Source organism: Bradyrhizobium sp. 197, assembly GCF_023073375.1.
GTDB lineage: Bacteria > Pseudomonadota > Alphaproteobacteria > Rhizobiales > Xanthobacteraceae > Bradyrhizobium.
Map to the genome: position 1 here is coordinate 1 of NZ_JADPJJ010000130.1, position 57,671 is coordinate 57,671.

Consider the following 57,671-nt stretch of genomic DNA (forward strand, 5'->3'; position numbering starts at 1 on the left):
ATCCGCTGGCTGAGGATTTTGTTGCGCCAAATCCTCAGCGCTCTCTTCGTGGGGCCGACGATCAATCCGGTCTGAAATTAGCGTTCTTCACGGACGACTATCCCGATTTTTCGTTTGGTGGATTCGAACTTGCCGCTTGCTCGGTGCAACCTCTCCCGCTTGCGGCCCGCAAGCGGGGGAGGGAGCGCACCTTCTTCTCCGCGCGATCAGTGCATGAAGCTCCGGCGATTGTTGCCGCCACCGTTGTTGCCCTGGCTCTGGTTCATCGACTGGCGAAAATTGTTGCTGCCGCCATTGCCGATCCGGTTGGTGGTGTTGAACTGCGGGCGGGTGTTGTTCTGCACCTGCACCTTGTTCACCGGGTTGTTGTTGATCTTCGCGCCGCTGTTGATGCGGATCGGATTGTTCTGCGTCCGAACGATGACCGGCTTCGCATCGGCGGTGCCGGAATTGCCGCGGCCATTCTGCGTATTGTTGGTCGCAGGCAGCGTCACGATCTTGCCGATGCCGCCATTGCTGGTCGTGGTGTTGGTCGGCGCCGGCAGGGTTGCGATCTGACCGCCATTGCCGAGCTTGCCGATGCCGTTGTTGTCACCCGGCTTCTGCACGATCGGCAGATTGCCGTTCACTTGCGCGCCGCCATTGCCCTGCAGCGGCATGTATTTGGGCTGGCCGAGATTGCCGATCTTGAAGGTCGGGTTGATGTTCTGCGGCGCCAGTAATTTGGTCGCCTGCATCAAGGGGATCTGCTTCGGCTGCATCTGGAGCTTCAGCGCGACCTGCGCATAGGGCGTGTTGCCGTAGCTGTCGTAGAAGTTCTTGTAGCCGAGCGGCGAGTTCGCGAGCACCGCCTTGTGCCAGGCCTGCGTGAGCAGCAGGTTGGAGAGCAGCCAGCGGACGTGATCGCACAGCGGGTCGTGCGGATACATCGTGATGAACTCCTGATAGTATTCCGGACGTGCTTCGGACACGACATAGTCATAGGCCTGGCGGGTCGAGCGGCTCGGCAGGTTGGAGGCCATCTGCACCACCGGCGCATTCACCGGCGCGCGGTTGGCGGCAACAGCGGTGTCGCCGAAGAAGGTGAAGTCGGACGTCAGCGACGAGCTCTCCCAGGGGATCTGTGCGCCGCTGGTGGTCTGGTTCACTTCGAGGCGCACGCGCTTGAATAGCTGCTCGATCGGGACGTTGGGCTCGCGCGCGACGTTCAGGAAAGCTTGCGTGTAGGGGCTGTGGCCGCCCGAGCCGTCTTGCGCTTCGGCGCCCGGCGCGGTCGAGTAGCCGACGATCGAGCCGTTTGGGGCATCGACGATTGCCAAGCCGCGGCCGGCATCGTTGACGTTGGGGAAGGGGTTGTTGCGGCAGGCATCGAGGATGACGATGCGCATGCGGCTCGGGATCGTCTCCAGCGTCGACATCACGTCGACCAGACGCACCGAATTGTTGACCAGCTCGGTCTGACTCGAGACCTTGGCATCGACGGGAACGAGGTAATTCTCGCCGGCGAGCTGCACGCCGTGACCGGCATAGTAGACCATCGCCACCGTGTTCGGGCCGCGCGCGGATACTTTTGCCGAAAAGTCCTGCACCACGCGGAGCATGTCGTTCTGGGTCAGGTCGGTCGCGGCGACCACCTCGAAGCCGGCGGAGTTCAGGAACTTCGCCATCGACTCCGCGTCGTTGTCGGGATTGGCGAGCTGCGGCGCGTTCTGGTAGTTCGAATTGCCGATCACCAGCGCGACCCGCTGCTCAGGGCCTTGCAGTGCGGTGGGAGCTGGCTCGACCGGGGCGACTTGCGCGGAAACAGGGCCGCAGGCGAAGCCGAACAGGCTTCCCAGCAGGCTAGCCGTCATCAGGAAAGGTTTTAGGCGGAACATGGCGTGCTCCTCTGGCACTATCTCGATACGAGATTGGTTGCCGCGGAGCTTGGCCGCGTTCGAGTTTGAGGTCCGTGATCGTCATCACCATGGTAGGCTGCGTGATCTGAATCACGCTTGGAACCCGCCAAGGTGGGCGTTCGATGGGAGGACAGTCCGTCACATGCTGAAATCGATCGATCCGATCCTCACGCCCGACCTGCTCTGGCTGCTGGCTTCGATGGGCCATGGCGACGACCTCGTTTTCGTCGATGCCAACCACCCCGCGGCACGCATCGCGCAGAGCACGAATTCGCAGCGTCTGATCCAGTTGCCGGGCCTGCGCATGGAGACCGCAATCCGCGCCATCATGTCGGTCTACCCGCTCGACGATTTCGATCCCGATCCGGTGCGCGTGATGACGCCCGTCGACGATCCCGACCGCGTCCCCGATGTGCAGCGCGCGGTGCTCGCGGAGATCGAACGCGCCGCCGGCCATCCCGTGACGCCCGGAAAACTCTCCCGGCCGGATTTTTACCGCGCGGCTGCGGCGGGCTTTGGTGTAGTGCAGGTGGGGGACAGCAGGGGGTATGGATGCTTCCTGATCAGGAAGGGTGTGATCAGTTAGCCATCATGAAGCGATCACCCGCACTCATCGTGTTCGGAGGCCTTCCGGGCACTGGCAAGACGACCGTTGCTCGTGAACTTACGGTTCGGCTCGCGGCGACGTATCTTCGCATCGATGCCATTGAGCAGACGCTACGGGAAGCAGGCCTTGCGGTCGAGGCTGCCGGCTATTCCGTTGCCAACGCGCTGGCAGCCGAGAATCTCAAGCTCGGGCGCATTGTCATCGCGGACTGCGTCAATCCAGTGCTGGGAAGCCGCGCTGAGTGGCGAGGGACCGCCTTGAAGAACTCGGCGCGGATGGTCGAGATTGAAGTCGTCTGCAGCGACCCGGCGTTGCACCGGCAACGCGTGGAAAATCGTTCGTCCGATATCGGTGGCCTCAAGCTTCCGACTTGGGACGACGTCGTGAGCCGCGCTTATGAGCGGTGGGATCGGGAGCATCTGGTGCTCGATACTGCCTATAACTCGCTCGATGATCAGCTGGAACAAGCTGAAGCCTATGTGCGTGGCCAAATCGGTTAGCTCTGCACTCGGATTTGAATGGTCTTCCTGCGCGCGCCTATCTATCGTCTCCCTATGTCAAAAGTCCTGTGTCTATCTGTTGCTATCGTCCTGTCACTGCTGCCGGCTATCGCGCCGGCTGCGTCAATCCAAAAGCGTCCCAAGCAAGCCTGGCATGGCTACGGCTTTCTGCCGGGCTATCGGCAGCCGCTGAGCAACAGCATTCCGCTCTACAAGCAGAAGGAGGCGATGCGGCGGATGTCCCCTAGCGACCGGCGCCATTGGTACATCGATCCGGTCCCCCAATATTACGGCTGGGATGGTGAGTGGCGCTATTTCGGCCGGCCCGGCTTCGGCGGCGGCCGCTACAATGGCGGCAGTTTTGGGCCGTGCTGGACCCGGACGCCGATCGGCGCAGTCTGGAATTGCGGGTGATCGCTGATCATCCGTCATTCCTAGCGTAGCGAAGCAGTCCAGAGTCTTTCCGCGGTGACAATCTGGATTGCTTCGCCGGCTCCTCAATGCCGGTCCCAACTCGCAATGACGTTGAGGAGAGAGTGTTCTCCTCACTCCGCTCTCGTGCCCCCGGACGCAGCGCAGCGTCTCTTCGACGGTGCGCTGCAGAGCCGGGGCCCACGTTGCGACGGAAGCTGTGGCTCCTGGGTCCCCGATCTGCGCTTCGCTTGTCCGGGACACGAGACGGAGCATGCCGCGTCCCCTTACGAGAAGAACGCGATCTTCTCGGCCTGGGTCATGCGGCGGATCGGCGCCATGGGATCGTTTGCGGCGGCGCGGGGCTTTTGCAGGATGCCGCTGGCGAGGATGGTGGCGCCGAGTGAGGCTTCCGGGACCGGCGAGGGCATCGGCAGTGTCGTGCTCGGCGCTGCGCCGAATGTCGCGGCGGCTGCCATGGCCGACGCCGGCTGCTCCATCACTTCGGCGGCGGCTTCCGCAATGGCGTTGGTGAGGCGCGCAAGCGATTCCATCGCGATCGGCGCTTCCTCTATGGGCTCCTCCACGACCGGCGGAGCGGCGGGCTCAAGTGCGATCGGCTCCGGCATCTCGGCTGCAATGGGCGCTGCGGCCTCCGCAACCACCTGCTCCGGATTGGCCGCTTCCATCTCGACCGGCTCGATGATCTCGTCGAACTCCGGATCGGGCGCGGCCATCTCCAGTGCGATGGCCTCGAGTATGGCGTCGTCCTCGGCTTCCGCGGCGGCGTCGAGCGAAAATTCGTCCGTCACCTCGGCGAAGGCGGCGGGCTCAGCGGCCGGCTCTTCAAAAGCGGCGGCTTCAGGCGCGGTCTGGCTCTCGGCGACGATCTCCGGCTCCAGGGCGGCGTCCATCGCCTGCTCGGCAACGGAGAAGGTCTCAGCGACGCCGGCCGCTTCCACGGCTGCTTCGCTGGCCATTGCGGCAGGCGCGACCTCCGCAAGCGGAGCTTCCGCCACGGACGACGGCGCGTCTTGCACCGGGGCCGGCGAAGGGCGCGCAGCCTGCGGCGTTGCGTCGCCGTCGATCTGGTCGATCCGGTCCTTGAGCAGATCGAATGCGGCCTTGAGGTCGGTACGGGGGTCGATGGTCGAAACTTGCGCGCAGGCCGCCTCGATGGAGGCAAGCTGCGAATCAATCAGGTCGCAGATTCGCCCATCGGCGCCGATCTCGCGCCAGCGCCAGGAGATCTCCTTGATGATGCGGAGGCCGCGCGGGATCGGCGCGAGGCTCGCCTCGATCGCCGCGGGATCGAGGGCCGCGATCGCGATCGTCTCGGCTTCGCGGATCGCGTGCCGGATTGCGACCAGCGCCTCGGGCAGGCGGTCCTCGACGACGGATTGGCGCTGTGTCGCAAGGGTTTCTTCGATTTTCGCGACCGCGTCGAGCACCATGCGGGTGTCCGCATTGCGGTTGCGCTTGGCGTATTCACCGAGGAACCAGCGGCCGCGCGCGGTCTCCATGAAGGCTTCGCGGATCGCGTCGTAATCCTGCTCGTTCGGCTCGGCCGCGCGGGCAGACATAGGCGAGAGGGCGAATGCTTCGTTGGCCATGTCAATCTCGTCGCGCAAATCACGGCGCGTTACAGTAACGATCACCACGATATCGACCGAATCGCAATTGGTTTGATGGCACCCGAATCACAAATCCCCATCGCGGTATCTCAGAAGCGGCGATTCGCCGTGAGCCTCGCCGTGTTCTACTCGGCCGTGTTCGCGGTGTCGGGTACGCATCTGCCGTTCTTTCCGGTCTGGCTGAAGGCGATCGGCATCGACGCGGCCTGGATCGGCCTCATCAACGCGCTGCCGGCGATCACGCGCTTCACCACGCTGCCGCAAATCACGGCCCTTGCCGAAAAGCGACATGCCATTCGCGCCGGCATCATGGTCTCCGTGCTGGCGACGGCGATCGGATTTACAGCCGTCGGCCTGCAGGGGCAGCCGCTGGCGCTGTTCCTGATCTACGCGCTGACCTGCATGATGTGGACGCCGACGACCCCGTTGACCGATGCCTATGCGCTACGTGGCGTCGCCCGCTACGGGTTCGATTACGGGCCGGTGCGGCTGTGGGGCTCGGCAGCCTTCGCCGCCGGCTCGCTCGCCTGCGGCTATCTCGTAGACCACATCGCGGCGCGCGATCTGATCTGGGTCATCGTCGCTTGGGCCGTTGTTGCGGTCGCCGCCAGCGTGCTGCTCCAGCCCCTCGACGATGTCAGGCGAAGGACGACAGCGGCGCGCGCCGGCAAGGCGCTGCTGCACGATGCCGGCTTCTGGGCCATCATCGTTTCCGCCGCGCTGATCCAGGGCAGTCACGTCGCCTACTATACGTTCTCGGCCATCAACTGGCAGGCCCAGGGCCTCGGCGGGCTGACGATCGCGGGCCTCTGGACGCTGGGCGTGATCGCCGAGATCATCGTGTTCGCGCTGTCGCCGCGCTTCTCGCTGCACCCGTCCTCGCTCATGGCGATCGGGGGCGCGAGCGCGGTGGTGCGCTGGGTCGTCACCGCGCACGATCCGCCGCTCGCGCTGCTCGCGGTCGTGCAGCTCGGCCACGGCCTGACCTTTGGGATGACCATCCTCGGCACCATGAATCTCCTGGTGCAGCGCGTGCCGTCGCATCAGATCGCGCGGGGGCAGGGCTACTACGCCGCATGCAACGGGTTGCTGGGTGCGACCACTTCGATCGCGTCAGGCGCGATCTACGCCCGCATCGGCGACGGCCTGTATTACGTCATGGCTGCGATGGCCGGCGCCGGTGCACTTCTGATCTGGTCGGCGCGGCACCGGCTGAGAGCTCAGCCCCAGAGCGAAGAATCCGGCGGATAGACCAGGCTGTCGTCATACCGAAGGCCATGATCGCGGTCGCGCGCCAGCAGCAGCGGGCCGTCAAGATCGACGAAGCGGGCCTGCGGCGTCACCAGCATTGCCGGCGCCATCGACAGCGAGGTTGCGACCATGCAGCCGATCATGATCTCGAAACCGAGCGCCTGCGCGGCATCCGCCATCGCCAGCGCCTCGGTGAGGCCGCCGGTCTTGTCGAGCTTGATGTTCACGGCGTCGTAGCGCTCTCGCAAAGGTGCGAGCGAGTGGCGGTCATGCACGCTCTCGTCGGCGCAGACCGCGAGCGGCCGTTTGATCCGCGCCAGCGCGTCGTCCTTGCCGGCCGGTAGCGGCTGCTCGACCAGGGTGACGCCGGCGGCCTCGCAGGTCGCGAGATTGTGCTCCAAATTGGCCTCGGTCCAGGCCTCGTTGGCGTCCACGATCAGCTCGGATTCGGGGGCCGCCTTGCGCACCGCCGCGATCCGCTCCCCGTCGCCGTCACCGCCGAGCTTGATCTTGAGCAGCGGCCGGTGCGCCGCTTTGGCGGTCGCCGCCGCCATGGCCTCGGGGGTGCCCAGCGAGATCGTGTAGGCCGTGGTGCGCTCGCCCGGCACCGGGCGGTCGAGCAGGCTCCAGGCCCGCAGCCCCGCCGCCTTGGCTTCCAGATCGATCAGGGCGCAATCCAGGGCATTGCGGGCCGCACCGGGCGGCATGGCGGCTTGCAGGGTCCGCCGGGTGAGTCCGCTCGCCACGGCCTCCTGCATGGCCTGGATGGCGGCAAGGGTTGCCTCGGGCGTTTCGCCGTAGCGGGGATAGGGCACGCATTCGCCGCGGCCGATCAGGCCGTCCCGGCTCACCTCGGCCACGACGGTCACGGCCTCGGTCTTGGCGCCCCGGCTGATCGTAAAACTGCCGGCGATGGGAAAGCGCTCGATTCGCGCGACGAGGGCCGGAACTTTGCTGGAAGTCATTTTGAACTCTGGCGAAATCTGAACCTGCTAGTTACCTCTAGCAACTAAGGTTAACCGGTCGGGGACACCTTCTCTGGGTAAGGGCGCGTGCGCAACCATCTGATTTCATCCGTTTCCAGCGCCCCGGCACGGGAGCGGACATCTTGAGCGGCGATCCGAAGCTGGAACGGATTGCGAAAGGCAACGCGCTGGCACTCTGCGCCACCGGAACCTGGACCGCGAGCTTCGCGCCGGTCCTGGAGCGGATGGTGGCTGACGCCGAGAAGCTCGCGGGCGGTTCGCAAAGCGTCTTCATCGACGTTTCCGAGGTGGCCAAGCTGGACACGTTCGGCGCCTGGCTGATCGAACGGCTGCGCCGCAGCCTGACCCAAGGCGCCGTCGAGGCGCAGATCGCGGGACTGTCCGCCAATTATTCGAGCCTCGTGGACGAGGTGCGGCGGGTCAGGGCGACGCCCGTGATCGACACCAGTGCCGTCACCATCACCGGCATGCTGGAGCAGATCGGCCGGGCCGTGGCTGGCGTTGGCGGCACCGTGGCAGGCCTGATCGACATGCTCGGCGCGGTGCTCGCGGCGGGCGCGCGCACCCTGATTCACCCGCGCTCGTTCCGCCTGACCTCGACCGTGCATCATCTCGAGCAGGTCTGCTGGCGCGCGGTGCCGATCGTGGTGCTGATCACCTTCCTGATCGGCTGCATCATTGCCCAGCAGGGCATCTTCCATTTCCGCAGGTTCGGCGCCGACATCTTCGTCGTCGACATGCTCGGCGTGCTGGTGCTGCGCGAGATCGGCGTGCTCCTGGTCGCGATCATGGTCGCGGGCCGCTCGGGCAGCGCTTACACCGCCGAGCTCGGCTCGATGAAGATGCGCGAGGAGATCGACGCATTGCGCACCATGGGGTTCGATCCGATCGAGGTGCTGGTGCTGCCGCGCATGCTGGCGCTGGTGCTGGCGCTGCCGATCCTGGCCTTCCTTGGCGCCATGGCCGCGCTCTATGGCGGCGGTCTCGTCGCTTGGCTCTATGGCGGCGTCGATCCCGAAGCGTTTTTGCTGCGCCTGCGCGACGCCATCTCGATCGACCATTTCATCGTCGGCATCGTGAAAGCACCTGTGATGGCCGCCGTGATCGGCATCGTCGCCTGTGTCGAAGGGCTCGCCGTGCAGGGCAGCGCGGAATCGCTCGGACAGCACACGACGGCGTCCGTGGTGAAGGGCATCTTCTTCGTCATCGTCATGGACGGCGTGTTCGCCATCTTCTTCGCCTCGATCGGGATGTGACGATGGCGCAGGAAGTTCGAAACGGAATTCAAAACCCGATCATCCGCGTCCGCGACATCACCGTGCAGTTCGGCGCGACGCGCGTGCTCGACGGCCTCGACCTCGACGTCAAGCGCGGCGAGATTCTTGGCTTCGTCGGCCCCTCGGGTGCCGGCAAATCGGTGCTGACGCGCACCATCATCGGCCTCGTGCCGAAGGTCGCAGGCAGCATCGAGGTGTTCGGCGTCGATCTGGACGCCTCCAATACGTCGCAGCGTCGCAACGTGGAGCGGCGCTGGGGCGTGCTGTTCCAGCAGGGCGCGCTGTTCTCCTCGCTGACGGTGCGGCAGAACATCCAGTTTCCGATGCGCGAATATCTGCGGGTGTCGCAGCGGCTGATGGACGAGATCACCATCGCCAAGCTCACCATGGTGGGTCTCAAGCCCGAAGTCGCCGATCGCTTTCCCTCCGAATTGTCGGGCGGCATGATCAAGCGCGTGGCGCTTGCGCGCGCGCTGTCGCTCGATCCGGATCTGGTGTTTCTGGACGAGCCGACCTCAGGCCTGGACCCGATCGGCGCCGGCGACTTCGACGAACTGGTGAGGACCCTCCAGCGCACTTTGGGGCTGACTGTTTTCATGGTAACCCACGATCTCGATAGCCTTTACACAGCATGTGACCGCATCGCCGTTTTAGGGAACGGTAAGATCATTGCGGCAGGATCGATCGCCGACATGCAGGCCTCGCAGCATCCCTGGCTGAGGCAATATTTCCATGGCAAGCGCGCTCGCGCGGTGATGGGCTGAGGTGCCGGAGTAGCTGATGGAAACGCGTGCAAATTACGTGCTGATCGGATCGTTCACGCTGGCGGTGATTGCCGCTGCGATCGGCTTCGTGTTGTGGTTTCAGTCGTTGCACACCACCAAGCAGCGCAGCCCCCTGCGCGTCGTTTTCGAGGGCCCGGCGGCGGGCCTGCGCAACGGCGGCAGCGTCAATTTCAATGGTATCCGGGTGGGCGAGGTGGTCTCGGTGAAGCTCGACAACCCGCGGCGGGTTGTCGCACTCGCCATGGTCGAGAACAACGCCCCGATCCGCAAGGATACCCTGGTCGGCCTCGAATTCCAGGGCCTGACCGGCGTCGCCGCGATTTCGCTCAAGGGCGGCGAGGAGGCGGCACCTCCGCCACCACTCGACGAGGACGGCATCCCGTCGCTGACGGCGGATCCCAACAAGCTCCAGGACGTCACCGAGGCGATCCGCGGCACGCTCCAGAACATCAACAAGATTGTCGCCGACAATCAGGAATCGGTGAAGAATTCGCTGAAGAATCTCGAGGCCTTCACCAACTCGCTCGCCCGCAACTCCGAGAAGATCGATGGCGTGATGGCCAAGGTCGACGGCGTCATGCTCAAGGCCGACAGCCTCATGCTCGGCCTTAACACGCTCGCCGGCGGCAAGGACGGCGGTGAGCTGTTCCTGGCAGTGAAGTCGATCCGCGAACTGGCCGACGATTTCGACAAGCGCTCCGGCGCGCTGATGACCGACGGCCGCCGTACCCTGGGCGACATCAGCCGCGCCGTGAACAATTTCGACCGCAACCCGACCCGCGTGCTGTTCGGCGCCAGCAACAGCGCGCCCGCAGCCGCTCCGCCGCCGCCGGAGCCGCTAAAGCCCGCGACGCCGGAGCGCAGGCGGCAGTAGGGCTCGGCCTGGTCGTAGCGCTGGGTCTCGTGTCCCGGACGCGCTGCAGCGTGTAACGCTGCTGCGCAGAGCCGGGACCCAGAAGGCAACACGGTACAATGCCGCGATATGGGCCCCGGCTCTGCAGCGCACCGCCGAGGGCGCTGCGCTGCAGAGCCGGGGCACGAGAGCGAATGATGCGTTCGCTTTTCCCATCCCCATCATTGCACCGGCGTAACTTCAAACAAAACGGAGCCCGCAAGGGCTCCGTTTTTCATTCGCTGTTCGCTATCGCTGCGAGCCGCTTACCCCAGCCGGCCCGCGCTGTGCGCGAGCAGGGTGTAGACCAGACCCGTCTCCGAGGTCAGGTGGTTGCGCAGCTCCTGCGGGCCGCGGCCGTCGCGGGCGACTTCGTCGAGCAGGCGTTCGAACTCGGCGACGTAGCGGTCGACCGTGCCCTTGAAGTTGCGATCGGAGCGGTACTTGCGGGCGACCTCGTCAAAAGCTTTCTGGCCGGCGGGCGTATAGAGGCGCTTGGTAAAGGCCTTGTTCTCGCCGCGCTGGTAGCGGTCCCACATCTCGGCAGCGAGGTTGCGGTCCATTAGCCGGCCGATGTCGAGCGACAGCGATTCCAGCGGATTGCCGCCACCTTGCGGCGCCTGTGGCTGCGGAGCCGGTGCGGCGGCTTGGCGGCCGCGCTGAGCTTCACGTCCGGTCGGCGCACCCTGGTTGGCGTCCGTGCGGCTCAACAGATCCGACAGCCAGCCGTCGCGGCCCTGATCGTTGCCGGCGGGCGCGACCGGCGGAGCTTCGGTGCGGCGCGAGGAGGCCGGCATGCCGAGGTCCGGCGGCGGCAGCGTGGAGGCGCTGCCGGTGTCGCGCATGCGGGTCTCTGTGCTGCGGCCGCCCGCGGTCACCAGCATCGGCTCCTCCTGGCGCTGCACGCTGGCGCGGCCCGTCGTGGAGACATCGAGGCCGCGGCCATGCTGGGCCACGATGCGGTTGAGCTCGGCGAGGGCCTCGATCTGGTCGACGATCACCTTGCGCATCTGCGCAGTGCTCTCGGCGGCCTCCTGCGGCATCTCGAGCACGCCGCGGCGCAGCTCGTTGCGGGTGGCTTCGAGCTCGTTGTGCATCTCGAACGCCATCTGCTTCATGCTGGAGACGAGGTTGGTGAACTTCTCGGTCGATTGCTTGAACATCGTATCCGCCTCGTCGGTGGTCTGGCGGTAGATGTCGTGCATGGCCTCGACTGTCTGCCGGTGCTCCTCTTCGGAGGCCGACCGTACCGCCTCGAACTGGCGGGTGATCGCGGCGGAACCGGCGCCGGCCGTCTCGGCCACGACCCGGGCGATGTCGCGAGCGCGCTCTTCGGCGGCCGCCAGCGATTCATCGAGCAGGCCGGTGAAGCGCGACAGACGCTGGTCGAGATCGGCCGTGCGCAGGTCGATCGTGGTGACGAGCGATTCCAGCGCCAGCTTGCGTTCGGCGAGCGAGGCGGTGGTGTTCTTGTTGCTCTGCTCCACGACCTGCGCGGCTTCGACGAGTGCCTTGCCGTGCGCGTCGAACTGGGTCGACAGCTCGCCGAGATCCTGGAGCGCCCGCGTGGTCTTGCTGTTGAAGACGTTGAGCTGGTCTTCCAGGTTCTGCGTCGCGGCGCCGTTGCGCGAGGTGACGTCGTTCATCGCCGAGACGAAGTCGGCGACGCGCGTCACCAGCGCCCGCTCGAGCGAGTTGAGGTTGTCGTGCGCACCGGTCAGCACCTCCTGGAGCAGGATATTGCCTTCGCGCAGTCGCTCGAACAGGGCGACCGTGTCGGTGCGCAGGATCTTGCTGGTCTCCTGCATCTCGGTGACGGCCGCGATCGAGACCTGGCGCGACTGGTCGATCGCCGCGCGCGAGGCCTGCTCGAGGTCCTTGAGCGACTTGTTGACGGCACCTGTCGCCATCTCGCTCGCCGAGTTGATGGTCCGTGCCACTTCGGAGCCGTTGCCCATCATCGTCTGCGAGAACGCGTGGCCGCGCGTCTCGATCGACTTCAGCGCGTCGGACGTGACACGATCGATGTCGAGCGTGAGCTGGCTGGTCTTCGAGCCGATCGCGTCCACGAGCGAGCCGCGCTTGGCATCGATCATGTTGGCAAGACGGTCGGACTGCTGCTGCACGTAGGTGACGATCTCGTCGGTCTTGCCGGTCATGGCCTGGCCGAAGCTGCTGCTGGCGGCGAGCACCGAGCGCTCGACGTCCGCCGAGCTCGACTTGACCCGCGAACTTGCCTCGTTGGAGGCGTTGATCAGCGCGTTCTGGGCGTTGAGCGCGCTGGTCTGGATGTCGTTGGTCGCGTTCGCGGTGGCCGTGCTCAGCGTGCGCTCGATCTCGGTCGAGATCGTGCGGATCTGGCTTGCGGCGTCCGCCGACGTCGTGGTCAGCGAGGTCTGCGCCTCGCGTGCGCTGTTGAGGATGGTCGAGGCAGTGTCGGCGCCGACCGAGGTCAGCGTGCGCTCGATATCCGTGGTCAGCGACTTGATCTGGCTCGCTGCGTCCGTCGAGGCGGAGATCAGCGTGCCCTGGGCCTCGCGTACGCCGCTGGTGAGCGCCTCGATGGTGGCGCCGCCGGCGGTCGCCAGCGCGCGCTGCATCTCGGCCGCCAGCGAACGGACCTGGCCGGTCTGCTCCGCGGAGACCGCCAGCAGGGTGCTCTGGGCGTCGCGGGCGCTGGTCGTGATCGTCTCGGCGGTCGACTGGCCGACCTGCGAGAGCGACCGATGCACTTCGGCCGCCAGCGACTTGACCTGGCTCGCCGCATCCGAGGACGCGTTGACGAGCGTGCTCTGGGCTTCGCGGGCGCCGGTCATGATGGTCTCGGCCGTCGCGGTGCCGGCCATCGAGAGCGAGCGCTGCACGTCCGAGGACAGCGCCTTGATCTGGTTGGCGGTCTCGCTCGAGGCCGCGATCAGCGTGCTCTGCGCATCGCGGGCGCCGGCGGTGATCGATTCCGCCGTGGAGGAGCCGGCCATCGACAGCGAGCGCTGCACGTCGGCGGTGAGGGTCTTGACGTGGTTGGCCGCGTCCGAGGACGCCGTGACCAGCGTGGTCTGCACCTCGCGGGCACCTGCCAGGATCGAGGCGGCGGTTGCCGAGCCCGCCGACGACAGCGTGCGTTCGACGTCGGCCGCGAGCCCCTTGATCTGGTTGGAGGCCTCGCCGGATGCGGCGACCAGCGTCGACTGTGCTTCGCGGGCGCTGCTCAGGATCGAGTTCGCGGCACCGGTACCGACCGCGGTCAGCGCGCGCTCGACCTCGGCGGAGGTCATCTTGAGCTGGGCGTTGACGTCGGAGGAAACCGTCATCAGCGACTGCTGCGCGGTGCGCGCACCGGTCTGGATGGTCTCGCTGGTGTTGACCACGAGGTTGGTGAGCGAGCGCTCGGCGTCCTCGACATGCGAGCGGATCGCGGTCGAGATCATCTCGGCGCGGGACATCATGTCCTCGCTGGCCTGGCGTCCGCTGCTCTCGATGCGGCCGGCGACTGCCTCGACGCGCGAGCCGAGCAGGTCCTCGAACTGCGCCACGCGCATGTCGATGTCGCTGGCGACCGATCCGACCTTGGTCTCGATGGCCTGGTGGATGTCCTGGAAGCGCGCCGTGACCGTGTCGGTCAGATGCATGCTGCGGCCGTCGATGAGTTCGCCGACGCTGGTGATGCGGCGGTCGACCGCCTCGATCGCCTGCGCGGTGCCGTCCGTGAGCGTCGAGGTCAGGAGGGTGAGGCGGGTGTCGATCGACTGCACGGCCTGCGAGGCGCCGTTCGTCACCGCGGTGGTCAGGTAGGTGAGGCGGGTGTCGATGGATTCGAGCGCCTGCGAGGCGCCGCCGGTGAGGGTGGTCGTCAGATGCGTCAGCCGCGTATCGATCGTCTGGATGGTCTGCGATGCGCCATCGGTCAGCGAGGTCGCGAGGTAGTTGAGGCGGGTGTCGATCGTCTCGATCGCCTGCGATGCGCCATCGGTCAGCGACGTCGTGAGGTGGGTGAGGCGGGAGTCGATCGACTGGATCGCCTGCGCGGCACCGTCGGTCAGCGACGAGGAAAGCGTGTTGAGCCGTCCGTCGATGGTCTCGGTGACCGACTTCGCACGGGTATCGAACGACTGTTCGAGCGCGGCGACGCGGCCGACGAGCTGTTCGTCGAAGGTCTTGATGTGACCGTCGATTGCAGAGTCGAGGCCGGAGATCTTGCCGTTCAGCGAGGCATCGAAGTTGGTGACACGCTCGCCAATCGTGGTCTCGAACTGCACCAGGCGCTGGTCGAGGACAGCCGTGATCGCGCCGCCGTTGGAGGTGAAGCGGGTGTCGAAATTGTCGACATAGCTCTTCAGGCTCTCGTGGATGTCCTGGGTGCGCTGGCCCATGCGATCGACGATCTCGCCGCCGAACGTCTTCACGGTGCGGTCGAATTCGGAGATGTGGCGGGTGATCAATGCGCCCAGCGTGCCGGAGTCGCGGGCGAATTTCTCGACCAGCTCGCTGCCCTGGTTCTTCACCAGCTCGTCGAAGGCGCTCATCTGGAGCGACAGCGAGTCGTGCGCGGTCTCGGTCTGGCTGACGACCTTGGCGACCAGCGTGTTGACGGTGGCGTCGAGCGCTTCGCTCGCCTTGTCGCCGGAGGTCATGATGTGGCCGGCGAGGCGGTTGCCGGCGTCGTCGATCTTGGCGGAGAGGTCGTTGGAGCGCAGCTCGAGCTCGAGCAGCAGCGAGTCCGACGAATTCTTCAGGCTGTCGTGCACCTGCTCGGTGCGCTCGGAGATGCCGTCGACGATCGCGGCGGAGCGCTGCTCGAACTCGCCGGTGATGCGGTCGATGCGCTCGTTCAGCATCTCGTGGACGCGGTCGGCGAGGTCGACGAACTCGTCGTGGACGTGGCCGGTCTTGAAATTGAGGCTGGTAGTCAGCCGCTCGCTGGCGTCGAGCACCGCGCGCGTGGTCTCGTTGCTGGCCTCTTCGAGGCGGTCGAGCAGGTCTCCGCCGCGCTCGCCGAGCGCGAGGATCATGTTGTCGCCGGCGTTGCTGAGTGCACCGGTGATGTGGGCGCCGCGCTCTTCGAGCGCGCCGGTGATGGACTTGGCGACCTCGTCGACGCGCGAGGCGATCGCGTCCGAGATCAGCGCGATGTCATGGCGCAGATCGATCTGCACGCCGGAGATGGCGCTGCGGACCTGCTCGGCCTGGCCGACCAGATTGTCGCGCTGATGCGCGATGTCCTGGAGCAGGGCGCGGATGCGCACTTCGTTGTCGGAATAGGCGCGTTCGAGCGCCGCGACCTCGTTGGCGACCAGCGTCTCGAGTTCGCCGGCGCGCGCGATCGCGCGCTCGATGCCGTCGCCCATCGCCGCAACCTCGCGGCGGATGGCCTGGCCGACGGTCACCATGGAATCCGAAGCCGAGCCTTCCGGCTCGGAGAAGCGGATCGCAACCTGCGCCATCGCCTGCGCGACCGAGCTCATTTGCTGACCGCGCCAGACGAGGCTCGCGAGGAAGAAGAACAGCATGATCGGCGCGAAGAACATAGTGACGAGGCCGGCAATGGCCAACACGCCGCCGCTCTGCCCCATCGCCGCCTGGATCGAAGGCAGGAAGCCGACCGTCAGCGCGGCGCAGGCCGCGAGCCAGATGACGGTGAAGATTGTCGCGCCGGTGTAGATGTTGCGGGTCGGGCGTCCCGTCTGCAACGTCTGCAAGAGCTGGCCGATGGTCGCACGGTCGTCATTGGCGGCGCGGCGCGAGGAGCGCGGCTCCTCGATCTGGTCGAACATCGCGCGTTCGTTCGCGGCAGGACGCGGGTCGAAGCTCGGTTCGTCGAACATCGGGGGGGTCGGTGGCGCGGCCGGAGGCGACGTTTCGTTACGCATCGAGGCGTTGCGGCTGGTGTCCGCAGCCGTGTCGCTGATGTTCAGGGCTTCCTGGATCGCAGAAAGCGCATCTTCTGTCGGGTCTTTGACCTTTTTCGGAGTGTTTGCCATGTTCAGTCCGAGCCCTCGTTACTTGTACGCGTCCCTCCGCGAGCTCTGCGCGCTACGCAAGCCCACAGTCCGGATCATGCCGCTTGCGCGGATTTCCGAGCCGTCCCCACCCGGACGGCTTGTCCGCCAATTTCCAAAACATCCTATTGGCAGAGCGTCGCGAATGAAATGGCTGCGATTAAGACATTCTTAATCATCGTTAACAGGATCACGCCGTAACGCCTTAGCAATACATGAAATTCTCCACCGGACTCGCCGGATTGCGGCAACTTTTCGTCAATAAACAGGCGGATTTGCGCAAAACAGCCGGAACACTTCGTTAACCATTTCCATGCTTCGGTGGAGGGAACCTGACCGCCGAACCGGCGGACATCGCGCGATGCCGGGGCCTGCGCCATGATGCCTGAACTGCAACGGATGGACTGGATGCCCTCGCCCCCGCTTGCACCCATCGACAACCTGCTCGACCTCGATCACCTCTCCCGCATGACGCTCGGCGACGTTGAGCTGGAACAGGAAGTGCTGGCGATGTTTGCCGAGCAGGCGGTCCGCCTGATTGCGGCTATGGCAGCGCTGCCGAGTGATGCCGGCGCACTCGCCCACAAGCTCAAGGGCTCGGCGCGCGGGATCGGCGCTTTTGCGGTGGCGGATGCCGCAGCCAGCCTCGAGACCGCGATCCGGACCGGCCAGGGCCGGCCCCACGCCTTCGCCGCGCTGAAAGAGGCGGTGACCGAGGCTCGCGCCGCCATCGAGACGATCCTGAAGCCTTAGGACGACAGGGCCGACCCGTGCCCTAGTCTTTTGTTTTGACGGGTTTTCTTGCCGCGAAGCGGGATTAACGTCTTATCAAAACGCTATGGCGCCGGGCTGACCGACCCGTTATAGGACAGCCCGGACCCTCCTTCATTCCCAAGATCGCGGCAGTACGAGCACACATGGCCAAAATTCACTTTGTCGATCACAAGGGCGAAACCCGTACGGTGGACGTCGAGAACGGCGCGACCGTGATGGAAGCCGCCATCCGCAACAGCGTTCCCGGCATCGAGGCTGAATGCGGTGGCGCCTGCGCCTGCGCCACCTGCCATGTCTATGTCGACGAAGCCTGGCGCGAGAAGGTCGGCAGCCCGACACCGATGGAAGAGGACATGCTCGACTTCGGCTTCGACGTGCGCCCGAACTCGCGCCTGTCCTGCCAGATCAAGGTCTCCGACGAACTCGACGGCCTCGTCGTGGCGACGCCGGAACGCCAGGCCTAACTCTCCGTAGTTATCATGTGCTCGGCGGCGCGACCTCAATGCCGCGCTTGTGCCAGGGTCTGAGCTTCTCGAGCACTTCTGAGGTCAGCGGTGCCGGCCGTCGCGTCGTCTCGTCGAGCATGACGCCGACTGACGTCGCAGACGCAATACATTTCCCGTTCGAAAACACGACCTGCTCGAAGGTCACCGATGTCCGCCCGAGCTTCACCACGCCGAGGCCGAGCTCGATCGTATTCGGCCAGTGCAACTCGGCGCGAAAATGCATGTCGAGCCGCACCATGATCCAGGCAAGTCCCGGCGGCGTCAGGCCGTATTCTGGAAGCTTCATCAGCGTGACACGGCCGGTCTCGAAATAGGTGGCGTAGACCGCGTTGTTGACGTGCTGGTTTGGATCGAGATCACCGAAGCGGACATTGTCGCTGAGGCGAAAAGGGTAGTCCTCCAGGTGCGGCGTCGTATCGAGGCGGCGTGGTGCGTTCACCGATTGATCTCCGTCATATCGTTGCTCGTTACAGCCCAGTTATCCTGACCCGGCAAGTGGGCGCGGCTGCGGGGCGCACCCGCTTTTATGCCTTCCCTGATCCATCCCCGTTGGCTAGACAGGCAGGGTCACCTCTGCCCGCCGGGCGCCGTGCCACCGATAACGACCGATAAAGAGACGACATGAGCGATGTGATCAAAACCGATGTGCTGATTATTGGCGCCGGCCCCTGCGGTCTGTTCGCCGCCTTCGAGCTTGGCCTTCTCGACATGAAGGCGCATTTCGTCGACATCCTTGACAAGGTCGGCGGCCAGTGCGCCGAGCTCTATCCGGAAAAACCGATCTACGACATTCCCGGCATTCCGCAGGTTTCGGGCCAGGGTCTCACCGAGGCGCTGATGGAGCAGATCAAGCCGTTCCATCCGACCTTCCATCTTGGCGAGATGATCGAGACCGTGGAGAAGATCGGCGATCCCTTGTTCCGCTGCACCACCGACGCCGGCAAGGTGTTCGAATGCAAGGTGCTGGTGATCGCTGCCGGCGGCGGCTCGTTCCAGCCCAAGCGTCCGCCGGTGCCGGGGATCGAAGCCTATGAAGGAAGCTCGGTGCACTACGCCGTGCGCAAGATGGAGACGTTCCGCGACAAGAACGTGCTGATCGTCGGCGGCGGCGATTCCGCGCTCGACTGGACGCTCAATCTGCATCCGATTGCCAACCGCATCACGCTGCTGCACCGTCGCGACGATTTTCGCGCCGCCCCCCACAGCGTCGAGCAGATGCGCGCGCTGGTCGCTGGCGGCAAGATGGATCTGCGGCTCGGCCAGGTCACCGCGCTGTCAGGCAACGAGGGCAAGCTGACCGGTGCCACGATCAAGGGCAACGACAACAATGTGACCGATATTGCCTGCGACACCATGCTGCCGTTCTTCGGGCTGACCATGAAACTCGGTCCGGTCGCGAACTGGGGCATCTCGCTGGAGAACAATCTGGTGCCGGTCGAGACGTCCGCGTTCGAGACAAATGTGCGCGGCATCTTCGCGATCGGCGACATCAACACCTATCCCGGCAAGCTCAAGCTGATCCTGTGCGGTTTCCACGAGGGCGCGCTGATGTCGCAAAAAGCCCATCGCTATGTCTATCCGGAGAAGCGGCTCGTGTTCCAGTACACGACTTCGTCCTCCAGCCTGCAAAAGAAGCTCGGTGTCAACTGACGGCGGCGAGCGGGGAGGCGGTGCCCATGTTTCTGGTGCTGGAACCGTTCGCGAAATCGCCGTAGTCTGCGGCCATTGGAGTGACGGCTCAGCAAGGCGATTGGCTTAGCAAGGTGATGATAATGCGGAATCTCTTTTCCAGCTTTCGGCTGTTCTCGCTCCTCGCGCTCGCGATGTCGCTCGGTGCGGTGAGCCCGGCTGCGGCGCAAGTCCAGCAGCCAACCGCCGCGGGTCTTTGGCAGAAGGTCGAAGACGGCAAGACGGTGGGATGGTTTCTCTTCATCGACCACAGCGGTGTGTTCGAAGGCGTGATCGCAAAAACCTTTCCGCGGCCCGGCGACGATCCGAACGAGATCTGCGCGAAATGCACGGACGATCGCAAGAACGCGCCGGTGCTCGGGCTCTCCTTCATCCGCGACATGAAGCGCGACGGCTTGAAGTACGACGGCGGCAACGTGGTCAATCCGCGCGACGGCAACGTCTGGAAGGCCAAGATGACGGTCAGCCCTGATGGCCAGACGCTGACGATGCGCGGCTTCCTCGGCATCTCCCTGTTCGGCAAGGACGAGACCTGGACGCGTCTGCCCGACGCCAACATTGCCCAGGTCGACCCCGCCATCGTCGCGAAATATCTCCCGGCGCAAGCGACCGCCGCGACCAAGCCCGTGCCCGCGCCCGCGGCGAAGAAGGGCGGCGCGATGATGGCGCCCGCGCCGAAGCAGTAGGACGTTCCCGGCTTAGCTCCGCTGTCATTCCTCGCGGGAGTCGTCGCGCGGTGACGCGTCGGTCGTGCCCTACGCGCTGAAAATGGACTCTCGCACCACTACGTCCGCGCGGCGGCGCACGTCCGGATTGAGCGCAAGCCCGAGGCCGGGCGCACGCGGCGCAGACACGATGCCGTTGTTCACGGTCGGAAGAGCGGTGACGAGATCGCGATACCAGGTCGAGAGCGTCGCGCGCACGACCTCCTGGAAGATCGCGGTCGGCGCATGCAGCGCCAGATGCAGCCCCGCCATCAGCGCGACCGGGCCGGTACAATCGTGCGGGGCGAGCGGCTTGTTGTATGCTTCGGCCAGCGCGGCGATTTTGCGCGCCTCGGTCAATCCACCACACCAGGCGATGTCGAGCATCACCACGTCGATGGCGTCGGCTGCAAGCAGATTGCGGAAGCTCGCCGCGCCCGCCAGCGTTTCGCTGCCGCAGATCGGCGTTTTCACGCGCCGTCTGAGGTCGGCAAGGCCCTGCACATCGTCCATCTTGCCGAGGGGATCCTCGACCCAGAACACGCCGTAATCTTCGAGCGCGCGGCAGATGCGCTCGGCGGTCTGCGCGCCCCACAGGCTGTGCAGCTCGCACATGATCTCGATGCGTTCGCCGACGGCGGCGCGGATCTTCCGGAACGGTTCGAGACCGGTCTTGAGGTCGATCAGGGAAATCGAATGGCCGCCATTGGCGGCAAAGGGGTCGAATGGCCAGATCTTCATGGCGCCATAGCCTTCGCTCAAAAGGCTTTCGGCGAGCGCTCCAGCGTCGCGCATGAAGGCGATCTGATCGTCATAGGGGCCGAGCGCGGCGTCGTCCGCGCCGATCTCACGGCGCCTGGCGCTCTTCGTATTGTAGGCGTAGCCGGCGCAAGTGTTGTAGGCGCGGATTTCGAGTCGGCTCGCGCCGCCGAGCGCCTCGTGCACGGGAATGCCGTGGCGCTGGCCCTTGAGGTCCCACAACGCGATGTCGATGGCGCTGGCGGCGCGCACCTCGGCGCTGACGCTGTGGAAGCCGAGATACGGCGTCAGCAACTGACGCGATACGGCTTCGATGCGGCGGGAATCCTGGCCGAGCACCAGCGGTGCTGCGAGCTCATGCACGGCAGCTTCAACGGCCTGCGCCCCTCGAAAGCTCTCGCCGAGGCCGGTGAGCCCTTCGTCCGTTTCGATTTCGACCCAGATCAGGTTCGGCCGTTCCTCGATGCGGATGGTGCGCAAGGTCGTGATGCGGGACATTGAGACGTCCTCTTGATTTTCGGTCAGTGTCTACGCGCGACGCTCAGGTCACCGGCGCCGGATTGAACAGCGTGAGATCGTTGTGGATGCCCCAGCGATCCGACCAGGGTTGCGTACGGCCGCTGGCGACGTCGAGGATCAAGCGGAACAGGTCCCAGCCGGTTTCCTCGATGGTCTTCTCGCCGGTGGCGATGCCGCCGGCATCGAAATCGATCAGGTCCTTCCAGCGGCGCGCAAGCTCGCTGCGGGTCGCGACCTTGATCACGGGCGCAGCCGCAAGGCCGTAAGGCGTGCCGCGGCCGGTGGTGAACACTTGCAGCGTCATCCCGGAGGCGAGCTGCAGCGTGCCGCAGATGAAGTCGGACGCAGGCGTTGCCGCGAACAGCATGCCCTTCTGCGTCGCCTTCTCGCCGGGCGAGAGCACGCCGGTGATGGCGCTCGATCCGGACTTGACGATCGAGCCCAATGACTTCTCGACGATGTTGGCAAGCCCGCCCTTCTTGTTACCGGGCGTGGTGTTGGCGCTGCGATCGGCGCCGCCGCGGGCCAGATAGGAATCGTACCAGGCCATCTCGCGCACCAGCGCGCGGCCGACGTCCTCGTTGATGGCGCGTCGGGTGAGCAGCTGGATCGCATCGCGCACTTCGGTGACTTCGGAGAACATCACGGTGGCGCCGGCGCGCACCAGCAGGTCCGCGGCGAAGCCGACGGCCGGGTTCGCGGTGACGCCGGAGAAGGCGTCGCTACCGCCGCATTGCAGGCCGATGACGAGATCGGCGGCCGGGCAGGTCTCGCGGGTGCGCTTGTTGAGGATTTTCAGGCGGGCTTCGGCCTGGGTCATGATCGCGTCGACGATCGCGCCAAAACCGTCGAAGGCTTCGTCCTGCATGCGCACGATGGCGTTGCTGACGCCTTCCGGCACCAGGCGCTCGGGCGCGAGCTTTTCGCAGCCGAGGCTGATGACCAGGATCTCGCCACCGAAGTTCGGGTTCTGCGCGATGTTTTGCAGCGTGCGGATCGGAATCACGGCGTCGGGCGCGTTGATGGCGACGCCGCAGCCATAGGCATGCGTCAGCGGCACGACGTCATCGACGTTCGGGTACTTCGGCAGCAGTTCGGCGCGGATGCGCTTGACCGCATATTCCATCGTGCCCTTGACGCATTGCACGGAGGAGGAGATGCCGAGGATGTTCTTGGTGCCGACCGAACCGTCCGAGTTGGGAAAGCCCTCGAAGGTAAAACCTTCCAGCGGCGGCAGCGGCGCGGGAACGGCGGTCGAGATTTCGAGCTTGTCGAGGGCAGGGGCCTCCGGCATGCGGATGCGCGCCTCGTCCACCCATTCGCCGGCCAGGATCGGCGAGAGCGCGTGGCCGATCACCTCGCCGTAGCGGATGATCGGCTGATCCTGTGCAATGTCGACCAGGGCCGTCTTGTGTCCTTGCGGCACGAAGGCGCGCAGCGTCAGCCCGCAGGCAAAGCGGGAGCCGGCGGGAAGCCCGAAATCATTGACCACGATCGCGACATTGTCGCGCTCGTTGAGCTTGATGTAGCGCGGCTGTTCTTTCGCTGCGACGTCCTGGTCCATTTGATATTCCCCGTGGTTAGCCGGGATACGTATAGGCGGTCTTCACCGTCGTGTAGAACTCGCGGGCATAGGAGCCCTGCTCGCGGGCACCGTAGCTCGAACCCTTCCGGCCGCCGAACGGCACGTGATAGTCGACGCCGGCGGTCGGCAGATTGACCATCACCATGCCGGACTCGCTGTTGCGCTTGTAATGCGAGGCGTATTTCAGGCTGGAGGTGCAGATGCCGGAAGCGAGGCCGAACTCGGTGTCGTTGGAGATCGCCAGCGCCTCCTCGTAGTTCTTGGCGCGAATGACGGTAGCCACCGGCCCGAAGATCTCTTCGCGCGCGATGCGCATGTTGTTGTTGGCTTCGGTGAACAGCGCCGGCTGCAGGTAGTGGCCGGGCGTCTCGCGCTTGAGCAACTCGCCGCCCCAAGCGAGCTTGGCGCCCTCGTCCTGGCCGATCTTGATGTAGCGCAGGTCCTGGTCGAGCTGGCTCTGGTCGACCACGGGGCCGATATGCACGCCGGCCTTGAGCGCGTCGTCCACCGACAGGCCCTTCAGGCGCTCGGCCATTGCGGCGACGAAGCGGTCATGGATGCCTTCGGTGACGATCAGGCGGGACGAAGCAGTGCAGCGCTGGCCGGTCGAGAAATAGGCGCCGTTGACGGCGACCTCGACGGCGGTCTTGAGGTCGGCGTCGTCGAGCACGACCAGCGGGTTCTTGCCGCCCATCTCGAGCTGGAACTTCTTCATCGGGTTCGACAGCACGCAGGCCTGCGCGATCTTGCGCCCCGTTTGCACCGAACCGGTGAAGGAGATCGCCGCGACATCCGGGTGCTCGAGCAGGGTCTGCCCGACCACCGAGCCGGAGCCGATCACGAGGTTGAACACGCCGGCAGGAATGCCGGAACGGGTGATGATCTCGGACAGCGCATGCGCCGAGCCCGGCACCAGCTCGGCCGGCTTGAACACGACAGTGTTGCCGTAGCAGAGCGCCGGCGCGATCTTCCAGGCGGGGATCGCGATCGGGAAATTCCAGGGCGTGATCATGCCGACGACTCCGACCGGCTCACGAGTGAGCTCGACGTCGATGCCGGGACGCACTGAGGCACCTTTCTCGCCGATCAGGCGCAGCGCTTCGCCGGCGAAGAACGCAAAAATCTGGCCGGCGCGCGCGACCTCGCCGATGCCCTCAGGCAGGGTCTTGCCTTCCTCGCGGGCGAGCAGGCGGCCGAGTTCTTCTTTGCGGGCGATGATCTCGAGAGAGATCTTGTTCAGCGCGTCATAGCGCACCTGCGGCGTCGACTGCGCCCAGGCGGGGAAGGCGGCCTTGGCGGCGGCGACGGCCTTCTCGGTCTGCGCCTTGTCGGCCTTGGCGTATTCGCCGACGACGTCGTTGGTGTTGGAGGGGTTGATGTTCCTCGTGACGGCGGAGCCATCGACCCATTCGCCGCCGATGAAGTTCTTCAGGATCGCAGTCATGTTGTCCTCCTTGTTTGAGAAGCATGATCCTTATCGGAAAACCGGTGTCCACTTTTCCGGGATCATGCCTGAATTCTTAACGCACGAGGCAGGGACGCTTGTCGTCGAAGGTCCAGCCGGGGATCAGGTCCTGCATGGCAATAGCGTCATCGCGGGCGCCGAGTCCATGCTGCTTGTAGAGGTCATGCGCTGCGTCGATGGCGGCCCTGTCGATTTCGATACCCAAGCCGGGCCTGTCAGGCACGGCGATCTTGCCGCCCTTGATCTGGAGCGGCTCCTTGGTCAGCGCCTGGCCGTCCTGCCAGATCCAGTGGGTGTCGATCGCGGTGACCTTGCCGGGGGCGGCGGCGCCGACATGGGTGAACATGGCGAGCGAGATGTCGAAATGGTTGTTGGAGTGCGAGCCCCAGGTCAGGCCGTTGTCGCGGCAGGTCTGGGCCACGCGCACCGAGCCTTGCATGGTCCAGAAATGGGGATCGGCCAGCGGAATGTCCACCGCGCCCAGCCGCAACGCATGAGAGAGCTGCCGCCAGTCGGTTGCGATCATGTTGGTCGCGGTCGGCAGGCCAGTTGCACGGCGGAACTCGGCCATGATCTCACGGCCGGAGAAGCCGCCTTCGGCGCCGCAGGGGTCTTCGGCATAGGCGAGGATGCCGTGCATGTCCTTGCAGAGGCTGACAGCCTCGTCGAGCGACCATGCGCCGTTCGGATCGAGCGTCACGCGCGCGTTCGGAAAGCGCCTGGCGATCGCGGTGACGGCTTCGATCTCCTGCTCGCCGCGCAGCACGCCGCCCTTCAGCTTGAAATCGGCGAAGCCGTAATGGTCGTGGGTGGCTTCCGCGAGCCGCACCACGGTTTCCGGCGTCATCGCCTGCTGATGGCGGAGGTTGAACCATTCGGCCTTGCCCGTCTCGCCCTTGACGTAGGCGAGTTTGCTCTTGCCGATGTCGCCGACGAAGAAGAGATAGCCGAGCGTCTCGACGCTGTTGCGCTGCTGGCCCTCGCCGAGCAGGGCTGCGACCGGCAGGTCGAGATGCTGCCCGAGCAAATCGAGCAGCGCGGACTCCACGGCCGTGACGGCGTGGATCATGACGCGGAGATCAAAGGTCTGCTTGCCGCGGCCGCCGGAATCGCGATCGGCGAAGGCGGTCCGGATATCGGCGAGGATGTTGTTCATCGCGCCGACGGTCTTGCCGATCACGAGATCACGGGCGTCCTGCAGCGTCTGCCAGATCTTCTGCCCGCCCGGAACCTCGCCGACGCCGGTGTGACCGGCATTGTCGGTGAGGATGACGATGTTGCGGGTGAAGAACGGCGCGTGCGCGCCGCTCAGATTGAGGAGCATGCTGTCACGGCCCGCGACCGGGATCACTTGCATCGCCGTGACGACCGGTGCACCCGAGATTTCAGTCTGGGCCATCGCACGCTCCTCCCTGTTGTGTTCTATCGTTATTCTGCCGCCTGTTGTGACGATCGGATGGCGGGCAGGTTCTTCACCAGCGCGGCCACTTCTGCGATCTCCTGCTCGGAGAGGTCGGTGAGCGGCGGGCGGACCGGACCGGAATCGCGGCCGATCACCTTCATGCCGGCCTTGATGATCGAGACCGCATAGCCCTTCTTGCGGTTGCGGATCGCGATCAGCGGCAGGATGAAGTCCTTCAGGCCGGCGTGGATCGTCGCATGGTCGCGCTTGCGCACGGCGGCGTAGAAGTTGGTGGCGAATTCCGGAACGAAGTTGAACACGGCGGAGGAGTAGGTCGTCACGCCCATGTCGAGATAGGGCAGCGCGAACGTCTCCGCGGTCGGCAGGCCCCCGATATAGGTGAGGCGATCGCCGAGCTTGGTGTAGACGCGGGTCATCAGCTCGATGTCGCCGATGCCGTCCTTGTAGCCGACGAGGTTCGGGCAGCGCTCGGCAAGGCGAGCGAGCGTATCGGGCTGAAGGATCGCGTTGTCGCGGTTGTAGACGATGACGCCGATCTTCACGGAGGCGCAGATCGCTTCGACATGGGCAGCGAGGCCGTCCTGCTCGGCATGGGTGAGATAGGGCGGCAGCAGTAGCAGGCCGTCGGCGCCGGCCTTCTCGGCGCCGATCGCGATCTCGCGCGCGGTGGCGGTGCCGTAGCCGGTGCCGGCGAGCACGGGCACGCGGCCCTTGGTCTCGTCCACGGCGATCTTGACGATATGCGGAACCTCTGCCGCCGTCAGCGAGAAGAACTCGCCGGTGCCGCCGGCGGCGAACAGGCCGGCAACGTCATAGCCGCACAGCCAGTCCATGTTGGCGCGGTAGGTCGTCTCGTCGAAGGAGTAATCCGCCTTGAACGGTGTGACGGGGAAGGACAGGAGGCCGGATCCGATCTTCTGGGCCATTTCCTGCGGGGTCATCTTGCTCATGGGCGCTGCTCCCTTGTCTCGTGTTGTGGAGGACGCAAGCCTGCGCGTCCATGCGCCGTGGTTTAGGAGACCGTTCGATGCGCGTCCAAGCCAAAGCCTATATCGACCAATGCGAAATCAGCATCAATCTTCCCTCACCTCCGCCGAGGACAATTCGCTCGCGATTTTGACGAGCGACGAGAGCAGCGGATTCTCGTCGTCGCGCCGCCAGACCATGAACAGCTCGACGGGAACGCGCGTGCGCAGCTTGAGCGGCCGCAGGCGGACGTCCGCGATCTTCAGGCTCGCCGCCGCCGCCGGCACGATCGCAAGGCCGAGGCCGGCGCGCACCATGGCGAGGATCGAGTGGATCTGGCTCAGGTGCTGCACGTAGCGCGGCAAAATGTCGGCGCGGGTGAACATCGCCACCAGCACGTCGTGAAAATAGCGGCTCTCATAGGGCGAATACATCACGAAGGGCTGGTTGTCGAAATCCTTGATGGTGATGCTCTCGGCATTCGCCAGCGGATGCTTTTTCGGGATCGCGGCGAGCAGGGGCTCAGCGACGACGCGTCGGCTGGCGATCTCGGGACGCGCGATCGGAGGCCTGAGCAGGCCGGCATCGATCTGGCCCGAGGACAGCGCCTCGAACTGGTCGCCGGACACCATCTCCTTCAGTGAGAAGTCCACCTCGGGCAGCTTGGCGCGGCAGGCCGCGACGAGCTCGGGCAGGAAGCCATAGGCGGCGGCCGCGGTGAAGCCGATCTTCAGCGAGCCGGTCTTGCCGAGCGCGATGCGACGGGCGACTTGCGAGGCGCTTTCCGCAAGCTTCAGGATGCGCCGCGCTTCCGGCAGGAAGCTGCGCCCGGCAGGCGTCAGCCGCACCGAGCGGCTGGTGCGCTCCAGCAGCGGCGCGTCGATGATGTGCTCGAGCACCTGGATCTGCCGGGACAGCGGCGGCTGGGTCATGTTCAGCCGCGCCGCGGCGCGGCCGAAATGCAATTCTTCCGCCACCGTGACGAAACAGCGGAGCTGGTTAAGGTCAAACATCGATACATGCCTTAGATGGATAAGGCGTTTCCCCGGCACTTCTAGCATCGATTACTCCCAAAACAAAGACGGCGGCTGTGAAGCCGCCGTTAAGTTGCCTGGTCAAGCTCCCATGGGAGCCCTCAGGAGGAACGTTTGAGCACCACGCGCTCAATCTTGCCCACGATCACGAGATAGGCGAAGGCGGCCACCAGCGCATTGGCGCCGACGAATATCAGCGCGCCGTTGAACGAGCCGGTCGCGGCCAGGATGTAGCCGATCACGATCGGGGTGCTGATCGAGGAGAGATTGCCGAAGGTGTTGAACAGGCCGCCCGAGACGCCGCCGGCTTCCTTGGGCGAGGTATCGGAGACGACAGCCCAGCCGAGCGCGCCGATGCCCTTGCCGAAGAAGGCGAGCGCCATGAAGCCGACCACCAGCGCCTGCCCGTCGACGTAGTTGCAGGCGATGATCGACATCGACAGCAGCATGCCGCCGACGATCGGGATCTTGCGCGCCATGGTCAGCGAGCCCGTCTTGCGCAGGATGGCGTCGGAGATGACGCCGCCGAGCACGCCGCCGATGAAGCCGCACAGCGCCGGCAGCGTCGCGACGAAGCCGGCCTGCAGGATCGACAGGCCGCGCTCCTTGACGAGATAGACCGGGAACCAGGTCAGGAAGAAATAAGTCAGCGTGTTGATGCAGTACTGGCCGAGATAAACGCCGAGCATCATGCGGTTGGAGAGCAGCTGGCGGATGTGATCCCAGCCGGGGCCGGAAGCCGCCGCGCGCTCATGCTTCAGATCGTCTTTGGGCGCGTCGAGGTCAACCAATGCGCCGCCTTCCTTGATGTAGTCGAACTCGGCCTCGTTGATGCCGGGATGCTCCTTCGGACCGTAGATGGTCTTGATCCAGACCAGACCCATCACGACGCCGAGCGCGCCCATCACGAAGAACACGTAGCGCCATCCGTAGTCATGCGCGATCCAGCCCATCAGCGGCGCGAAGATCACGGTCGCGAAATACTGCCCGGAATTGAAGAAGGCCGACGCGGTCCCGCGCTCGTTGCTCGGAAACCAGGCCGCGACGATGCGGGCATTGGCGGGGAATGAGGGCGCTTCGGCGATGCCGACCAGGAAGCGCAGACCGAACAGCACGGTGATTGCGGTGCCGGCGCTCAAGAAGCCGACCCAGCCCTGCAGGGTCGTGAACAGCGACCAGACGATGATGCTGAAGGCATAGACGAGGCGCGAGCCATAGCGGTCGAGCAGCCAGCCGCCCGGCACCTGCGCGAGCACATAGGACCAGCCGAAGGCCGAGAAGATGTAGCCCATGGCGACGGGATCGAGATGCAACTCCTTGGAGAGCGCGGGACCCGCGATCGACAGCGTGGCGCGATCGGCATAATTGACGGTCGTGACCAGGAACAACATGGTCACGATGAACAGCCTGACGCGAGACCTCCTCACGTCCGCTGTGGACATCACTGCGCTCATTACGCGCCTCCTTAGAACTCGAAACGTTTCCTCACGACGACTCCTAGAGGCGCGCGCGGCAAAGTGTCCAAGCTCAAGGCAGCATCGATCGATGCCGTTTTTGGATTGATGGAACGGCAGGTGAGCGGGAACGATGTGTGGTGATGGCGAACCCGATTGCGCCACGCGTGCCGTTGTCATTCCCCGCGAAGGCGGGGAATCCTGGACGCAGCGACGTCTCGATTCAATCACGTCTGTCACGGAGTACTCGATCGCCCGCCCCAGTGCGCAAGGGCGCACAAGGCGGGCGATGGCAGTGTGCGTGTAGAGGTTGCGTGAACTATTGCTGCGCGCCCGGCAGCAGCGGTGCGAGCAGCCCGCGTGTCACGCCCGGCGGCGCGGCATCCAGACCAAGCACTGCGGCCGCGGCCGGCAGTGCGGCATCCGCCATCGCGGCGTGGCCTTCGGCGCTTGGGTGCACGGCGCCGCCATAGATGGCGGAGAGCACGCCCCAGGTCGCGTCGTGGATGTCGGTCGGCTGGCTCGCCGCCGGCAAGCCTTGCGGATAGGTCATCGCGGCGAAGTAACTGTCATTGGCGTCGCGGATCCAGCGCGCGCGCGGCAAATAGGCGCGGAATTCGGAGGCGCCGCGGCCGCACAGCATCGGCTGGCTCGCCGCGCTCACGATATCAGGATTGAAGCTCTGGCCGTTCTCGGCAAAGCAGGTGCGGTCGAATTCGGGATCGTTGCCCGAATGCGCGCAGAAGCCGTGATCGGCGAAAGCCGCCTGATGCGAATCCACGAAGGTCATGCGGTCGGCCTCGGGATCGCGGCACAGCGCGCCCCGGGTGCAGGTGGCGAGCCCCTTTAGCGCCGGCAAGAATTCGGTGTCGACGAAAGTCGAGACGCGGGCGAGGCGCTGCGGATCGGCGTTGAAGGCGGGATGGATGTCGAACCCGGCGCGGCCGCCGCGGCAGGGCACGCCGCCGTCTGCGAGCGCTGGGTTGGCGTAGGAGACGTAGACCACGTGCGAGAGGTCGCCGCCGACCAGCGGCTTCAGCGCCTCGCGCAGCTTGACGAAATTCTGCGGCAGCTCGCGCGCCAGCGCATCGCGGGAATCATCGACGCTCGCCATCACGCCGGAGCGGCGGAATAGCGCGCGCTCAGTTGCGGTCTCGACGATCACGTCGGCGACGAGGCCGGAGAAATAGACGTCGTTGGCGCCGACCGAGAGCAGCACGAGGTCGAGCGTGCGCTCGGGCTGGCGCTTCTTTGCGGCGGTCAGCGCCTCGCGCAGCTCGGCGACTTGCGCGTTCACGCTGGTGTTGCAGACGCCGGTCTTGCCGGGCGGGCATTCGCGGGCGCGCTGCGAGCCGAGCAGCCCGTCGCCGATGCTGGCGCCGGTGCAGGCGAGCGGCAGAAAGGTCACCGCGACGTGGGTGTAGCGTACCGCGAGCGCCAGCGCGGTGCGGGCCTGGTAGCTGTAGAGTGAGCGATGGCAGGGCGAGTTGAACCAGAGCGCGCTGTAACGCTGCCAATTGGCGAGCGTATCCGGCGCCTCGCAGGCGCGGCCGCCTTTATATCCGGCCCGGCTCGGCCGGTAATACTGCGCGCCGGCGGTGCCGAGATAAGAGCGGAAGCAAAAACCTTCGTCCGACAGCGCCAGCGGCCGGTCCGGATTGCCTTCGCCCGAGGCGATGCTATCCCCGAGTCCAGCGACGAAGATGTCGCGGACCTGGATCTCGGTCTGGACGCGTTGGGTCGGATCGGAGCCGGAGGAGACGTCGACGGTCGCGACTGTCTGCTTGCCGTAGCGGACCCGCAGATTGACCGGCTCGGCGCAGTCGAAGGTGGATTGTTGCGGCCCTTCGCCGTCGTCGAACGACCAGGCGCAGGTGGCGCCGACCGGCACTGCACCGGTGAGGCGCACGGTGACGGGGTGGTCAACCGGGGTGATATAGTCTTCCTTTGTATTGTCGCGGGTGCAGGGCTGGTTGACCCGGCCCTGGAGGTCGATGCAGAGCCGGTTGACCATGTTGCGGGCCCAGCCGCGGCCCTCGCTCTGGAGTTCGAGCGACTGCTCGGCGGCGAGGATGCTGCGGTTACGCGCATTCTCGACATGGAGCTGGAAGTCGCGCTCCTCGCGGAACAACCGGAAGCGGTTGCGCACCTCCCAACTGATCTGCATGGCGCCCGCGTCCTGCGCGGCCACCCGCTCCAGCGGCAAGGCGGTGAGGAGCCCGGCGAGCAGCAGGGCGCCGGCGAGGAAACGGCGAAGGGATACAGGGATCATGGCCCGCGTCTTCAACGGCAAAGTTGAGGCGGAAATAAGAGAGGAACAGCTCCCCCGCCTGCAACATTGGTCTGACGGCTTTGCTGGCCGCCGTCTAGCGTTTGCTGGCCTGCCGAAGCGACCGCTCGCGCTCCATCGCTGCCACCTGCTGTGGCAGGTTGGACTGCGCGCAGGCCTCCGCCAGCCGTCGGCGCTCCTGCCAGGGCTCCACCACATTCATCCAGAGCTCGCGTGCGCCCATGATGGAGATGGCAAGACCGAACGGAATGACGAAATAGAGGATGCGGAAGACGAGGAGCGTGGCCAAAAGCTGCTCGCGGCCGAATTCGGGCAGCGCCACCAGCATGGCGGCGTCGAACACGCCGAGCGAGCCGGGAGCATGGCTGGCGAAGCCGAGCAGTGTCGCCAGGATGAACACCACCGAGAGCGACAGGAAGTCGATCTGCGGATTGGCCGGCACCAGAAGGTACATCGCCAGCGCGCAGAAACCGAGATCGACGACGCCGATCAGGATCTGCACCAGCGTCAGCGGCGCCGACGGCAGCACCACCTTCCAGCCCTTCTGGCCGAGCTCGCGGCGCTTCTCGCCCATGCAGAGCCAGACCAGATAGGCGCCGATCGAGGCGAGGCCGCCGATTGCGATCAGCCGATTGATCGACGACGGCAGCTGATCCATGTAGGAGGCGGCAGCCGGGTGGATGGCCATGCCGATCGATAGCACGAAGATGTTACCGAGCCAGAAGGTCAGGCCGGACAGGAAGCAGATTTTCGCGACGTCGATCGCATTCAGCCCGTAATCCGAATAGATCCGGAAGCGGATCGCCCCGCCGGTAAAAACCGTGGCGCCGATATTGTGACCGATCGAATAGGACGTGAAGCTGGAGAGCGCTGCGATGCGATAGGGCACGTGCTTCTTGCCGATCGTTCGCAGTGCAAAAAAGTCGTAGAAGGTCAGCGTACAGAACGCGAAGCACACGCAGATCGCCGCCAGTCCGATATTGCCGCGGGGAATCTCGGTCAGCGCGGTCAGGATGACCCCGGTATCGATGCCCTTGAGGGTCCGCACCAGCGTGGTGATGGCGAAAGCGATGATGAAGACGCTCGCCGCAATGCCGAGGCGTCGCCAGCCGATCCATCTCGTGAAGTCGCGTTTCAGCGCGGGCAGCAATCCGTGCATTCATCCTCCCGGCAGGGGCAAGACCGACCAGGCCAGACATTGGCCGGTCGGGTACGATCCAAGGCCAAAGGTCGGCGTTGATCGCTAGGCATGATGTAGCTCATTTAGGCATGATGTAGCTCATTTAAGGCAAAAACAGTGACTTGTGCAGCCCTTGACAACGATAGGTTCTGCGCTGGACACGCTACTTTTGTCATACGCGGTTCACATCGGAGGCGCGTTAAGCATATGAGTCGTGGGCCCGATCGCGTCCCTATCTGACATGGTTTCGGATCCTGCACGGCCGGCATTGTTCCAGCGCGAGGGATGCGGGCTTTTTTGGAACGTCAATGCCGTGCGCCGGTTAGCGTCCCATCAGCAATTGAACATGGCGGAACAGGCGGCTTTCGCGCAAGCCGATGCCTCCGTGTTCCAAAAAACCGAGAGGATCGGACCGATGGGACTGTTCACAAAAGACATCAAGACCATGAACGACCTGTTCGTGCACCAGCTCCAGGACATCTATTACGCCGAGCAGCAGCTCACCAAGGCGCTGCCGAAAATGGCAGATAAGGCGACGGATCCGCAGCTGAAGCAGGGCTTTTTGACGCACCTCGAAGAAACCAAGCAGCACGTCAAGCGCCTCGAGGAAGTGTTCAAGATGCACGGTGCGGAGGTAAAGGCGGTCGACTGCCCCGCGATCGACGGCATCATCGAGGAAGCCGACGAGACTGCAGGCGAAGTCGCCGACAAGGCGGTGCTCGACGCCGCGCTGATCAACGCGGCACAGGCCGCGGAGCATTACGAGATCGTCCGCTACGGCAGCCTGATCGCCTGGGCCAAGCAACTCGGCCGCACGGACTGCGCCAGCGTACTCGCCAAGACGTTGGAAGAGGAGAAGGCGACCGACAAGAAGCTGACCACGCTCGCCGAGAGCAAGGTGAACTTGCGCGCGGCGAGCTAGGACCAGGCGTAGCCAAGGATAGAGCGTCGCGCGGTCATCCGCGCGACGCTCGCACGTTACGCATCCATAATTCGATCGTTGTCGAAACATGACGGCGGGCTGGAAGCATATGTTTCGCATGGGGCTGCAACCGAGGTGGCAGCATGCGAGTAAGCACCATCAGATACGAAGCCTTCGGGGCCGGCGCGTCGCATGCCGGCTCGCATCTTGCGACTTCCCTCACCCTTGCCGCGATGAGCCTTGGTTATGGCGTGGTGCAGCTCGACGTCACCATCGTCAACACCGCGCTCGATGCGATGGGCAAGACGCTCGGCGGCGGCGTCGCCGAGTTGCAATGGGTGGTCAGCGCCTACACCATCGCGTTTGCTGCCTTCATCCTGACCGCCGGCGCGCTCGGTGACCGGATCGGCGCCAAGCGCGTCTTCATGGCGGGCTTCGCTATCTTCACCGCAGCCTCGCTCGCCTGCGCGCTGTCGCCCAATGCGACCGTGCTGATCGCAGCGCGGCTGGTCCAGGGGCTGGCGGCAGCGATCCTGGTGCCGAATTCTCTGGCGCTGCTCAGCCATGCCTATCCGGACGACCGGCAGCGCGGCCGCGCCGTTGCGATCTGGGCCGCCGGCGCGAGCCTCGCGCTCACGGCCGGTCCCTTCGTCGGCGGCGCGCTGATCACACTGGTCGGCTGGCGCGCGATCTTCCTGGTCAATCTGCCGATCGGGCTGACCGGCCTGTGGCTGAGCTGGCGCTATGCCGCCGAAACCACGCGGTCGCGCTCGCGCGAGATCGATCTGCCCGGCCAGCTTGCCGCGATCGGTGCGCTGGGGGCACTCGCCGGCGCGATCATCGAAGGCGGCGCGCTTGGTTGGGGGCATCCAGCCGTGATCGCAGCCTTTGTCGCAGCCGCAATTCTCGCCGTGCTCTTCGTCTGGCGCGAGAGCCGCGCAGCGCAGCCGATGCTGCCGCTGTCGCTGTTCGGCCATCGGCTGTTCGCGCTGACCGCGCTCGTCGGCCTGCTCGTCAACATTGCGATCTACGGCCTGATCTTCGTGCTTAGCCTGTATTTCCAGAGGATCAACGGGCTGTCGGCATGGTGGACCGGTCTCGCCTTCGTGCCGATGATGGGGGCGGTGCTGCCGGTCAATCTGCTGGCGCCGCGCCTCGCCGAGCGTATCGGCTCATGCCCGACCATCGTCGTCGGCGCCTGCGTCTCGGCGCTTGGTTGCCTCGGCCTGCTCCGGATCGAAGCCGGCACGAGCTATTGGGCGATCTTTGCGCAGATGATCGCGATCAGCGGCGGACTTGGGCTGCTGGTGCCGCCGCTGACCTCGACCTTGCTGGGCAGCGTCGAGAAGGCGCGCTCCGGCATCGCCGCGGGAGTCCTGAACGCGACGCGGCAGACCGGCAGCGTCCTCGGCGTCGCCCTGTTCGGCTCGCTGGTGGCCTCGGAGGGGGCGTTCATGACGGGCCTGCATCTGTCGCTGGTCGTGTCCGCGGCCGTGCTGCTGCTCGCCGCCGCCGTGATCGGCTTCGGCGCGCCTCCGCGCGGATGATCAATCCGAGTAAACGAACACATCTTCCGTTCACCATTTCCGAAACAGGCACGTAGCCGGTTACCGACTGTCCATCTCTGTCGGTTCAAGTGCGGGTCGATAGGGGCCCGCAATGTATCAAGTTCTCTACTGTCTCACCGAGGAGCACGACTGGCGGCTGGTCGCGCTTGGCGGCGCGGTGTGCCTGCTCGCAAGCGCGGCGGCGATCAGTCTGTTTCACAGGGCGCGCGCGACGCACGGCCCCGGGCGTCTGGTCTGGATCGCCCTGGATGCCGCCGTCAGCGGATGCGGCATCTGGGCGACGCATTTCATCGCGATGCTCGCCTACGGGCCGGGCGGCGCCGGCGCCTACAACATCCCGGTGACGATCCTTTCGCTGATCTTCGCGATCTCCGTGACGTTCGTGGGGCTGAGCATCGCGGTATCGTCCTCGCGCGCCCCGTGGATCGTGCTCGGCGGTGCCATCGTCGGCGCCGGGGTCGCGACGATGCATTACACCGGCATGGCGGCGCTGGAGATGCCGGCACGCGTCGACTGGATCGGAAGCACGGTTACCGTCTCGGTGCTGTTCGGAGTTGCCTTTGCAGCTCTCGCGCTGTTCGTCGCCGCGCGGCGCGACGACCTCTTCCATGCGCTGAGCGCGACCACCCTGCTGACGGTCGCCATCGTCGCGCATCATTTCACCGCAATGGGCGCGGCTGTGCTGACGCCGGATCCGACGCTCGCGATCAGCGGGTTATCGATCCCGCCGGCCTCGTTGTCCTTCCTCACCGCGGGCGCCGCGGTCGCGATCATCGCGATTGCGCTCGTAGCCGCGTTGCTCGACCGCCGCGCCAAGGGCGAACTGGGCCGGCAGCAAATCGTGCTGGACACGGCGCTCGAGAACATGTCGCAGGGACTGTGCATGTTCGACGCGGACGGCAAGATCATCCTGTTCAACGAGCGCTATGCCGCCATGCTCGGCCGCACCGACATCCTGCTCACGGGCCGCCTGCTGGTCGACGTGCTGCGGGAGGAGCAGGCCAAGGGTCAGTGGCAGGGCGATGCGGGCGAGTTCTTCGCGCGCCTTGTCGCCGATGCGCGCGAGAGCCGCACCACGACCGACGTCGCGACCAGGTTCGGCCGGTCCATCCGGGTCGTCAACCAGCCGATGCAGGGCGGCGGCTGGGTCGCGACCTTCGAGGACATCACCGAATGGCTGGAGGCCCAGGCCAAGATATCGCACATGGCCCGTCATGACGCGCTGACCAGTCTGCCGAACCGCGTGCTGTTCCACGACCAGCTCGTGCAGGGACTGCGCCGGACCCGATCGGGCGACCAGCTTGCGGTGCTTTGTCTCGATCTCGATCACTTCAAGGACATCAACGACTCGCTCGGCCATCCCATCGGCGATGCGTTGCTCAAGGAGGTCGGCCGCAGGCTGAAGGCCACCGTCGGCGAGAGCGACACCGTCGCGCGACTCGGTGGCGACGAGTTCGCCGTGGTCCAGATCGGACGTTCCGAGGAAACTGCGGCACGATCCCTTGCCGGCCGCCTCGTCGAGGTGATTTCGGCGCCTTACGAGATCGACGATCATCAGATCGTCATCGGCGTCTCGATCGGCATCTCGCTGTCGCCGCAGGACGGCAGCAATCCGGACGAGCTGTTGAAGAATGCCGACCTCGCATTGTATCGCGCCAAGGCGGACGGCCGCGGCACATATCGGTTCTTCGAGACCGGCATGGATGCGCGCGCGCAGGCGCGGCGCCTGCTGGAGATGGACCTGCGCGCCGCGGTGCAACGCGACGAGTTCGAGGCGTATTATCAGCCGATCCGCGACGTCGCCAGCGGTCGCGTCGTCGCCTTCGAGGCGCTGCTGCGCTGGAACCATCCGCAGCGCGGCCTGATCGCGCCCCTCAACTTCATTCCGCTGGCCGAGGAGACCGGACTGATCATCCAGCTCGGCGAGTTCGTGCTGCGCTCCGCCTGCGCCGACGCGGCCACCTGGCCCGACGATGTCGACGTTGCCGTCAACCTGTCACCGGTGCAGTTCAAGAATCCGAACCTGATCGCGTCCGTCACCGCGGCGCTGGCCGCTTCGGGACTCGATGCGCGCCGGCTCGAGCTTGAGATCACCGAATCCGTACTGCTCCAGAACAGCGAGGCGACGCTGACCACGCTGCATGAGCTCCGCGCCATGGGCGTGCGCATCTCGCTCGACGATTTCGGCACCGGCTATTCGTCGCTGAGCTATCTGCGCAGCTTCCCCTTCGACAAGATCAAGATCGACCGCTCCTTCGTGTCGGAACTCGCGACCCGCGAGGATTCCATGGCGATCATCCGCGCCGTGACCGGGCTGGGGCGGAGCCTCGGCATCGTCACCACCGCGGAAGGCGTCGAGAACGACGCCCAGCTCGAGCTGCTCCGGCGCGAAGGCTGCACCCAGGCGCAGGGCTATCTATTCAGCAAGCCGCGGCCCGCCTGCGATGTCGCGATCATGCTGAACCGGCCGCAGATGCGCGCGTCGGCGTGATAGTCTGTTGTTTGAGCATGATCTCGTCGGAAAGCCGCTGCGCACTTTTCCGGATCATGCTCTAGCCGCGGTGGAGCGCGAAATGCGCGCCGCAGAACGCCATCACGGCACCGAGGCCCAGCGCAGCAAGCCCGGCCAGCACGCCCGAGACCGTCGGGATCGCGCTCGGCGCCGAGGCCACCTGGCCCGCACCCGCCAGCAGCAGCACGCCGACCGCGATCAGGAATTGCCGCATCCGTTGCGGGATCTGGCCGGAGACGGCGCTCTGCATCAATGTCGCCGTGAAATAGCCGCCGGAGAAGCCGACGGAGGCGATCAGCCACCAGGCGATCGCCGCGCCCGCCGGTATGAACTCATGCGTGTCGGAGTGCCAGAGGCCGCCGAGGTCGAGCCCGTAGCGCGCGCCCAGCATGTGCACGGCGAGCGCCAGCAGCACGCCGGAGATCACGGCGGCGCCGAGAATCAGGCGGCGCGGAAAAAAAATCGTCTCAGCCATGTCTCGCTTGTAGGATGGGGCAGGGCGATCGCGCAAGCGGATCGCAGGCGGGACCACGCGGATTGGATTGATGTGAACATGCAGGATTCGGGAGCCGAAGCGGCTGCGGGCGCGAGCTATGCCTACAAGGCGTCGCTGATCGGTTCGGCGCATCGCTTCGAGCTGACGGACGAGCGGCTGTCCTGGCACATCGGCGGCCGTTCGGGCCTGTGGCGTTACGACGAGATCAGTGCAATCCGGCTGTCGTTCCGCCCCGTGTCGATGCAGCAGCACCGCTTTCGCGCCGATGTCAGCCACACCGGCGGCGGCCGCATCGCGATCCTGTCGACGAGCTGGCAGACCGCGGCCCTGATGGCGCCGCAGGACCACGGTTTCCGCGCGTTCGTCGTCGAGTTGCACGCGCGAATGGCGAAGGCCGGCAGCCGCGCCGAATTGACCGCAGGTCTCGGCCGCAGGACCTTTGCCGCGGTGCTGGCGTTTCTGGCGGTGCTAACGGTCGCGATGACGGGGCTCCTGATCCGCGCACTCATGATCGGCGAATTCGCCGGCGCGCTGTTCATCATCGGCTTTGCCGCACTGTTCGCCTGGCAGGTCGGCGGCTTCGTGCGGTGCAACAAGCCGCAGAGCTACAGCTTCGATCATGTGCCCAAGGCCTTGCTGCCCTAGACAAGGCCTTGCTGCCCTGAATGGCTTTGCTGCCCTAGGTGCAATCGGCCGCAATCAAACGTGACTTCGCGCGCCTGCGCGGGTGTCGCATCGTGCGGGCCATGTCAGCCATGGATCGCAGCACGCGTAGGCCTTCGGCGGATGAGATCTCCGAGATCAACCGCGCGCATCTGATCGATACGCCGCTCCGGCCGGCCGACCTCTTGTTCATGTTCGGAACTCGCGAGGATGTCGCGCTACGCGCCGACACCGCCGCGCGGCTGTGGCGCGAGGGCCTGTTCCGCTGGTCGATTGTCAGCGGCGGCGTGACGCCAGGCTCGGAGCAATCCGAGTGCACCATCATCAGGGCGGCGATGGCCGAGGCGGGCATTCCGGCAGACCGTATCCTCGAGGAGCATCGTGCGATGAACACCGGCGAGAACGTGATTTTCTCGCTGCCGATCATCGAGGCCGCGCTGGGGGTGGACAATATCCGGAGCGTGATTTGCCTCGGCAATACGTGGACCGCGCGGCGTTATCCGATGACGCTGCACCGGCATTGGCCGGAGGTCGAGAAGATGTTGCTCACCGTCGACAGCTTTGCGACGCCGCGCGCGCTCTGGCACACCGACACGGAATTTCGCCGCCGCATGCTGCACGAATGGGATAAGATCGAGCCGTACAAGGCGAGAGGCTTCATCGCGGAATGGCCGGAAGCCTGAGCAGGCTCGAGATCCTTGCGCTTTAGCTATTCGGTCGAGTCAAAATCCTCTTCCTTGGTGCCGAGCAGCGACACGATCGTGCGCAGGCCGGAATCGAGCTGCTCGAACGAGGGCGGGGCAAGCGCGAGCCGGACCGCATTCGGTGCATGGCCATGGGCGATCGCGAATGTCGAGGACGGCGTCAGCGCGATGCCGCGCCGGGCTGCTGCGGCGACGAAGGTCTGCGAGCGCCAGTGTGCCGGCAGCGTCAGCCAGAGATGATAGGAACGGGGATCGGCGGCGAGCTGATAGCCGGCCAGCAGCCTTGCCGCGGTCTGCTGGCGGCGCGCGGCGTCGATGCGTTTCAGCCGCGTCAGCTCGGCGACGGTGCCGTCGGCCATTAGGCGGTGCCCCGCCGCCAGCGCATGGCCGGAGGCGATCCAGCCGCCGGTCCGCACTGCGCTCATCACGCTTTCGCGCAAGTGCGGCGGCGCGACCAGGATGCCGAGCGCAAGGCCCGGCGCGACCTTCTTGGACAGACTGTCGAGCACGATGCAGCGGTCGGGCCCGAGTGCCGCAAGCGGCGTGTCGTCGGCCAGGAAGCCGTAGACGGCGTCCTCGATGATGGTGAGGTCGAGCTTTTCGGCGACGCGCATGATATCGGCGCGCCGTGTCGCGTTCATGGTGACGCCGAGTGGATTCTGGATGATGGGCTGGAGATACAGCGCCGACAGATGGGCCTCGCGATGCGCCTTCTGGATGGCGTCTGGACGCGCGCCGAATTCGTCCATCGGAATCGGGACCAGCGTCACGCCGAGCCGCGCGGCGATGCTCTTGACGTAAGGATAGGTCAGCGCCTCGACGCCGCAGCGGCCGCCGGTGGGGACGAGGGCTGCGAGCGCAGCCGCGAGCGATTGCTTGCCGTTGGCGGTGAAGACGATCTGCTCGGCCTGCGGCGCAAAATCCTTGCGCGCGAGATAGGCGGCGGCTGCATTGCGCGCACTCTTGGTGCCGGTACTGGTGGAGACGCGCAATGCGGATTCGAGCGCGTCGACGCGCTCCAGCCCCGCAAGGCTCTTCGCGATCATCGCCCATTGCTGCGGCAGCAGCGGGTAATTGACCTCGAAGTCGATCCGCGCCTCGCGCGGCTCGCTCAACGTCTCGACTTCGCGCCTGACGTCGCCGGAGATGAAGGTGCCGCGTCCGACCTCGCCGACGGCAAGCCCGCGGCGCAAAAGCTCCGTATAAACCCGGCTCGCGGTCGAGACCGCGATGCCACGGTCATAGGCAAAATTGCGCTGCGGCGGCAGCCGGTCGCCGGGTCTTAACGTGCCGTTAGAGATATCGAGAGCAATGGCATCGGCAAGCTTCACGTATTCGAACTTGGACATTATTGCACCGAGAGCAATGTTTCACTTGCTCCGAGTAGTGTACTGGAGCATTTAAGTTCCATCAAGGTCCACGATTGAGCCGAGGAGAGCGAGAGCAATCCGACGGCAGATCAGGTGCAGGCGCTCAAGCGCGTGCGCCAACGGCATCCGCTTCGCCGCGTGGACCATAGGCCGGAGAAGGACAATGACCACGATCTCGCAGACTGCCGGGCGGAGTTTACGCTCATCCTCGACGGGCGGATTCTTCCGCACTCTCGCCGACGGCGCCTATGCGCTGTTCGAGCGCCTGGAGCACCGCTCCGCCGTCAAGACACTGAACGAGCTCGACGACCGCGCGCTACGCGACATCGGGATCACGCGCAGCCAGATCGAGGACGCGGTCTACGGCCAGGTCAAAGCCGAACTGACGCGGTATTTGTAGGACGCTCTCTCGTGTCCCGGACGCGACGCAGCGCGCAAGCGTTGCGGCGCAGAGCCGGGACCCAAAGGCCAACTGCACTCGCTGACGCATGGGCCCCGGCTCTGCAGCGCACCGCTGAAGTAGCGCTGCGCTGCGTCCGGGCACGAGACCGTTGCTCATCGATAGACATAGCTGTTCATCCTCGCGGCTTGTTTCGCCCGAGCTTTGCTTCGTCGCCTTGCCCTCTCAAGAAAGAGGGCGCAGGGAAGACCGGGTGCCGGCTGGCACCCGCGGTCCACTGTGCGAAGTTGTCGTAAGAAAATTGCACAGCGGCATACAGGTGAAGCCAAACAACCGGCCTTCCCTGCGCAGCGGTTTTACGGCTTATGCCGTGCTCTCCTCGGGGAGCGATGCACTATTACCCCCGTCGCCTTGCGGATGGCTGATGTGCGGACCCGGTCGGGCCGCCACATCACCGCAACACTTGGCGCACAGACCCCGGGCGCCAGGACCACACGATTTTGCCGTACGCCGATCACACCGGTCGTGTGCACGAGGCCTTTGCTCACGGTTGCCCGCCCTGCTAAGCCGTTCGCGCCGATGTTATCAGCGTCCGCCGCCGTCCGGCCCGCGTTCGTGACGATCGCGATACGCCCCTTCCTTGGGCCGGAGTGAGGCGAGACATACGCCGTTTCCGAATTTCGGTAAAGTGGAATATTTTAGTGGATGTGCATTGACCGATATCTTGGTGTTTTGCCCGACGGAAACGCAAGCGCGTGAAGCCCGGATGAGCGAAGCGACATCTGGGGTTTTGCGGCGGACCAAGTATTGCGGCTCAGCATAAGTCCGCTGATCAAAATTGTGCGCAAACATGCTGGTGATGTGATCCGTTACGCCGGCAAGTTCGGCCTAACGCCTGTTGCGGCACGAAAGCTATCTGCAGGAAGTTCTGGACCACCAATGACGCCGGGAAATTTGGAGGGCTGTTGCGTTAGGCCGCGAGTTAATCATCCTTCACGCACCAGCTTTGCCACCAGGTGCGGATCAAAGCCCTCGGATTCGAGTGCCGTAACTGAGATATCGTAGGCCTTCGCCGGGCTTTGGCCGGCGGCAATCGCATCGTAAAATCCTTTTGCAAACACCAGCGCCTCATCGTCTTCGATGACGTCGACCATGGCGATCACGAGCGGTGCAAATGCCGTGCTAATCCCTTGCATCGCGCTACACGCATTTATGACCACGCATTTCAAGCTCTCTTGGCCCGCCAGCATATTTCCAAAAGCATCAAACGGAAGATTGTGGACACCGTCTTCTCCCAACAGCTCTAGCCCGTCGGCGTCGGCGTGTCCTGCGAAGTGTATGATGTCGTAGCTGTTCGACAACAGTTCCACGCGCAGACTATCAACCGTAGCTGCCGTCACCGTCTCGATATGAATCCGGTCGCGTACAGTCCCAAGCCTGACCCGCTGGCGGATCGTACTAATCTCCTTATCGAGACGGATTGCCTGATTATTCTGCCCCCGAGGATTAGCAGTAACGACTAGAATCCGAGTCTCTAGAAAATGGGTAAGTTTACCAAGGGCCGGTTGTTCACTCTCGATCGATTGCTGTACGACAGGATCGGCCTTGAGCCATGCTTCCTTGAGTACGTCAAGAACGTGGACGGTGATAGGATGTGCGAGCGTCCCACTCTGACGCTTCTCGCGGCCCAACTCGATCGCTAAGGCGAGTAATCGATCGGCGGTCTCCTTGTGGTCCGCCTCCAGCGCATGAGCCAATCGGAATGAGAGTTGAGTCAGCACCGAATTCATGTCACCGCGGTCGTAGGGCAAGTGCTTTGCGAGCGCAGGTACTCGGCCAACGCTCTCTAGGACTTTCTCAGCCGTTTCACGACCAGCGGCGTCGAAACGATCCGCGTCCGAAATGCGAGAAACGCTGAGCGGCATTTCCTTCGCCATTCGGCCTACGGTAGCCAGCGGCACCGTCGGACAAATGCAAACTCGGGCTCCGCAGGCAATGCAAAGTCCGGGATACCGCGATAGAAACTCAAGTTCATAATTGAACGTTTCCTCGCGCTCCGAGCATTGGAGCGCGTATTCGTTGGCCAATCCCATAAGATAAGAGAAGACGTCCGCAGCCTCTCCATAAAAATAATGTGGGTAACGGTCGAACACGCGAACTGCTTCAGCTAGTTCGCCGAGTTCCTCCAAAAGGGCAATGGTGCTGAATCCGCCCGCAGCATTAAGGGACCGCGGATAAATCGCATCGAACATCTGCTGCCAGTCATTCAAACCGGTGGGGCGAGATCCCCAATTAGCTTCTGTAAGTTCACGAACTTGCTCGTGCGACAATACCCCTTCAGTGCCCTTGACCAGCTTACACTGCTGTTCGACATGCGGTGCCTTCCGACAATAAGGGCACACTTGCGGATACTTGGTAAAAATTAGGCGCTCGACGCTCTCCACACCCATTTTGGCCAGCAAAGGAAAGTACCAACCCAGCGCTTTGCAAAGCGCCCCTGGAAAGTCTACGCGATCACGCTTCTTCTTCCGATCAAGAAGGGTCAGCATGCCGCAGACCTCGACGAAGTGCAGCAAAGTCGCTTCACGGCTCCGTCCCATATTTGCATCGTGGTAGATAAACGATGTCATCCGATAGAGATCATCTAGCCGCAGCTTTAAATCGTCTTTCCTCGCCCCCGAGCTTTCCTCCACCAAGTCTCTCCATTTGCACAAACAAAACTGAAGCTTTACTCAACGCCCGTAAGAGTTGCAATGTACAGAGGTCGGGATTAGGTCGAGGACTGGTAGAACTCTAATGAAAGCTGAAATCGGCAGAGCTAATTCCGGGGAGGGGGCGGGGTCAGTGGTGACCTCTAAACCGTCGTTGACCTTAGAAGATACCCAAGTGGTTGACAGTCCTGCGGACACCTTAAGGTCTAGCCCGCTACGCATCGGCATCTCGACCCGTGCGCTCTTCGATTTAGAGGAGGAGCACCGCGTTTTCGAGGAGGAGGGTGTAAAGGCATATGCTGCAATGCAACTAGACCGTGAGGACGAAATTCTCCGTAAGGGTACTGGCTTTGAAGTTGTGGAGCGGCTTCTCGCCTTGAATGAACCCGAATCGGCCCCGTACGTTGAAGTGATTCTACTGTCTCAAAACTCGCCCGATCTTTCTCTGCGAGCCTTTAAGTCGATTGATCACTACGGCCTTTCCGTAAAGACCGGCAGTTTCACGAGCGGGCGCTCACTGTCGGACTTTGTGCCTGCTTGAGGCATTGATCTGTTCCTCTCTAATATGGATGCAGACGTCAAAGGAGCTGTTGCAGGAGGTGCAGCGGCTGCGCGACTTGGCGTGCCGCCCACGGACAGGGTCGAAACACCAGCCGGCGAGGTCCGCGTCGCATTTGATGGCGATGCAGTGGTGTTTGATGCGAAGTCCGACATGATTTACAAAGAGCAGGGGCTCGAGGCTTTTCTGACGCATGAGATTGCGAACGCGAGCAACCCAATGGCACGTGGTCCGTTCGGCAAATTCCTTCATAAGTTGTCGGCCTTGCGCCGAGTATTTCTCGACGAGGGAAATGTCAGCAAAGTGCGAATCGCACTTGTAACGGCGCGAAACGCACCTGCTCATGAGCGTGTAATCCGCACGCTCAGGGCTTGGGGGACTCCAGCCGACGAGGCTCATTTTGTCGGCGGCCACCCGAAGTCACCGATTTTGAAGGCGATCGGTGCTCACATCTTTTTCGATGACCAAGAAAAGCATGTACTCGGAGCGGCGGGAGTGGTCGCTGCTGGGCACGTTCCAGGACCGCATGATCCGAACGAACTAGTACTCCCGGCAGGCTAGAATGCTCAACCGTGCATTCCGCTCTGCGCGCGCCTCAGCCCGCTTATCCTAACGTAACACGGCCCCGGATCGATCCACGGCGGCTCGCGCTTTTGAGATTCTTGGTGGTGTGATCGAGGCAGAGCGAGACGGTGGTGCGCTGATGCCGATGCTGCCTATCAGGCTGGCCGCTGATCGGCGCAGATCATGCGGCGTGAAACGCTTCAGCCCGAGCTGCTCGCAAACCCCGATGCTACGCACGCGTCCATCGCTGGCCTTGTTAGCGCGCAGCGCACGTCCCATGGCGTTACGGGCGAGCGCCGCATCGCATACGCGGCCCATGAAGATCCACGGATAGTTGCGCGATCTCGACCGCAAGGTCGAAGAGCCGCTGGTGTATCTCGCGGTTTGCCTTGACGCGCTCCTCGCGGACATCTACTTGGCGGATGCCTGCTGCTCAGGCTTTCGCCCCCTAGCTCGTCGCGATGGAAGCGTCGAAGCATCCAGGCTGCCGCTGTTCGCAACGACGAGTTTCGCCGCAACACTCAGTGCCTGACCACCAGCACCGAGCATTTCGCGTAACGCACGACGTGCCCGGCGTTGGAGCCGAGGAAATAGGTGCGCATCGCCGGCCGGTGCGAGGTCATCACGATCAGCTCGGCCTTCATGTGCACGGCTTCCTCCAGGATTTCGTGGTAGATGCCGCCCTGCCGCACCACGCTGGAGATGCGGGAAGCCTCGATGCCGGATTCGCGCGCGACGATGGCGAGGGCTTCTTCCGAGGCCTGGCGCTGCTGTTCGTCGAAATCGGCCGGCACGTATTCGGCCAGCATCACCGGCGTCATCGGCAGCACGTTGAGCAGGCGCACCACGCCGCTCCAGGTCTGCGACAGCGTTGCCGCGGTCGCGATCGCCGGCTTGGCCAGATCGGTGTCGGCGAGATCGATGGGCACGAGGATGGACTTGAACATCTACGCCTCCAATCTTCCGGTCAGGAAGTTCTTTTGACCAGGCTGGATCAAACGGTCGAGACGGCGCCCGCGCGTCTCATTCCGATCGAAGCAGCCTTAAGCTAACGAAGCAGCTTTGGGCTGACGAACTGCACCAGTTTGCCGCGGCGGTAGGCCACATCGCCCCAATCCTTGACGTCAAAATCGAAGATAGCAAGCCCTGCGGTGGGCAGGTTGTCGGCGATCGCCTTGGCGCCGGCCGGATCGCCGCCACCCATCAGCATCAAGGCGACCTCATGCATGCCCGGATTGTGCCCGACCAGCAGCAACTGCTTAGGGTCGGCCAGGACGGTTGCGGTGCGAATGGTCTCCAGGATCTGCGCGGGATCGGCGCCGTAGAGTTCCGACAGGATTTCGACCTGCGGCGCCGCGACGCGGTCCTTCATCGCCTCCCAGACGATGTCCCAGGTCTGCCGGGCCCGGACGGCATGCGACACCAGCACGGCCTCGGGGAACGGCGGATGGGCGGCGATCCAGTCGCCGAGCTGCGCGGAATCCCGTTGGCCGCGGTCGTCGAGACGGCGATCCCGGTCACGGCCGCTCGGCGCGTCGATCTCGGTCTTGGCGTGACGCAGCAGCAGTAAACGGCGCATGGCATTCTCGAATCGTTACGCGACCAGGATAATCTACAGGCGCTGGTCGAGGACAAGGTGACAAGCGGCCGCTCAGTCCTTTAAAGCGCAATGAGATTGGGACAAATGATCATCGCGCTTCAAATTATTGTCTTGAGCATGATCTTTTCGGAAAACCGCTGCACACTTTTCCGGATCATGCTCTAAGAAAACAACATGAACGAGACTTTCACAAGCGTGTCCCAGGAAGAAGCCGGCTTTCGCGACCGCGCGCGGCTGTCGTTCGAGCTCGATGCGGACATCTGCGTCATCGGGGCCGGGCTTGCCGGGCTCTCCATCGCGCTGGAGGCGGCCCGGCTCGGGGCCAGCGTCGCGGTGCTCGAGGGCCGCCATATCGGCTGGAACGCCTCGGGCAACCAGCTCGGCACCGTGATGCCGGGATTCGCGCTGCCGCTCACCGAGCTGATCGAGCGCATCGGTTTCGAGGACGCGCGGGAATTGTGGACGTTGTCGAAGGAGGGGGCCGAGTTTGTCCGGGCCAACGCTAAGGAAGCGAACATGCCGGGGATCGGCCCGAGCGACGGCGTGCTGGAGGTCTCCAACGTCGATGCCGGCGACCGGCTGATCAGCCGGTTGCAGATGCTCGCCGGGGATTTCGACACCGAGGTCGAGGGCTGGCAGGCCGACCGCGTCCGCGAGGTGCTCAAGACCGATCGCTATTTCCACGGGGTGTACTATCCGCGGGCGTTCCAGCTCGACGGCCGCAAATATGTGCACGGCCTCGCGGCGCTGGCGCGGCGGGCCGGAGCGCGCATCTTCGAGGACACGCCGGTCGTCAGCATCGATCATTCCGGCATCCGCAAGCGCATCGTCACGCCCTCGGCGCGGCTGCGCGCCACCCACATCGTGCTCGCCGGCAACATCCATCTCGGTGCGCCGCTGCGGCGCCTGTCGGAAACGCTGCTGCCGGTCTGGCGCTATGCCGGAATCACCGCGCCGCTCGGCGAGCGCGTGCACGAGATCATCGCCTTCAAGGGATCGGTGATGGATTCCGATGGCGTCGACCATTTCCGGATCGTCGATGGCGACCGCCTGATGTGGGAGAGCCCGGAGACCACCTGGGCGGCGCGACCGCAACGCTTTGCGGGCGCCGTCAGGCGGCGGGTCCGATCCATCTTCCCCCAACTCGGCAATGTCGAAATCACCGAAACATTCGGCGGCGCCACTGGCCAGACCGTGCACGGCATGCCGCAGATCGGCCAGTTGCGCAAAGGCCTGTGGGTGGCGAGCGGGTTCGGCCGCCAGGGCATGAACACCTCGGCCATGGCCGGGCAGATGATCGCGCGCAGCATTCTGTTGGGCGACGAGCGCTGGCGGCTGTTCTCGCCGTTCGAGCTGGTCTGGGCGGGCGGCGCGACCGGCCGCGTCGCGGGCCAGATGGTCGGGATCTGGAGCAGGGCGAGTTCCGCTACCGCAGGCTCGCTCGCCCGCTACCGTGAACGGGCGCGGGTCAAGGACCGGGAACGCGAGGCGCGCCTCGCCGAAGCCAACCGGGCCGCCGGCACCGGTCCGCGCCGCCCGCCGCCGGGCGTCAGGCCGCGGCTGGCCCAGCCGCCGAAACCTCCGGCCGAGGCGTTGGAACCGGCCTCGCAAGACGGGGGCGTCTCGCAATAAGTTGAGAAGAATTCCGCCCGGAAGTGTAACGTCGGCCGTTAGAGCCCGTATCTCAGAGCGTGGACTTCCTGCGTACGGAGAATGAGATGTTTGACCGCCGCATCCTGTTGACGACTGTCGCCGGCCTGTTCGGCCTTGCGGCCTTCCGCTGGCTCAGAGCATCGCCCGCGGAAGCCGGTGAGAAGGCCGCGCAAAAATTCGAGATCGAGAAGACGGACGCCGAGTGGCGTGCCCAGCTCACGCCGCAGCAATATGAGATCCTGCGCAAGGAGGGCACCGAGCGGCCGGGCTCCAGCCCGTTGCTCAAGGAGCATCGCAAGGGCGTCTTCGCCTGCGCCGGCTGCGACCTGGCGCTGTTTGCGTCCGACACCAAATTCGAGAGCGGCACCGGCTGGCCGAGCTTCTACCAGCCGATCGAGGGCAATGTCGGCAAGACCGAGGACCGTACTTTCGGCATGCTTCGCACCGAAGTGCATTGCCGCCGTTGCGGCGGCCATCTCGGCCACGTCTTCGACGACGGTCCGAAGCCGACCGGATTGCGCTACTGCATCGACGGGTTCGGGATGGTGTTCCACCCCGCTGCTGCATCGGCGACGTGAAGGCTCTTTGATTGACGCGTTTTCTTCACGCGAACCGGGTGCCACTTCGCTCGAAAACGCTATGAGATCCCGGCAATTGTTGCCGGCCCGGCAATTGTGCCCCGGTCATTCGATCGGGGCATTCCTATTTAAGTCATTGATTTCCTGAGAAAACCCGCATTGGCATAGCCCTTGCGACAGTCTCCTCCGACTGCGGCCATGGTCGACCGGCCGCCGAGATCGGATCTGGAGACAAAGTTATGGGTATCTTCGATGCAATGAACACCTCGGTGGGTGGCCTGCAGGCGCAGTCCTACGCGCTGCAGAACATTTCCGGCAACATCGCGAACTCATCCACCACCGGTTACAAGGGCATCGGGACCAGCTTCGTCGATCTCATTCCGGACTCCTCGGTGCCGAGCAAGCAGGTCGCCGGCGGCGTGACGGCCAACGCCAAGGCCACCATCACCACGCAGGGCACGATTTCGGGCTCCACCGTCGCCACCAACATGGCGATCACCGGCGACGGCTTCTTCTCGATCCAGAAGGCAACCGGCATCGTCGACAACGTGCCGGTGTTCAGCGGCGTCACCTATTACACGAGGCGCGGCGACTTCCAGCTCAATGCCAATGGCAATCTGGTCAATGGCGCCGGCTACTATCTGATGGGCGTCACGGTCGACCCGAAGACCGGCAACCCGCAGGGCAACGTGGCGACGGTCCTGAAATTCCAGAACAACTTCATCCCGGCGCAGGCGACCACCTCGATCCAGTACGCGGCGAACCTGCCGACCCAGCCGAACACGGTGGCGAGCACGACGGCGTCGACCGGCACGCTGCTGGCGGCTGGCGGACTCAATCCGTCGGACTTCTCAGCCAACCCGCTGCCCGTGGGCACACCGCCCGCCCCCTATGCCAACGCGACGGCTGCCGGTGCGGCCGCCACGGGTAACATCCGCTCCGCTTACTCGTCGACCACGGGGACGGGCACGGTTGCGCTCCAGAACAACTCGTCCGCGGTGGCCTCGACCACCACCTCCCTTGATAATGCCGTGGGCACGCATCTCGCCTCCAGCATCCTCACAGCGCTCGGCGGCCAGACGCTGACCATCAACGGCAACACGGTTACCTTCAACGGCGGCACCACCGTTGCGACGGTCGGCAGCAACACCACCATCGGTCTCGGCGCGGGCACGACGGCCACGGTGGCCGACATCCTGCAAGCGATCCAGACCGCCGGCGGTGCCGGCGTCACGGCGTCGCTGAGCGCCACCGGCAATATCCAGATATCGAGCGGCATCGGAACCGACGTGGCGGTCAACAGCGGCACGGCAGCCACCGCGCTCGGCATCAGCAGCGTGACGCGTGGCGGCAACGTGCTGTCGTCGCCCGCGATCTCGGGCTCCACGGTGCTGAGCGGCGCGGCGTCGGCCGGCGGCGCCCAGGTGCTCTCGTCGGGCTTTGCGGCCGGCGACACCATCACGGTCGACGGTCAGACGCTGACCTTCATGACGTCGGGCGCATCGGGCGCGAACCAGATCAACATCACCGACAACATCACGACCTTGCTCGGCAAGATCGACGCTCTCTCCGGTGCGTCGGGGTCTGCGGTCAGCACCGGCGGCGTGATCACGCTGAACACCGGCACCGTCTCCAACCTGTCGGTAGCCAGCTCCAACAGTGCGGCCTTCGCCGCGCTCGGCTTCACCTCGACCATCACCAAGAACCGCGATGGCGGCGGCACCGCCGGCACGGGCGGCGTGGTCGGCAACGACATCGCGACCTTCACCAAGGAATCGATCAGTGGTGGCGCGGTGACCGCCTACAACGCCGCCGGCACGCCGGTGAACCTGCAATTGCGCTGGGCCAAGTCCGACAGCGCCTCGCTGGGTGCGGGCCATGCCGACACCTGGAACATGTTCTACCAGACCGACCCGAATGCGACCGGCACGACGGTCGGCTGGGTCAACACCGGCCAGGCCTTCACCTTTGCCTCCGACGGCTCGCTGACCTCGCCGAGCGGCTCGGGCATCACCATCAACAACGTCAGCGTCAGCGGGCAGTCGCTCGGCTCCGTCTCCTTCAACATCTCCTCGGGCGGGCTGACGCAATATGCCAGCACCAGCGGCGCGGTGACCATCAACACCATCACCCAGAACGGCTACGCCGCGGGTCAGCTCCGCTCCGTCGCCGTCAACAACAACGGCCTCGTGGTCGGAACCTTCTCCAACGGCCAGAACCTCGCCCTTGCACAGGTAGCGTTGTCGCACTTCAACGGCACCAATTACCTCAAGGCCCTCGACGGCGGCGCTTACGCTGCGACCGAACAGTCGGGGCCGGCGATCGACGGCGCGTCGGGCACCATCAGCGGCTCGTCGCTGGAAGGCTCGAACACCGACATCGCCGACGAATTCACCAAGCTGATCGTGACCCAGCAGGCCTATTCGGCCAACACCAAGGTGATCACGACGGCGAATTCGATGGTGCAGGACCTCCTGAACGTGTTGCGCTGATTGGCGCGTGACGTAACCAAAGGCGGCAAGTCAACATGGGTTTGAGTTCAGCCCTCGCCAGTGCGATGAGCGGTCTGCGTGCCAACCAGGCCGCGCTCTCGATCGTTTCCTCGAACGTCGCCAACTCGCAGACGCCGGGTTACGTCGTCCAGAAGCCGAACCAGATCGAGGTCACCACCGGCGACTTCGGCTCGACGGCGATGACGACCGGCGTCAGCCGCGAGCTCGACACCTATGTGCAGAACCAGCTGCGCACCGAGACCGGCGGCAGCGGCTACGCCGACCAGATGGCCAACATCCTGAAACAGCTTCAGAATGTCTATGGCACGCCCGGCAACAGCGGCACGCTCGAAACCGCGCTGAACAATTTCACCACGGCATTGCAGGCGCTGTCGACCAGCGCGGGCTCGTCGTCGGCGCAAACGGTCGCTCTCGGTGCGGCGCAGACGCTGGCGCAGCAGCTCAACCTCACCACCAAGGGCATCCAGTCGCTGCGCTCCAATGTCGAGCAGGATCTCGGCACCTCGGCGCTAGCTGCCAACGCGTCGATGCAGCAGATCGCCGACATCAACACCAGGCTCCAGGGCCTGCCGGCAACCGACCCCTCGGCTGCGACGCTGATGGACCAGCGCGACCAGGCCATCAACAATCTGTCGAAATATGTCGACGTCCGCGTCACCACCGACGGTTCGAACCAGGCCAACATCTACACCACCACCGGCATCCAGCTGGTCGGCGCCGGGCTCGCCTCGCAATTCACCTTTGCTTCTGCCGGCGCGCTGTCGGCGACCTCGCTCTACAACATCGATCCGGCCAAGTCCGGTGTGGGGGCGTTCAATATCAAGCTCCCGAACGGCGCGCAGGTCGACGTCGTCGCCAACAACGTGGTCTCTTCGGGCCAGATCGCGGCCGATCTCAAGCTGCGCGACCAGACGCTGGTGCAGGCGCAGAACCAGATCGACCAGCTCGCCGCGACGATGTCGAGCGCGCTGTCGGACAAGACCACGGCCGGCAGCACGGTGTCCGGTCCGCCGGCCGGGTTCGATCTCGACCTCGCCGGGGCAGCGCCGGGCAACAGCGTCAACATCACCTACACGGACACGAGCACCAACACGCAGCGCCAGATCACGCTGGTCAACGTGACCGATCCGGCGGCGCTGCCGCTCCAGAACGCGACCAACGCCAATCCGATGCAGATCGGAGTGAACTTCTCCGGCGGCATGGGCGCGATCGCCTCGGCGCTCAACACCGCGCTTTCCAGCTCGCATCTGTCGTTCGCCGCCGCGCCGTCGCCGGCGACGGCCACCACACTGCGGGTGACCGACGACAACACCGGCCTCGCCAAGGTCAATTCGTCCTCGATCACCAAGACGATCTCGTCGCTGACCTCGGGCAATCCGCAATTGCCGCTGTTCACCGACGGCGGGCAGGCGCTCTACACCGGCGCGATCACCGCATCGGGTTCGCAGATGACCGGACTTGCCGGGCGCATCGCCGTGAACACGCAGCTGACGACCGACCCGACCAGGCTGTCGGTCTACAACACCTCGCCGGTGACGCCCGCGGGCGACACCACGCGCTCCGACTTTCTCTATTCGCAACTCACCTCGGCGGTGTTCTCCTATTCGCCGCAGAGCGGTCTCGGCTCGGCGAGCCAGCCCTTCACCGGCAGTGTTTCGAACTATCTCCAGCAGTTCCTGAGCGTTCAGGGCAATGCCGCGACCCAGGCGACCCAGCTCCAGCAGGGTCAGAGCGTCGTGGTCTCGACGCTGCAGGCCAAGTTCAACTCGACCTCCAGCGTCAATCTGGACTCGGAGATGTCGAACCTGATCCAGCTCCAGAATGCCTACGCCGCCAACGCCCACGTCATGTCGGTGGTGCAGAGTATGATGAACACGTTGCTCCAGGCTCAAGTGTAACTAGTAACAGGGCTCTGAAATATGTCGATCAGCAGCATCAACTACTCCTCGTCGGTTCTCGGCTCGCAGATCCGCAACATCAACACGCAGCTCACCGATCTGTCGACGCAGCTGTCGACCGGCAAGCTGTCGCAGAACTACTCCGGGATGGGGACCAACGAGGGCTTCGCGATCGCCTCGCGCGCGCAGCTGTCCAATATCGCCGCCTATACCGACACGATCACCAACGTCAATGTCAGCATCAACCTCGCCAACACCGCGCTGCAGTCGCTGACCACGATCCGCAACACGGTGCAGACGGGCTCGGCCAACACCGCGCAGGATCTCAACGTCAACGGTCAGACGGTCGCGCAGAACACCGCCGCCGCCCAGTTCGGGTCGATGGTCGGCGTGCTCAACACGCAGGCGGGCAACCGCTATCTGTTCTCCGGAACCGCCGTCAACACGCAGCCGGTCGCGGATGCCGGCGACATCATCAACGGCACCACGACGCAGGCGGGCTTCAAGACCGTCCTGGCGGAGCGCCAGGCCGCCGATCTCGGCACCGGCACGGGGCGGCTGGTGCAGACGTCATTGCCGTCGGGCGCGGTGCAGGTGTCCGAGGACGTTGCCGGATCGCCATTCGGGCTCAAGATCGCGGCGGTCTCCTCGACGCTGACAGGCGCGACGGTCACCGGCCCGAGCGGCTCGCCGGTGTCATTCTCGGTGAATCTCAACGGCACCAATCCGAACAATGGCGACAAGCTCAGCGTGAAGTTCACGCTGCCCGACGGCTCGACCGAGCAGATCGACCTCACTGCGTCCACCGCCACGCCGACGCCAGTCGGCAGCTTTGCCATCGATGCAAGCGTTCCGGTCAACCCGGCCAACGCCCAGACCAGTCTCAACACCGCGCTGAACACCGCGATCACGAAGCTCGCCAACACTGCGCTGGTGGCGGCATCCGCGGTGACTGCCGGCGACAACTTCTTCAACACCGCGAGCTCGGCGATCGGCACGCCCGTCAACAACCAGGCGGCGCCGCCGGCGCCCGTGACCGGCGCGACGGCGTTGTCCGGCGCGAGCCCCTCGGACTCGATTTCGCCGGGCTTCGTCGCCGGCGACACCATCACCGTCAACGGCACCACGCTCTCCTTCGTCAGTTCGGGGGCGACCGGCAACCAGCTCAACGTCGGCGACAGCATCCAGACGCTGATGAGCAAGATCGACCAGATCACGGGGACCTCGAAGCCCTCGACGGTCCATGGCGGCTCTATCACGATCAACACCGACGATGCGGCGAACCTGAGCATCACTACCTCGAATACGGGAGCGCTGGGTTCGCTTGGTTTCGCTTCCACGCCCGTGACCGCCACGCAACCGCCGCTGCGCATCGGCTCGTCGCCCGCAAGCTCGGCGACGACGCTGGTCAACGGCTCGGCCACCACTGTGAAATGGTACCAGGGCAATGACGGGCCCGGCTCGCCGCGCTCCACCGCGATGGCGCGGGTCGACGATTCCGTCACGGTGCAGTACGGCGCGCAGGCCAACGAGGACGCGATCCGCAAGGAATTGCAGGCGGTCGCCGTGTTCGGGACGTTCTCGACCTCGCCGGCCGGACAATATTCGGGCGGGCAGGTCGCCGCGCTCAGCCTGCGGGTGACGCAGGCGCTGACCAAGCAGCCCGGCCAGCAGCGCATCGAGGACATCCAGACCGACCTCGCGATGTCCCAGAATACGATGAAGGACGCAAGCTCGCGCCAGACCCAGGCCAAGGCGCAGCTCCAGACCATCATCGACCAGGCGGAATCGGCTTCGCCGGACCAGGTCGCGAGCGAGATCCTGTCGCTCCAGAACGCGCTCCAGGCGTCCTACCAGGTCACCTCGAACCTCTCGCAGCTCTCGCTCGTCAAGTTCCTGTAAGGGCCGTTAAGGCGCTGTTAACCATGCCTCTTTACCTCTTGGTGAGGATTGGAGCGGGGCGGAGCTGCCGATGTCGGACAAGATGAAGCTGGTGGTGGCCACGCCATGTTTTGGCGGGCAGGTGACGAGCATCTATGCAAGCTCGATCTTCGCGCTCCAGCGCGCCGTACACGGCATGGCCAATATCGAGCTCAAGGTGCTGCTGCGGGACGGCGACGCGCTGATCACGCGGGCGCGGGCCAATCTGGCCGCGATGTTCCTGGACGATCCCGACGCGACGCATTTCCTGTTCATCGACGCCGACATCGGCTTCAAGCCGGAGCAGGTGTTCCGGCTGATCGAGTGCGGCGCGGATGTCGTTGCCGGCTGCTATCCGATCAAGCGGGTCAACTGGGACAAGGCGAAGCGCGCGATCGAAGCCGGCCGCACCGACGTGCCGGCCGCATCGCTCGATTACGTGCTCGAGATCGAGGATCCGGATCGCATCGTGGTGGTCAACGGCTTCACTCGCGTGCGCTACGCCGGCACCGGCTTCCTGATGATCCGGCGCCATGTGCTGGAGGCGATGTGCCGCCATCCGGACTACGCCAGCCTGCAATTCTTCCGCGAGCATTCGCACGACACGCTGGTGGCGAGCAAGAACCGGTTTGCCCTGTTCGAATGCATGATCGATCCGGCGACCGGCACCTATCTCTCCGAGGACTTCGCCTTCTGCAAGCGCTGGACCGACATCGGCGGCGAGATATGGGCCGACATCCAGAGCTCGCTCGATCACGTCGGGCCGTCGGTGTTCCACGGCGACATCACCTCGCAATTCGCACCGGCGCCCGCTGCCGCCGCTGCCGATGCGGCGTGAGGCTTTCGGGATGAGCGCCGGCGCATCCCGTCTGTCAGCTACCGAGCCCGAGAGCGGCTCGACGATCTCGCAGATGGCAGGCGGAATTGCCGTGCGCAAGGACGGCGCGGTGGCGAGGCTCGCCGGCGACAGCATGGCGGTGCCGCTGATCGACATGGCGGCCGGCATTGCGATGCGCCCGGACGCCGATGCAGCGGTGCTGCGCGCGATCGAGACCAGCCTCGCGCAAGGCCGGCGCGTTTTGTTGCAGATCATGGATTCGTCAAAACTCGGTTGGCGTGCCCCAAGCGAGGCGTGTCTTGATGAGATCGCGCGGCGCTGGCCGCGCAAGGTTCAAATTGTCGTCGACGCCCGTCAGGCGCGGCTCGGCCGCCGGCGGCTGCGCTCCTATCTCGACCGCAGTTACATGGTCCTGACCACCGGCTCGAAATTCTTCGGCGGCTCCGCTTTCAGCGGCGCGCTGCTGGTGCTGAAAGGCCTGCAGGCGCAACGCAATGTGCAACACGTTCTCGATCGCATCGCCCATGTCCTGGTGAAGATCGAGAAGTCCGCGCTCGAGGTGTGAGATGCAACATCCAGTTTCCGCGCCGATCGGCGTGACCGCGCCGAACCATGCCGACCGGATCGGCTTTGCGCAATTGACGCGCCGGGCATTCGAGGGCGGCGACCTGCATCCGTTGCGCGACCGGCTCCTGACGCGGATCGATGAGGGGACGGCGGAGGCGGGCGAAGGCCTGGATCTGTCGCTGATTGCCCAGCTTCTCGGCGAGAAGGAGGCCGGGCTCGTGATCCAGACCGAGGTGCTCTCCTTCCACCAATTGTTTCGTACGCCTTGCGCTGTTCCAAAACCCCGCCTGCGTGTGCTCGCACTCGCCGCCGATATCGACATGGGCGGCAACACGCCGATCGACTTCCTGCTTGAAGACTCCGACATTGAGCTGTTGACGCTCTACGTGGTCAAGGGCATCGGCCTGCCGGAAAATCTGCCCGAGCACGACGTCGCCATCGTGATTGCATCCGATTCCGAAGAATGCCGGGAGGCGCTCGCGCTGATCGAGAAGGCAGCGCCGCGCTGGCCGCGGCCGCTGCTCAATCGCCCCGATCTCATCGGCAATCTCGATCGCGACAAGCTGTATCGGTTGCTGGCGGGCGTGCCCGGCCTCGACATTCCCGCGACCATCCACGCGACGCGCGCGCAATTGTCGGATCTCTCGACAGGGAACATCGCCTGCGAAGACATCGCGGGCGAACTGCAATTTCCGATGATCGCGCGGCCGCGCGGCTCGCATGCCGGCGTCGGGCTCGCCAAGCTCGACGACGCGGCGGCCCTCGCCGCCTATCTTGCCGAGCGGCAAGAGAACGACTTCTTCCTTGCGCGTTTCGTCGACTATGCGAGTCCCGATGGGCTCTACCGCAAATATCGCCTCGCCATGGTCGACGGCAAACCTTATGCCTGCCACATGGCGATCGCCGATCGCTGGGACATCTGGTATCTCAACGCCTTCATGGCGTTCAGCGAAGAGAAGCGGGCCGAAGAAGCCGTCTTCATGCTCGACTTCGACCATGCTTTCGCCGCGCGCCACAAAGTCGCGCTCGACGAGATGAGCAGGCGCGTCG

45 protein-coding genes and 2 pseudogenes (1 of these 47 running past the window's edge) are annotated in these 57,671 nt (G+C 64.7%); 27 read left to right on the forward strand and 20 right to left on the reverse strand.

All coding sequences use genetic code 11. The features are described from left to right. Positions 1 to 206 precede the first annotated feature (206 nt). Positions 207 to 1,877 carry a caspase family protein gene (locus IVB27_RS29125; protein ID WP_247446361.1) on the reverse strand — a complete coding sequence of 557 codons (1,671 nt, stop codon included), beginning with the start codon at positions 1,875 to 1,877 and terminating at the stop codon, positions 207 to 209. 163 nt (positions 1,878 to 2,040) lie between these two features. Here IVB27_RS29125 and IVB27_RS29130 point away from each other — a divergent pair, with 163 nt between their 5' ends. The 3 genes from IVB27_RS29130 to IVB27_RS29140 are packed head-to-tail and all read left to right on the forward strand — an operon-like array spanning position 2,041 to position 3,419. Further along, a complete protein-coding gene (locus tag IVB27_RS29130) occupies positions 2,041 to 2,484 on the forward strand; it encodes an RbsD/FucU family protein (RefSeq protein WP_247446362.1) in 444 nt (147 codons plus the stop codon). Next, on the forward strand, positions 2,451 to 3,005 hold the full coding sequence (locus IVB27_RS29135; protein WP_247446363.1) for a P-loop nucleotide/nucleoside kinase family protein: 555 nt from the start codon (positions 2,451 to 2,453) through the stop codon (positions 3,003 to 3,005). The genes IVB27_RS29130 and IVB27_RS29135 overlap by 34 nt, the downstream gene beginning before the upstream one ends. A gap of 54 nt (positions 3,006 to 3,059) precedes the next feature. Continuing rightward, positions 3,060 to 3,419 carry a hypothetical protein gene (locus IVB27_RS29140; protein ID WP_247446364.1) on the forward strand — a complete coding sequence of 120 codons (360 nt, stop codon included), beginning with the start codon at positions 3,060 to 3,062 and terminating at the stop codon, positions 3,417 to 3,419. 284 nt (positions 3,420 to 3,703) lie between these two features. Here the strand turns inward: IVB27_RS29140 and IVB27_RS29145 are convergent, their stop codons facing one another. Further along, a complete protein-coding gene (locus IVB27_RS29145) occupies positions 3,704 to 5,029 on the reverse strand; it encodes a hypothetical protein (protein ID WP_247446365.1) in 1,326 nt (441 codons plus the stop codon). Between the two features lie 75 nt (positions 5,030 to 5,104). Here IVB27_RS29145 and IVB27_RS29150 point away from each other — a divergent pair, with 75 nt between their 5' ends. Further along, positions 5,105 to 6,301: an MFS transporter gene (locus IVB27_RS29150; protein WP_247446366.1), complete on the forward strand. Its 1,197-nt coding sequence runs from the start codon at positions 5,105 to 5,107 to the stop codon at positions 6,299 to 6,301. On the opposite strand, the gene dgcA is transcribed toward IVB27_RS29150, so the two are convergent. After that, positions 6,271 to 7,266: an N-acetyl-D-Glu racemase DgcA gene (gene dgcA / locus IVB27_RS29155; protein WP_247446367.1), complete on the reverse strand. Its 996-nt coding sequence runs from the start codon at positions 7,264 to 7,266 to the stop codon at positions 6,271 to 6,273. The genes IVB27_RS29150 and dgcA overlap by 31 nt on opposite strands. Positions 7,267 to 7,409: 143 nt before the next feature. On the opposite strand from dgcA, the gene IVB27_RS29160 reads away from it, so the two are divergent. The 3 genes from IVB27_RS29160 to IVB27_RS29170 are packed head-to-tail and all read left to right on the forward strand — an operon-like array spanning position 7,410 to position 10,223. Further along, positions 7,410 to 8,543, forward strand: coding sequence for an MlaE family ABC transporter permease (locus tag IVB27_RS29160; RefSeq protein ID WP_247352057.1), 1,134 nt, complete (start codon positions 7,410 to 7,412; stop codon positions 8,541 to 8,543). Positions 8,544 to 8,545: 2 nt separating this feature from the next. After that, on the forward strand, positions 8,546 to 9,328 hold the full coding sequence (locus IVB27_RS29165) for an ABC transporter ATP-binding protein (RefSeq protein WP_247446368.1): 783 nt from the start codon (positions 8,546 to 8,548) through the stop codon (positions 9,326 to 9,328). 16 nt (positions 9,329 to 9,344) lie between these two features. Further along, complete coding sequence (locus IVB27_RS29170; protein ID WP_247446369.1) at positions 9,345 to 10,223, forward strand: MlaD family protein; 879 nt, start codon at positions 9,345 to 9,347, stop codon at positions 10,221 to 10,223. 284 nt (positions 10,224 to 10,507) lie between these two features. Here the strand turns inward: IVB27_RS29170 and IVB27_RS29175 are convergent, their stop codons facing one another. Both IVB27_RS29175 and IVB27_RS29180 read right to left on the reverse strand, forming a co-directional pair. Continuing rightward, entirely contained in the window at positions 10,508 to 16,219 is a 5,712-nt protein-coding gene (locus IVB27_RS29175) for an apolipoprotein A-IV repeat region-like domain-containing protein (protein WP_247446370.1), read from the reverse strand. Positions 16,220 to 16,362: 143 nt separating this feature from the next. After that, on the reverse strand, positions 16,363 to 16,617 hold the full coding sequence (locus IVB27_RS29180; RefSeq protein WP_247446371.1) for a hypothetical protein: 255 nt from the start codon (positions 16,615 to 16,617) through the stop codon (positions 16,363 to 16,365). Between IVB27_RS29180 and IVB27_RS29185 the strand changes: the two genes are divergently transcribed. Together IVB27_RS29185 and IVB27_RS29190 are read left to right on the forward strand one after the other, a co-directional pair. Further along, positions 16,616 to 16,990, forward strand: a complete 375-nt coding sequence (locus IVB27_RS29185) for an Hpt domain-containing protein (protein ID WP_247446372.1) — start codon at positions 16,616 to 16,618, stop codon at positions 16,988 to 16,990. The genes IVB27_RS29180 and IVB27_RS29185 overlap by 2 nt on opposite strands. Positions 16,991 to 17,154: 164 nt before the next feature. Beyond that, the gene (locus tag IVB27_RS29190; RefSeq protein WP_247332540.1) at positions 17,155 to 17,475 is read left to right on the forward strand and encodes a 2Fe-2S iron-sulfur cluster-binding protein; all 321 of its coding nucleotides are present in this window, start codon (positions 17,155 to 17,157) and stop codon (positions 17,473 to 17,475) included. A gap of 13 nt (positions 17,476 to 17,488) precedes the next feature. Here the strand turns inward: IVB27_RS29190 and IVB27_RS29195 are convergent, their stop codons facing one another. Continuing rightward, the gene (locus IVB27_RS29195; protein ID WP_247446373.1) at positions 17,489 to 17,956 is read right to left on the reverse strand and encodes an acyl-CoA thioesterase; all 468 of its coding nucleotides are present in this window, start codon (positions 17,954 to 17,956) and stop codon (positions 17,489 to 17,491) included. Between the two features lie 182 nt (positions 17,957 to 18,138). Between IVB27_RS29195 and IVB27_RS29200 the strand changes: the two genes are divergently transcribed. Together IVB27_RS29200 and IVB27_RS29205 are read left to right on the forward strand one after the other, a co-directional pair. After that, a complete protein-coding gene (locus IVB27_RS29200) occupies positions 18,139 to 19,167 on the forward strand; it encodes an NAD(P)/FAD-dependent oxidoreductase (RefSeq protein ID WP_247446374.1) in 1,029 nt (342 codons plus the stop codon). Between the two features lie 122 nt (positions 19,168 to 19,289). Continuing rightward, entirely contained in the window at positions 19,290 to 19,892 is a 603-nt protein-coding gene (locus tag IVB27_RS29205; RefSeq protein ID WP_247352043.1) for a DUF2147 domain-containing protein, read from the forward strand. A 69-nt stretch (positions 19,893 to 19,961) separates the two neighbouring features. Here IVB27_RS29205 and IVB27_RS29210 read toward each other — a convergent pair whose 3' ends face one another. The 9 genes from IVB27_RS29210 to IVB27_RS29250 all read right to left on the reverse strand — a co-directional run bounded on the left by IVB27_RS29210 (position 19,962) and on the right by IVB27_RS29250 (position 32,564). Beyond that, positions 19,962 to 21,167 carry a mandelate racemase/muconate lactonizing enzyme family protein gene (locus IVB27_RS29210; RefSeq protein WP_247446375.1) on the reverse strand — a complete coding sequence of 402 codons (1,206 nt, stop codon included), beginning with the start codon at positions 21,165 to 21,167 and terminating at the stop codon, positions 19,962 to 19,964. A 43-nt stretch (positions 21,168 to 21,210) separates the two neighbouring features. Then, positions 21,211 to 22,752 (reverse strand): galactarate dehydratase, encoded by a 1,542-nt coding sequence (gene garD, locus IVB27_RS29215; protein WP_247446376.1) that lies wholly within the window; start codon positions 22,750 to 22,752, stop codon positions 21,211 to 21,213. Positions 22,753 to 22,768: 16 nt separating this feature from the next. After that, entirely contained in the window at positions 22,769 to 24,217 is a 1,449-nt protein-coding gene (locus IVB27_RS29220) for an aldehyde dehydrogenase family protein (protein ID WP_247352039.1), read from the reverse strand. A 76-nt stretch (positions 24,218 to 24,293) separates the two neighbouring features. Beyond that, positions 24,294 to 25,637, reverse strand: a complete 1,344-nt coding sequence (gene gudD, locus IVB27_RS29225; RefSeq protein WP_247446377.1) for a glucarate dehydratase — start codon at positions 25,635 to 25,637, stop codon at positions 24,294 to 24,296. Positions 25,638 to 25,666: 29 nt separating this feature from the next. After that, on the reverse strand, positions 25,667 to 26,611 hold the full coding sequence (gene kdgD, locus IVB27_RS29230; protein ID WP_247352035.1) for a 5-dehydro-4-deoxyglucarate dehydratase: 945 nt from the start codon (positions 26,609 to 26,611) through the stop codon (positions 25,667 to 25,669). Positions 26,612 to 26,734: 123 nt separating this feature from the next. After that, positions 26,735 to 27,640, reverse strand: a complete 906-nt coding sequence (locus tag IVB27_RS29235; protein ID WP_247446378.1) for a LysR family transcriptional regulator — start codon at positions 27,638 to 27,640, stop codon at positions 26,735 to 26,737. Positions 27,641 to 27,762: 122 nt separating this feature from the next. Beyond that, the gene (locus tag IVB27_RS29240; RefSeq protein ID WP_247352031.1) at positions 27,763 to 29,115 is read right to left on the reverse strand and encodes an MFS transporter; all 1,353 of its coding nucleotides are present in this window, start codon (positions 29,113 to 29,115) and stop codon (positions 27,763 to 27,765) included. A 319-nt stretch (positions 29,116 to 29,434) separates the two neighbouring features. Beyond that, positions 29,435 to 31,387 carry an SGNH/GDSL hydrolase family protein gene (locus tag IVB27_RS29245; RefSeq protein WP_247446379.1) on the reverse strand — a complete coding sequence of 651 codons (1,953 nt, stop codon included), beginning with the start codon at positions 31,385 to 31,387 and terminating at the stop codon, positions 29,435 to 29,437. Between the two features lie 94 nt (positions 31,388 to 31,481). Next, a complete protein-coding gene (locus IVB27_RS29250; protein ID WP_247446380.1) occupies positions 31,482 to 32,564 on the reverse strand; it encodes a lysylphosphatidylglycerol synthase transmembrane domain-containing protein in 1,083 nt (360 codons plus the stop codon). Between the two features lie 436 nt (positions 32,565 to 33,000). Here IVB27_RS29250 and IVB27_RS29255 point away from each other — a divergent pair, with 436 nt between their 5' ends. The 3 genes from IVB27_RS29255 (at position 33,001) to IVB27_RS29265 (ending at position 37,566) form a co-directional block, all read left to right on the forward strand. Further along, positions 33,001 to 33,507: a YciE/YciF ferroxidase family protein gene (locus IVB27_RS29255; protein ID WP_247352026.1), complete on the forward strand. Its 507-nt coding sequence runs from the start codon at positions 33,001 to 33,003 to the stop codon at positions 33,505 to 33,507. Positions 33,508 to 33,650: 143 nt separating this feature from the next. Next, positions 33,651 to 35,054 carry an MFS transporter gene (locus IVB27_RS29260; RefSeq protein WP_247446381.1) on the forward strand — a complete coding sequence of 468 codons (1,404 nt, stop codon included), beginning with the start codon at positions 33,651 to 33,653 and terminating at the stop codon, positions 35,052 to 35,054. Between the two features lie 112 nt (positions 35,055 to 35,166). Next, positions 35,167 to 37,566, forward strand: coding sequence for a bifunctional diguanylate cyclase/phosphodiesterase (locus IVB27_RS29265; protein WP_247446383.1), 2,400 nt, complete (start codon positions 35,167 to 35,169; stop codon positions 37,564 to 37,566). Between the two features lie 61 nt (positions 37,567 to 37,627). On the opposite strand, the gene IVB27_RS29270 is transcribed toward IVB27_RS29265, so the two are convergent. Next, on the reverse strand, positions 37,628 to 38,062 hold the full coding sequence (locus IVB27_RS29270; RefSeq protein WP_247446384.1) for a hypothetical protein: 435 nt from the start codon (positions 38,060 to 38,062) through the stop codon (positions 37,628 to 37,630). 78 nt (positions 38,063 to 38,140) lie between these two features. Here IVB27_RS29270 and IVB27_RS29275 point away from each other — a divergent pair, with 78 nt between their 5' ends. Beyond that, a complete protein-coding gene (locus IVB27_RS29275; protein WP_247446385.1) occupies positions 38,141 to 38,728 on the forward strand; it encodes a hypothetical protein in 588 nt (195 codons plus the stop codon). 101 nt (positions 38,729 to 38,829) lie between these two features. Continuing rightward, entirely contained in the window at positions 38,830 to 39,429 is a 600-nt protein-coding gene (locus IVB27_RS29280; protein WP_247446386.1) for a YdcF family protein, read from the forward strand. 26 nt (positions 39,430 to 39,455) lie between these two features. On the opposite strand, the gene IVB27_RS29285 is transcribed toward IVB27_RS29280, so the two are convergent. Then, the gene (locus IVB27_RS29285) at positions 39,456 to 40,799 is read right to left on the reverse strand and encodes an aminotransferase-like domain-containing protein (protein ID WP_247446387.1); all 1,344 of its coding nucleotides are present in this window, start codon (positions 40,797 to 40,799) and stop codon (positions 39,456 to 39,458) included. A gap of 184 nt (positions 40,800 to 40,983) precedes the next feature. Here IVB27_RS29285 and IVB27_RS29290 point away from each other — a divergent pair, with 184 nt between their 5' ends. Next, on the forward strand, positions 40,984 to 41,220 hold the full coding sequence (locus tag IVB27_RS29290) for a DUF1127 domain-containing protein (protein ID WP_247446388.1): 237 nt from the start codon (positions 40,984 to 40,986) through the stop codon (positions 41,218 to 41,220). A gap of 986 nt (positions 41,221 to 42,206) precedes the next feature. Here IVB27_RS29290 and IVB27_RS43390 read toward each other — a convergent pair. After that, the gene (locus IVB27_RS43390) at positions 42,207 to 43,913 is read right to left on the reverse strand and encodes a CHAT domain-containing protein (protein ID WP_247446389.1); all 1,707 of its coding nucleotides are present in this window, start codon (positions 43,911 to 43,913) and stop codon (positions 42,207 to 42,209) included. A gap of 103 nt (positions 43,914 to 44,016) precedes the next feature. Here IVB27_RS43390 and IVB27_RS29300 point away from each other — a divergent pair. Next, positions 44,017 to 45,051 (forward strand): annotated as a pseudogene (locus IVB27_RS29300) (5'-nucleotidase). 337 nt (positions 45,052 to 45,388) lie between these two features. Then, positions 45,389 to 45,586 (forward strand): hypothetical protein, encoded by a 198-nt coding sequence (locus tag IVB27_RS29305; protein ID WP_247446390.1) that lies wholly within the window; start codon positions 45,389 to 45,391, stop codon positions 45,584 to 45,586. On the opposite strand, the gene IVB27_RS29310 is transcribed toward IVB27_RS29305, so the two are convergent. Beyond that, positions 45,576 to 46,001, reverse strand: a complete 426-nt coding sequence (locus tag IVB27_RS29310; RefSeq protein WP_247352010.1) for a universal stress protein — start codon at positions 45,999 to 46,001, stop codon at positions 45,576 to 45,578. The genes IVB27_RS29305 and IVB27_RS29310 overlap by 11 nt on opposite strands. 101 nt (positions 46,002 to 46,102) lie before the next feature. Continuing rightward, entirely contained in the window at positions 46,103 to 46,633 is a 531-nt protein-coding gene (locus tag IVB27_RS29315) for a SixA phosphatase family protein (RefSeq protein ID WP_247446391.1), read from the reverse strand. A 195-nt stretch (positions 46,634 to 46,828) separates the two neighbouring features. Between IVB27_RS29315 and IVB27_RS29320 the strand changes: the two genes are divergently transcribed. The 8 genes and pseudogenes from IVB27_RS29320 to IVB27_RS29355 all read left to right on the forward strand — a co-directional run. Beyond that, positions 46,829 to 48,286, forward strand: coding sequence for an NAD(P)/FAD-dependent oxidoreductase (locus IVB27_RS29320; RefSeq protein ID WP_247446392.1), 1,458 nt, complete (start codon positions 46,829 to 46,831; stop codon positions 48,284 to 48,286). Between the two features lie 86 nt (positions 48,287 to 48,372). Beyond that, entirely contained in the window at positions 48,373 to 48,885 is a 513-nt protein-coding gene (gene msrB, locus IVB27_RS29325) for a peptide-methionine (R)-S-oxide reductase MsrB (RefSeq protein WP_247352003.1), read from the forward strand. A 239-nt stretch (positions 48,886 to 49,124) separates the two neighbouring features. Beyond that, the gene (locus IVB27_RS29330) at positions 49,125 to 51,377 is read left to right on the forward strand and encodes a flagellar hook-basal body complex protein (RefSeq protein WP_247446393.1); all 2,253 of its coding nucleotides are present in this window, start codon (positions 49,125 to 49,127) and stop codon (positions 51,375 to 51,377) included. A gap of 35 nt (positions 51,378 to 51,412) precedes the next feature. Beyond that, positions 51,413 to 53,296 (forward strand): flagellar hook-associated protein FlgK, encoded by a 1,884-nt coding sequence (flgK, locus tag IVB27_RS29335; RefSeq protein ID WP_247446394.1) that lies wholly within the window; start codon positions 51,413 to 51,415, stop codon positions 53,294 to 53,296. 21 nt (positions 53,297 to 53,317) lie between these two features. After that, a complete protein-coding gene (locus tag IVB27_RS29340) occupies positions 53,318 to 55,198 on the forward strand; it encodes a flagellar protein (RefSeq protein WP_247446395.1) in 1,881 nt (626 codons plus the stop codon). Between the two features lie 70 nt (positions 55,199 to 55,268). Then, entirely contained in the window at positions 55,269 to 56,054 is a 786-nt protein-coding gene (locus IVB27_RS29345; protein WP_247446396.1) for a hypothetical protein, read from the forward strand. Between the two features lie 67 nt (positions 56,055 to 56,121). Then, positions 56,122 to 56,535: pseudogene (locus tag IVB27_RS29350) on the forward strand (hypothetical protein); the annotation flags it as partial. Positions 56,536 to 56,620: 85 nt separating this feature from the next. Then, positions 56,621 to 57,671, forward strand: partial view of an ATP-grasp domain-containing protein gene (locus tag IVB27_RS29355; protein WP_247446397.1) — the 5' portion only. 203 nt of this gene lie beyond the right edge of the window; only the first 1,051 of its 1,254 coding nucleotides appear in the window; the start codon lies at positions 56,621 to 56,623; its stop codon lies beyond the right edge, outside the window.

Bases quoted from the DNA above. Each gene is read 5' to 3' on its own strand.
- IVB27_RS29125 (WP_247446361.1), bottom strand. From the start codon at position 1,877: ATGTTCCGCCTAAAACCTTTCCTGATGACGGCTAGCCTGCTGGGAAGC.
- IVB27_RS29130 (WP_247446362.1), top strand. From the start codon at position 2,041: ATGCTGAAATCGATCGATCCGATCCTCACGCCCGACCTGCTCTGGCTG.
- IVB27_RS29135 (WP_247446363.1), top strand. From the start codon at position 2,451: ATGCTTCCTGATCAGGAAGGGTGTGATCAGTTAGCCATCATGAAGCGA.
- IVB27_RS29140 (WP_247446364.1), top strand. From the start codon at position 3,060: ATGTCAAAAGTCCTGTGTCTATCTGTTGCTATCGTCCTGTCACTGCTG.
- IVB27_RS29145 (WP_247446365.1), bottom strand. From the start codon at position 5,029: ATGGCCAACGAAGCATTCGCCCTCTCGCCTATGTCTGCCCGCGCGGCC.
- IVB27_RS29150 (WP_247446366.1), top strand. From the start codon at position 5,105: ATGGCACCCGAATCACAAATCCCCATCGCGGTATCTCAGAAGCGGCGA.
- dgcA (WP_247446367.1), bottom strand. From the start codon at position 7,266: ATGACTTCCAGCAAAGTTCCGGCCCTCGTCGCGCGAATCGAGCGCTTT.
- IVB27_RS29165 (WP_247446368.1), top strand. From the start codon at position 8,546: ATGGCGCAGGAAGTTCGAAACGGAATTCAAAACCCGATCATCCGCGTC.
- IVB27_RS29170 (WP_247446369.1), top strand. From the start codon at position 9,345: ATGGAAACGCGTGCAAATTACGTGCTGATCGGATCGTTCACGCTGGCG.
- IVB27_RS29175 (WP_247446370.1), bottom strand. From the start codon at position 16,219: ATGGCAAACACTCCGAAAAAGGTCAAAGACCCGACAGAAGATGCGCTT.
- IVB27_RS29185 (WP_247446372.1), top strand. From the start codon at position 16,616: ATGATGCCTGAACTGCAACGGATGGACTGGATGCCCTCGCCCCCGCTT.
- IVB27_RS29180 (WP_247446371.1), bottom strand. From the start codon at position 16,617: ATGGCGCAGGCCCCGGCATCGCGCGATGTCCGCCGGTTCGGCGGTCAG.
- IVB27_RS29190 (WP_247332540.1), top strand. From the start codon at position 17,155: ATGGCCAAAATTCACTTTGTCGATCACAAGGGCGAAACCCGTACGGTG.
- IVB27_RS29200 (WP_247446374.1), top strand. From the start codon at position 18,139: ATGAGCGATGTGATCAAAACCGATGTGCTGATTATTGGCGCCGGCCCC.
- IVB27_RS29205 (WP_247352043.1), top strand. From the start codon at position 19,290: ATGCGGAATCTCTTTTCCAGCTTTCGGCTGTTCTCGCTCCTCGCGCTC.
- IVB27_RS29210 (WP_247446375.1), bottom strand. From the start codon at position 21,167: ATGTCCCGCATCACGACCTTGCGCACCATCCGCATCGAGGAACGGCCG.
- garD (WP_247446376.1), bottom strand. From the start codon at position 22,752: ATGGACCAGGACGTCGCAGCGAAAGAACAGCCGCGCTACATCAAGCTC.
- IVB27_RS29220 (WP_247352039.1), bottom strand. From the start codon at position 24,217: ATGACTGCGATCCTGAAGAACTTCATCGGCGGCGAATGGGTCGATGGC.
- gudD (WP_247446377.1), bottom strand. From the start codon at position 25,637: ATGGCCCAGACTGAAATCTCGGGTGCACCGGTCGTCACGGCGATGCAA.
- kdgD (WP_247352035.1), bottom strand. From the start codon at position 26,611: ATGAGCAAGATGACCCCGCAGGAAATGGCCCAGAAGATCGGATCCGGC.
- IVB27_RS29235 (WP_247446378.1), bottom strand. From the start codon at position 27,640: ATGTTTGACCTTAACCAGCTCCGCTGTTTCGTCACGGTGGCGGAAGAA.
- IVB27_RS29240 (WP_247352031.1), bottom strand. From the start codon at position 29,115: ATGAGCGCAGTGATGTCCACAGCGGACGTGAGGAGGTCTCGCGTCAGG.
- IVB27_RS29245 (WP_247446379.1), bottom strand. From the start codon at position 31,387: ATGATCCCTGTATCCCTTCGCCGTTTCCTCGCCGGCGCCCTGCTGCTC.
- IVB27_RS29250 (WP_247446380.1), bottom strand. From the start codon at position 32,564: ATGCACGGATTGCTGCCCGCGCTGAAACGCGACTTCACGAGATGGATC.
- IVB27_RS29255 (WP_247352026.1), top strand. From the start codon at position 33,001: ATGGGACTGTTCACAAAAGACATCAAGACCATGAACGACCTGTTCGTG.
- IVB27_RS29260 (WP_247446381.1), top strand. From the start codon at position 33,651: ATGCGAGTAAGCACCATCAGATACGAAGCCTTCGGGGCCGGCGCGTCG.
- IVB27_RS29265 (WP_247446383.1), top strand. From the start codon at position 35,167: ATGTATCAAGTTCTCTACTGTCTCACCGAGGAGCACGACTGGCGGCTG.
- IVB27_RS29270 (WP_247446384.1), bottom strand. From the start codon at position 38,062: ATGGCTGAGACGATTTTTTTTCCGCGCCGCCTGATTCTCGGCGCCGCC.
- IVB27_RS29275 (WP_247446385.1), top strand. From the start codon at position 38,141: ATGCAGGATTCGGGAGCCGAAGCGGCTGCGGGCGCGAGCTATGCCTAC.
- IVB27_RS29280 (WP_247446386.1), top strand. From the start codon at position 38,830: ATGTCAGCCATGGATCGCAGCACGCGTAGGCCTTCGGCGGATGAGATC.
- IVB27_RS29285 (WP_247446387.1), bottom strand. From the start codon at position 40,799: ATGTCCAAGTTCGAATACGTGAAGCTTGCCGATGCCATTGCTCTCGAT.
- IVB27_RS29290 (WP_247446388.1), top strand. From the start codon at position 40,984: ATGACCACGATCTCGCAGACTGCCGGGCGGAGTTTACGCTCATCCTCG.
- IVB27_RS29310 (WP_247352010.1), bottom strand. From the start codon at position 46,001: ATGTTCAAGTCCATCCTCGTGCCCATCGATCTCGCCGACACCGATCTG.
- IVB27_RS29315 (WP_247446391.1), bottom strand. From the start codon at position 46,633: ATGCGCCGTTTACTGCTGCTGCGTCACGCCAAGACCGAGATCGACGCG.
- IVB27_RS29320 (WP_247446392.1), top strand. From the start codon at position 46,829: ATGAACGAGACTTTCACAAGCGTGTCCCAGGAAGAAGCCGGCTTTCGC.
- msrB (WP_247352003.1), top strand. From the start codon at position 48,373: ATGTTTGACCGCCGCATCCTGTTGACGACTGTCGCCGGCCTGTTCGGC.
- IVB27_RS29330 (WP_247446393.1), top strand. From the start codon at position 49,125: ATGGGTATCTTCGATGCAATGAACACCTCGGTGGGTGGCCTGCAGGCG.
- flgK (WP_247446394.1), top strand. From the start codon at position 51,413: ATGGGTTTGAGTTCAGCCCTCGCCAGTGCGATGAGCGGTCTGCGTGCC.
- IVB27_RS29340 (WP_247446395.1), top strand. From the start codon at position 53,318: ATGTCGATCAGCAGCATCAACTACTCCTCGTCGGTTCTCGGCTCGCAG.
- IVB27_RS29345 (WP_247446396.1), top strand. From the start codon at position 55,269: ATGTCGGACAAGATGAAGCTGGTGGTGGCCACGCCATGTTTTGGCGGG.